This is a genomic window from Paenibacillus liaoningensis (assembly GCF_059609455.1).
Genome location: NZ_JCAALU010000031.1, coordinates 1 through 49,076, shown reverse-complemented (window position 1 = coordinate 49,076; position 49,076 = coordinate 1). Strand labels below are relative to the sequence as shown.

Genomic DNA, 49,076 nt, shown 5'->3' with positions numbered 1-49,076 from the left:
TCTGGAAGGAAGCAGGCACCTCAGGGAAAGCAATTGCCTGGATAGCAGCCTCAGCGGCCCCTACGGGAGAAATAAATGTTACGAGTGCGATAATGGCAGAAAGCGAAAAAATAGTCATCCTTCTAATAGATAGCATCATATCGAATCCCTCCAGTTAACAACAATGCAGTCATTATTGTATTATATTATCTCATATGTATATATTTAACAAGAGATTTTATAAGGGTAACTGGCATTCATTTTATGATAATGTGATAGGTTCTATTGAAGCAGTCTGCGCATGTGCAAGCATTGACAAAATAATTTTAGTGCTATACAGTACTAGTATGAAAACAAAACAATCCAACCGCGAGATTGCCTTGCACACGGCCCAACAGTTATTTTTGAGCAAAGGTTATTTGGTTACGAGCATGGATGACATCGTTGCTGCCAGCAAAGTGTCCAAAACGAATATCTATTATTATTTCAAAAGCAAAGAAGAGCTGCTGTCCGCCATCATTGATCGGATGATCAGCCAATATGAAAGCTTATTCCAGCACATTGGGAGGCAGACTGACGTCCCTGTACTTGTACGTCTGGATAAACTAGTCCAGCTATTGACCGAGCAGGATGCACGCTGCCTTGGCGGCTGCCCATTTCTAACCCTCTATACGCAGGCACCGCTGGAGAATGGCCCTTTCCGCGAGCAGTTCCGCCGTTTTTTCCAAAGCCAGCTTTCCTTTATCGAGCATTTGCTGCACGAGGGGATAGCGCTTAAGGAGCTCAAGTCCGACTTACCAGTCGAACCAACCGCCGCGCTCATGCTGTCTACGATTGAAGGAGCTTTATTTTTGCAGCATGCCAGCGAGAATCCAAATACCGTTCAACATGCGTTTCATGCTTTAGCAGCCTTGCTAAAGTAATTTTTTTGAACATTTTAGTACTAAATAGTACTATTTCTTGAGAAGATAATTACCTCTTAACTAATAAAATGATCGATACAAAAGGAGCAAGCACATGGCACATTTATTTGTTACGGGCGGTACAGGATTTATTGGACAACGATTGATACAGACACTTGCACAAACCAAGCAGCACATAACCGTTCTCGTTCGTTCTTTAAGCAGATATGAGCAGCTTTTGGACAAGCTGGACCTTCAGCAGCATAACGAGTACATCAAACCGGTATGCGGTGATTTGACGCAGCCTTTATTAGGTTTGAATGAAGAGGATTTGGCACGAGTGAAAACAGCAGAAGTCATTATTCATGCGGGAGGCCCTATGGATATCAGACTGAGCGACGAGCAGGCAAAACAAGTGTTTTTACAAGCCTCGCAGCATATGGCTGATATAGCCTCACTTATTCATGCGGAGACGACGCTGCGCCATTTTATCCATTTGGTCGGCTTTAAAAGCCCCTTTCGCAATGAGGATCTATCGCAAAAAGAGCAGGCTATTGCGTCTCTCAACCATGAGCCGCCTTACGAACAAGCCAAGTTCCTTGCAGACCTGCACATGCGGGAGCAAAGTACAAAGCAAGGCTATCCCCTGTCCGTCGTTCACCCCGGCGTCGTCATTGGCGATTCCGCAACAGGAGAGACGGAGCAGCTCGGCGGTCTAGGTCTGTTAGTTGATGCTGCACGCCGAAAGTTGATGGCGCTTGTGCCGGGAGGCGAGAAATATTGGCTGCCCCTGTTCCATCTCGATCACGCCGCAGCCTTTATCGCCGCACTTGCCCAAGAAGAGCAGCCCATCAGCCAAACGTATTATTTGCTGCAAGCAAAGGAAGACAACCCTAATATGAGGCAGCTTATTACAACGATGGCAGAGGAGCTTCGCGTAGCAAAACCCATTGGTTCTCTGCCTCTTAGCTTCTTATCCAAGGTGCTTGGAAGCCCGCTGGGCAGCAAGCTAGGCATTCCCCAAGAATCGCTGAGCTTTGTCGTAGACGATTCTTATTCGCTCGATTCAGCCCGACATATCCAACAAAAATATGCGCTGGACTACAGGGTAACGCCGTCCGCTCTGCGCCATACGATCACTGACCTCGATTTTCGCCTCTCGCATTCAGTGACGGCACATAAAGGCTACAAGCAGAGCAAGTTAGGCAATATGACTGCACTGCACAATAACAATAACAGCGGAAATCCGATTATTTTCATACCTGGCACCTTTAGCGGAGCGGATTGCCTGATTCCTCTGGCTAATCATTTTCAGAATGCCAACGTATGGCTCCCTGACCTCCCCGGGTTGGGCAGAAGCCCTTATCACCACAACTCCCATGTAATTGACGGCCACGTGGAGAGTTTTATAGAATCCATCGAAGCAATGGATACTCCCGTTACCTTAATCGGGCATTCTTACGGAGCGCTCCTCGCTGCCAAAGTCATGGAGCGCCTGCCGGAGCGAATTCAAGTGCTCGGACTGCTGCAGCCCGTTTTTCATCCGGCACCGTCCATGTATAAACAGCGCTGGCTTACAGAAATGGCGCTCTCACGCATGAGTGAGGCTGCGCTGGTGAAGTCGCTGATCAAGCAAAGCTGCTTCGAATCAGAGGCACAAATTCCAGCTGAATATATCCGTTATGTGCAGGAGGAGCTGCGCTCACCGCGGGTAAGAAAAACACTTGCCGAGCTATTGCGCGAACTGACACGCCCGCAAAGCTTTCAGCTATCGCCGGAGCAGTGGGATGAGAAGAAGGTGCATATTTTATGGGGAGAGAAGGAGCGGAATTATGAACTGCCTGATCGTTACCGCCATTTGAAGCTGAGCAGCCTTCCTTATGGGCATCATTTTCCGATTTCTCATCCAGAGCAAACTGCCCAGCTGCTGTTGCAATAGCTCCTGCATTAGGCAGGCCTACGTCTATAAATAAATTGAATAACCAACTCTGCAATTAGAAGGTTCAAGACAATAGATCCATAGACGCCGATCGTATAGCTGGTGACGTAATCCAAGCCAAACCCTTGCTGCGATACAAATGTAAGGCTATGAATGAACATGTTTGTAAAGCAAAAAACATAGCTTCTTACCATCCATTTGCGATGCTTGACCACCTGCTTCTTTCTAATTTGAACAATTGCCGCAATTGTCATCGCTGTCCATGCCATATTGATTATATTGAAGGGAATGCTGTTGATTTTCCCGCCTGTCGTATAAGGGGCCATATAGCCTGAGCTAAGGACGACAACAAGAACGGCAATCAAATACACATAGCCATTGACACGGTGAAGCTTTCTAAAGCGGGCTAATACTTTTCCTGAAAAATTGACTGCCCCGGATACCATCGCAAGGCTTGCGAACACAATATGCACATACATGACAATCAGCCAGGCGGCCGCATTGGTCGGGCGTTTCGTTTTATGCTCCAAGAAGGCGGTCGCCTGTGGGTCATAGAAGAAATTTTGATAAACGACGTAACCGATGTAAATCACTGCTGCGGCAACCATTAAGGAATATAAGGACCTGCTTGATAGAGACTTCATAAGCTATTTCTCCTCCTCTTAAAAACCGAACCGTTCGGTATTTTTATTGTAGCTCATTCGCTTCTTTGTTTCATCTGCAAAATGTTACAATACTTAGACAACCATGAAACGAGAGCTGTAACTATAGAGAGGAGATTGACCGCCCATGCGTAAAGGAGAAAAAACACGACGTCATATTATTATAAAATCGGCGGAGCTTTTTAATCAAAAGGGAATTACGGGATCGTCGATCCAGGATATTATTGAGGCAACTGGCGTAACGAAAGGCGGTATCTATCGGAGCTTTAGCAGCAAGGATGAAATTGCTCTTGAAGCTTTTGCCTATGCGGGAGAAGTGCTGCAAGAGCATTTCGAGAAGGCCGTGGGAAGTGCAGAAACAGCACTCGGCAAAATCATGGCGCTTTGCCATATTTACAGTGATACAGTCAACAATACTCCAATAAAGGGCGGCTGCCCGTTTATTATTAGTGCAGTCGAAAGCGATCACGCTTTTCCTGCTCTTCGCGGACATACGATTGCCGCTTTTGAAGGCTCGCTTGCCATGTTACAGGAGATTTTGAAGCTAGGCATAGCCAGAGGCGAATTTCGGGCGGATTGCGATTTAGAATCAACCGCCTCCTTTATCTTCTCCTCCCTTGAAGGAGGCATTATGGTCAGCCGGCTCACACAGGATAATAAATATGTGAATTATTCTATAGATAATATAGAAACATTTTTAAAGGCCACAATCGCCGTTTCTTAATTGAAAAATAGATTTGCCAGCGGTCGCCATACTAAGGTGATGAACAGTCCGGTTAAAATTTCCCTGCTATATTTCCGATATAAAGGAAAATAGATTTTTTCAGGAAGGACTACTGCTTCATGACAACACGTACGAAAGTGAACCCGCTGTTTGTCTCTGCCTTGTTTATTTTAGGGCCTATTCTGGTGATTGCTTGTTTTGCTTGGTCTTTGTCTACGGGGCCCATGGGGTTTACACTTAATGACTTTAAACAAGTTATTCTTGTAAAATATTGGGAGGCCGATGCGTACGTGGTATTGACGACATTGCGGCTCCCTAATACCATAGCCATTGCATTAGCAGGAGCAGCACTGGCCTGTTCCGCAGCTATGCTTCAAGGGCTGACACGCAATCGTCTGGCTGCACCCACATCTTTTGGACTGACAGAAATGGCAAGCCTCTCCTTACTCGTTACTTGGTCTAGCATAACTAGTATGCAAAATTCAATTAGCGTTTCTACTCTTACAGTAGCAACCACTATGGTAGGTTGTATACTAGGCTACATCCTTCTATACGCCGTTGTTCGTTTACTAAAAATTTCTACGTCCTCCATCCAGCTTATTTTTGCTGGCGCCTTCATTGGAACAGCCGCTCACTTTATCTTGGCGCTGCTTTATATGCTTAACCGATTTAGCGAGGAAGCCACTATCTCTTCCATTCGGGGGCATGGCATTTTCAAAGGAGAGTCATATACTCTGGCTTTTGTAATTATTGCTGCCCTAATTGCCGCCACCTTGATGTCCAGCCTTATTTCCAAACACTATAATAATGAGAGAAGCGCTGGAGTTATTGTTCACATCCTGTCCACTGTAATCATTACCATTATGACTGGCATTGCCGTATGGTTTGTTGGTCCCGTAGCATGTGTAGGATTTGCATCATCAGTCTTACTAAGTAAATGGTGTGGAAATAATTACAGCATTATTATTCCAGGCTCAGCTATAATCGGAGCCATTATCTTATTACTTGCAAATATATTCAGCAAATCTCTCTCCCCCATTTTCGAAATGCCGCTTGCCCAATTCACCAACGTGTTTGCCATTCCCTTATTTATTGTTATGCTATGGAGTTATTATCGCAAAAAGAAAGCCTTACTCTTCTAAAGGCTCCTGCCTAGAGTAAGACTTTCATTTTTCTCTTGTTATCTGCTTTGAAGCGGGGCATTAAACCGTCAAATACTTTTTGATTACGTCGTCGCTCAACTGCGCGAGTGTTCCTTCCCATGCGATAGCGCCCTTTTCTAATATATAAAAATAATCGCCCACGCTTTTTACAAAGTCGAGGCTTTGTTCAACGAGCAAAATCGCCGTCTGGCCATCCGCCTTAATGGAACGAATGACCTCGCGGATATCATCCACGATGGAGGGCTGAATCCCCTCGCAAGGCTCATCGAGCAGCAGCTGCGAAGGCTGCGAAGCGAGCGCTCTGGCGAAAGCGAGCTGCTGCTGCTGCCCGCCGCTGAGATCACCGCCGCGCCGCGCATACATTTCCGGCAGCACCGGGAATTTCGCAATGGCATCAGGCGGGATCATATTCGCCTGCCCGCGCCCGCGCCTCTCCCGCGGCGCAGCCTCCAAGCCGATAAGAATATTTTCGTATACGGTGAGCTGTCCGAAAATCTCTCTGCCCTGCGGCACATATCCCATGCCGCTCTTCGCCCTTCTGCCCGGTGCGCGCTTCGTCAGATCTACGCCGTTGTAAGCTACTGTTCCATGGCGTGCTTTCAGCAGCCCCATAATGCTTTTCATTAACGTCGTTTTGCCGACGCCGTTACGCCCGAGCAGGCACACAACCTCGCCTGCCTCCACCTTTAACGATACATCGCGCAAAATAATGCTTTCTCCATAACCCGCTTCAAGCTGTTGAACGGCTAACATCCGCATCCCGCCTTTTTCCCAAGTACACCTCCGCTACCCGGTCATCCCGCTGCACATCCTCCATCGTGCCTTCCTTGAGCAGCTTGCCCTCGTGCATAACGGTCACCTTGCTTGCAAAGCTGCGCACAAATTCCATATCATGCTCAACGACAACGATGGAGCGTTCACGCGCAATTTCCTGAAGCAGCTCCCCCGTCTTATCCGTCTCCTTATCGGTCATGCCGGCCACCGGCTCGTCGAGCAGCAAAATATCCGGCTCCTGCAGCAGCATCATGCCGATTTCCAGCCACTGCTTCTCGCCATGCGACAGCCCGCCAGCACGGCTATCTTCTTGATCTGCCAGCCCGATCATCTCCAGCTGCCGCTTCATCCGTTTCTGTTCTCCAGCCTGAAGCCTTGCAAACAGAGTAGCGAACACCCCGCGCCGCTGGCGCAGCGCGATCTCCAAATTTTCCAGCACCGTCATGGAGGGGAAAATAGATGGGGCCTGAAACTTGCGGCCGATGCCCAGCTCCGCAATTTGATGCTCTTTTTTTCGCGTAATGTCGATATCGCCATTGAATGTGACCTGCCCCTTTGATGGCCGCACCTTGCCGCAGATCACATCGAGCATCGTCGTTTTGCCCGCGCCGTTCGGACCGATTAGGAAGCGCAGCTCTCCTTTTGCCAAGGTGAGACTCATGCCCTGGATGGCTTTAAAACCGTCAAACTCTACCGTCACATCATTACACTGCAGGATACTCAATGGTTGGCTCATTTTTCGTCACCCTCCGCTTTTTGCCGAGCTTGATTTTGCCAAGCAGTCCCGTTAAGCCATTCGGCAGGAATACAACAACGATGACAAACATCGCACCGAGAAAATAAGTCCAGCCTTCGGGGTAAGAGGTGCTGAATTCGCTTTTTGCCCAATTGAGCAATACAGCGCCCAGCGCCGCCCCAATTAAAGTGCCGCGCCCGCCAATGGCCACCCACAGCACCATTTCAATGGAGGGCACGATGCCCATCATGGAAGGCGAAATAATGCCAACATGGAGCACAAACAGCATACCCGCGATACCCGCAAATGCGGCAGATAAAGTGAAAATAGCCATTTGGTACATCGCGGGATTATAACCGATGAAGCGCACGCGGTTTTCCCCGTCGCGAATGGCGCGAAGCACCTTGCCGAAGCGGCTGCCGACAACGTAGCGGCAAGCTACAAAAACAGCAATCAGCACCAGCACCGTAACAAAATATAAAATCCGCTTCGTATCAGGGGAGGCGAGCGAAGCGCCCAATATTTTTCCAAACCCCGTCACGCCATTCGTCCCGCCCGTAAAAGCCTGCTGCCCGACGAGCAGCGTCGTCGTAATAATAACCAACGCCTGCGTCAAAATCGTGAAATAAACGCCACGAATTCGATTGCGGAAGGTGAAAAAGCCGAGAAATAGCGCCAGGAGCGCGGGCATTATTATGCCCATCGCTACCGCAAAGCCAAAGCTGCTGAACGGCTGCCAGAACAGTGGCAGCTCCTTAAGCCCGCTCCAGCCCATGAAATCCGGCAGCTTACCGCCGCTCGCCTCCAGCTTCAAGTACATCGCCATCGCATACGCGCCAATTCCAAAAAAGATGCCATGGCCGAGGCTGAGAATGCCTGTATAGCCCCAAATCAAGTCCAGTCCTAGCGCCACAATAGCAAAAGCAAGAAATTTTGCGAGCAGATTGAGGCGGAAATCACTTAAAAACATCGGCGCCGAGAACAACGCCGCGGCCGCAGCCGCATAACCTGCCAAAATCCACAATCGCTGGGGTGATAACCTTCGCTGTTCCATTTTCACCCGTCACCCCTTTCCCTATTAATCAAGCGAGCGTGTACGCATTGCCACAAATCCGGAAGGACGCCATTGCAGGAACGCCACTATGCATAGGAACACCAGCACCTTGCCAAGCGATGCATTCGTCCAATATTCAAACATTGTATTAAATACGCCGATCCCGAGTGCGCCAAGCACCGTACCAACCAGCTTGCCGACACCGCCAAGCACGACGACCATGAACGCATCAACAATATAATAGGTGCCCAGAGAAGGGCCGATTGGCCCCATCAGCGTTAAGGCACAGCCCGCAATTCCTGCGATACCTGAGCCAATCGCGAAGGTCATTGCATCTACGCGGCGGGTCGATACGCCAAGGCACGCCGCCATATCGCGATTTTGCATAACGGCACGCATGCGTCGCCCTTCAAGGCTGCGGTAAATATAGAAGTACATGGCGATCAGACAGGCCGCGACCAAGCCGACAATGAACAGCCTTTTGTAAGGAAGCACGACATCGTTCAATATGCGCATGCCGCCATTCAGCCATGAAGGGCTGGTCACCGCCACATTGGGAGCGCCAAATATGGACCGTGCTAGCTGCTGAAGTACAAGGCCTACGCCCCAGGTTGCCAGCAAGCTGTCAAGCGGCCTGCCATACAGATGGCGAATCAGGCTGACTTCCAGCAAAAGGCCAAACAAGAATGCAATCAGGAAGCTCGCCGGAATTGATAAAACAAAATACCAGTTGAACCAGGAGCCCGGCATATAGGCGTGAAACAGATTTTGCGTCAAATAGGTGGAATAAGCGCCAATCATAATCAGCTCACCGTGGGCCATATTAATGACCTTCATTAAGCCGAACGTAATGGCCAGCCCCAGTGCGATCAGCAGCAAAATCGAGCTTACACTAATGCCATTGAACAGCTGCAAAATAAATACGTCCATTCCGCTCTTCACCTCCTGCGATGGCTTGCGCTATCGCCATTATCCCGCTGCTGTTATAGGCATTTCAAGCCCAAGGGGCGTTCCGAAAGCATGAGCCGAGCCTAAGCTTCCTACTCAGATGGCTGTATGCTTGCAGCCCATTCATAGCTTTTCAAATAGGGGTCTGGCTTCACGGCTTCACCGGAATTCCACAGCTCTTTAAACTGTCCGTCTGCTTGAACCTCGCCAATCCTTACGGTTTTGTAAATATGCTGCGTCTCGCCGTCAATGCGCACCTTGCCTTCTGGCGCATCCCACTCCAGCTCCTTCGCAGCCTCCTTTACTTTGGCAACATCAGTAGAACCCGCCTTCTCTACGGCTGCTTTCCATAAGTACACTGCTGTGTATCCAGCTTCAATCGGGTCAGCCGTCACTCGATCCTCGCCAAATTTCTTCTTATAATTCGCTACAAAAGCCGTATTGGCCGGGGTATCCGTCGTCTGATAGTAGTTCCATGCCGCTAAATGCCCTTCCAGCACATCAACACCGATGCCGCGGATTTCCTCCTCCGCTACCGATACCGACAATGTCGTCAAATCCTTTGCGGAAATGCCTGCATCCTTCAGCTGCTTGAAGAAAGCGACGTTGCTATCGCCGTTCAGCGTGTTAAATACGATGTCCGGCTTTGCTTCTTTGATTTTGCTAATAATGGTGCTGTAATCCGTATGTCCTAGCGGCGTGTATTCCTCACCAACCAGTTCTCCGCCCTTAGCCTTGAGCTGTTCTTTAATAATCAGATTAGCCGTGCGTGGAAATACATAATCTGATCCGAGCAGATACATTTTTTTGCCGCGATTTTCGAGGAGCCAGTCAACAGCTGGCACAATCTGCTGGTTCGTCGTCGCTCCCGTGTAGAAAATGTTCGGCGATGCCTCCAGCCCCTCATATTGCACCGGATACCAGAGCAGTCCATTCAATTCTTCAAATACCGGCTTCATCGCCTTGCGGCTCGAGGAGGTCCAACCCCCGAACACCGTCGCCACCTTATCTTCGGAAATCAGCTTGCGTGCTTTCTCGGCAAAGGTCGGCCAATCCGATGCTCCATCTTCAACGACCGGAATAATTTGCTGGCCCAGTACGCCGCCTGCTGCATTAATTTCTTCAATGGCCATCAGCTCTGCATCTCTTACGGACACTTCACTAATCGCCATCGTACCGCTGAGCGAGTGCAGAATCCCTACTTTAATGCCTTCTGCCGCCGCAGTTCCACTACTTCCCCCCGCGGTTTCCGAAGGTGTGGTTGAGGCTGTCTCTTTATTCCCCCCGCATGCCGACACTACAAGGCTAATAAGCAATAAGATCATTCCCGCTTGAATTACATTTCTGTTTTTCATTTCTCCACTCCCCTAAGTTAAGCATTATTTGTATAAGAGCTATCTAAAAACCGAACGTTAAGAGAAATTATGTATGGATCGTTCGTTCAGAGGCAACGTTCGCAGGTTCATTATAGATTGGCAATTTATCTAATGTCAATATATCTAACACAACTTTTTCTGATTCTATTTCATTCGACAAAAAACTTGTTTTTATGACATAATTATTCAGTCTAAAGATGATTCCAGCGCCTCATTTGCGCATCGCCTCACTCTCCCCTTTATATTAAAGTTATTTTATCTAACATGAAATTAGACTTCCAACTTGCTTTTGCGTAGCGCTATGCCCCTTGATCATTCGCTGCTCTTGTTCTCAAGCACAAAAAAGCAGCTATACGCTTAGCGCATAGCTGCTCTATCTATTGTTTATTGTTACGATTTCCTTTTGTTGCGTCTGTATTTATCATCGCTTAATCTTGAACGGCACTTCAAAGCTCTGAGCCCGTCATGACTTAGCAAGTGCACCCGAACCCGCTGCTAAACCTTGTGCAGCCTTATGCTCCAGTTCATGCTGCCGCTCAGCTTTGAGCAGAAATTTCCTACCCCGCCAGCGCAGCAGAGCAAGTGTGCCCCGAATGTACTCATCCAAAATCATGCAGGCATAAATGCCGAGCAGACCCCAGCCCATCTCGATGCCGACCCAGTAGGCCAGCCCCGTTGCAATGAGCCACATGGAGATTAGCGAGCTCCACATCGTAAACCTTGTGTCACCGACTGCGTTTAGCGCATTTCCCATCGCCATATTGACCATTTTGCCTGGCTGCAAGATTAGGTTAAGTCCTAGCAGAGAGACGCCGAGCGCTATTATTTCATGATTTTGCGTAAATAAACCGAGCAGCTGCTTGCCGAATAAGAAGATAAGCGTGGCATTGACCGTAACGATGGCAAGCCCGATCCACATGGCGCGATACGCTATGCCATAAGCTTCTTTAATTCTTCCCGCTCCATACAAATGAGCAATTTGAATTTGCACTGCCAAAGCAATGGAATAGCCCAGCATAAAGCAAAACGATTCCAGTGTATTTAAATACGTTCGAGCTGCCAGCTCATTCGTGCCGAGCATCGCCAAAAAAGTATAAATAAGCAGCTGCGTAAACACCCAGCAGGACATATTGATGCCAAGCGGCCAACCGATTCTCAGCACATCGCCAAACAGCTTGCGGCTGAATTTTGCAAGATCGCGAATCCGAATCGTATGTTCAAAGGCATGCATGAACATAACAAACAGCACCGTGACGGCGAGCAGACGACAGATGACCGTCGATATCGCTACCCCTTTCAGCCCCCATTCCGGGAAGCCAAAGGCGCCAAAAATAAACGCATAGTTGAGAACCACATGTACAATGTTCATGCCAATGGCTGTATACATCGGTCCCTTTGTATTGCCGGTGTTGCGAATCGCCGTACTAAGCGCCGCCATCAAGGAAATGAGCATCATGCCCCCGCCTACGATGGAAATATAAGTTTCAGCAAGCGGCATTAAATGCTCTGGCAGCTTGAGCAGCGAAGCAATTTGCCCCGGCATCGTATACAGTACGATGCTTAGCCCAATCCCAATTATGCCGCTCACACTGACTGCCATTATCGCAATCGTCCGTGCTTCCTCGCTTTTGCGAGAGCCCAGCTTTTGGGCAATGAGAATGCCGGCTCCACTCGCCACTGTAATAAACAGCGTCGTGAGCGCCTGAAACAGCTGATTGGAGAAGCCGACAACGGCAACCGCCTGATCGGAAATCCGGCTTACCATCAGCGTATCTGCCGCACCTAGCAAAAATTGTAAAAATAATTCAATAAAAATCGGCCATGCCAGCAGCCACAGCGAAAATTTTTTGTTCGTTACTGCCATTTTCCTATCTCCCTCTGGAGCCAGCCTTGCTCGCTCTTCCGCTGCTCTTGTATCATTCGTCATCTCAAATTATAGATGCTATACTGAGCATGATGTATCATTTTCAAAACCGAAACTATTAAGATACAAACTTCACAGCAAGGAGGAAGCACGGCCACATGACGATGATTCATTTGACGATTCCCCCGCTTCCCCATTACATTATAGGCGGCCTCTCCATCGCCCCGGCAGGACGCAGACACCCGAGCAGAAGAAATATTGGCGTGTTCGACCTGCTCGTCGTGACGAAAGGCTGCCTTTATATCGGTGAAGAGGAGCGGGAATATGAGGTGCATGCTGGTCATGCGCTCATTTTGCGGCCCGATGCTTACCATTATGCGACAATGGCATGCCAAGAAACTACAGCTTACTACTGGATTCATTTCCAGACGACCGGAGCATGGAGCGTTTCAGAAAGGCTCGCCGATCAGCAGGCTGGCGGCGGCAGCCTTGAGCGTATACAAAACAATAACTATTACACGATGCCAACCTTTACAAAACAACTCCCGCAATTTGCAAAACTGCTCCAGCCATCCCGCATGGACAGCCTGCTGCGGCAGCTTGTGCAGTTGAATACGAATGATCATATTCCCGGCGTCAAGTGGAAGCAGCAGCTCGCTTTCCAGGAAATTATGGAGCAGCTTTCCGCCTCCTTGGAGGTAACTGGACCTTCTCCCTCCGCGTATTGCGCCGAGCAAGCCGCCTCGTATTTGCGTGAGCACTACCGTGATAACATAACCGCACAGGAGCTAAGCGAGGCCGTTAACTTTCATTCTGTCTACATTGCCAGATGCATGCAAAAAGAGTTCGGCTGCGCGCCCTTCGATTATTTAATGCGCTTCCGCTTGGAGCAGGCCAAGCTGCTTCTGCTTCAAACGGACCTTGCAGTCGCCCGCATTGCCGAGGAGGTCGGCTTCAATCAGCCTGCCTATTTCACCTCCTGCTTCTCGCGTTATGAGGGGCTATCGCCGCGCCAATACCGCCAGCGCTTCTCGCATGGCTAAACGCGTGCGCCAAGCAGGCACAGCAAAAATCCCCATGCCGCCAGCTCGTTAGCTGGACATGGGGATTTTGCGTATCCTATAAGCTTATCGCATGCATGCGCGATAGGCGTTTATTACTTCGCCGCAGGCGATGCGGACGGTTCTACCGACGCGCTAGGCGAAGCCGATGCAGCTGGCGCTTGCGATACCGCAGCATCATCAGTTGCTTTCGCATCATCGCTTGCTGCCGGGGATTGCTCTGCACCTGAGGCAGGAGATTGCTCAGGCAGTGTAATTTTCACTTCTTGATTTTTCATATCTTCGCTCATGAAAGTGCTCATGTGGCTGTAAGCTACAGCGCTCTCTACTGCTTCTTTCGTCGTATCATCAAGCTTGTCATACGTCAGCTCATCGCGTTTCTCAACCAAAATGACATGATAGCCATATTCGGTTTCCACTGGCTCGCCAATTACGCCGATTTTTTGCGTCATAGCTGCATTCTTGAAGTTTTCAACCCAGTCGCCTGGCTTCGCATTTGCATATTGACCACCAGCTTCTTTGGAGCCCGGGTCGTCTGAATAGACCTTAGCAAGAGCCGCCCAGTCGCCGCCCTCATCCAGCTTCGCTTTTACTTCTTTGGCAATTTTCAGTGCTTCTGCTTTCGTGCGAATTTCCTTCGTTTCTTGTGTTTCCGAATCCGTTTCGCTTGTAGCCACTAAAATATGACGAAGGGTCACAGTCGAATATTTAGCAATATTCGTTTCGAACTCTTTCTTAAGCTCTTCGTCGGTCACTTTGGATTTCATGTGATCTACGACAACCAGCATCAGCTTCATGTAGGCTTTTACATCGCTGTTCGTGATTTTTTTTGCTTCCAGCTGCGTTTTCAACTCGGCTTGCTGCTCCAGTGCCGCTTCAAAATCCGCATACTGCTTGTCCGTATCTGTAGTAGCCTGTTTCACGGTTTCTTCGCTTGCTTGAGCCGCCAAGATTTTGTAAGCAATGTACTGCTGCAGCAATTGCTCCTGGAACTGCGGCAGAGCCGTTACGGACTCATACCCTGGCTGCAAGAAATTAAATACCGCCAAATACTTGTTGAATTCAGCCTCTGTTACTTTGCCATTGTCCTTATAAGTAGCAACAGTCGCTCCTTCGCTTGTACCGCTGAACGAGGTACCGTTTCCTTCTTCTTTCTTCGAGCCGCAAGCCGCCAGTACCGTCATGACCAGCACTGCCGCGACTACAAGCAGAGCCAATCTGCGCCATGCCGATTTGCGTGTGTTGTGCAACATTAAGAAATCTCCTCTCAAATCATAAAGTTGATTGTATTGTAACAGATATGTGGACCCTATTGCGAATTTACAGTAAATCAAGGAGCTGTGTCCTGCAGCTCCTCCTTCACAATGCGGGCATCCGCGTAACGCTTCAAAAACTGCTCAAGCAGCAGCAGACGCTGATCCATATCGAGTCCCTTGCCTCGAAGGGTAACTACCGGATTGTCCTCCAGCGAGCTGCCTTGGTGGAACCGATTTTCAAAATGCAGGCACAGCTTGTCGACCTGCTTTCTATCGATCCGCTTCTTCTCGGCGGAGGCAAATCGAACGACGAGTTCATCGTTGCGCTGACTAATCTGCTCAATGCCATACATCGCGCCATAAACCTTCAATTTAGCCACCGTCATCAAATTATCTACCGCCTGCGGCAGGTTGCCGAAACGGTCGATGATTTCCTCGGTCAGATCATCCGCCTCATCGAAGGAGCGTACCGAAGCCACCTTCTTGTAAATCTCAATCTTCTGAATGCTGTCATAAATATAGTCGGATGGCAGGTAGGCATCTACACTGACATCAATGAGCGTGCTGACGACTCTGCTTTCCTGCACAGGGGCGCCATCGAGCTCCGCCTTGCGCTTGCCAATCTCATCGGCAAGCATTTGCGAGTACAAGTCAAAGCCGACCGACGCAATAAAGCCATGCTGCTCTGCACCCAGCAGGTTGCCGGCACCGCGAATGGCAAGGTCGCGCATCGCGATTTTGAAGCCGGAGCCTAGCTCCGTAAACTCTTTAATGGATTGCAGACGTTTCTCTGCCACTTCCGTCAGCACTTTATCTCGCTGGTAGGTGAAATAGGCATAAGCGATCCGATTGGAGCGGCCAACCCGTCCCCGCAGCTGATAAAGCTGCGACAGGCCCATTTTATCCGAATCATGGACAATGAGCGTATTGACGTTCGGAATATCAACGCCCGTCTCAATAATGCTTGTGCTGACCAGCACATCGGATTCGCCGTCGAGGAAGTCGAGTATCGTCTTCTCCAGCTCCTGCTCTGACATTTGCCCATGCCCGACCGCTACCTTCGCATCCGGTACGAGCTCCGAAATCAGCTCCGCCATCTGGTAGATTCCCTGAACGCGATTGTACAAGTAGTAGACTTGGCCGCCACGGGCCAATTCACGCTCAATCGACTCTCTCACAAGAGCAGTGTTATATTCGACCACATAAGTCTGAACCGGGAAACGGTTTTCCGGCGGCGTCTCGATAACCGATAAATCGCGAACGCCCAGCATCGACATATGCAGCGTGCGCGGAATCGGCGTTGCCGTCAGCGTCAGCACATCGACGTTATTTTTCAGCTTCTTGAGCTTCTCTTTGTGCGATACGCCGAACCGCTGCTCTTCATCGACAATCAGCAAACCCAGATCCTTGAACACAATGTCCTGCGACAGCAGCCTGTGCGTGCCAATGACGACATCGACCGTTCCGGCTTTGAGGCCCTTCATCGTATCATTTTGCTCCTTGCGCGAGCGGAAGCGGCTGAGCACTTGAATATTGAATGGATAACCGGAGAAGCGCTCGCGGAACGTCTCATAGTGCTGCTGCGCAAGAATGGTAGTCGGCACGAGAATGGCAACCTGCTTGCCTTCAATTGCCGCCTTAAACGCTGCCCGTACAGCAACCTCCGTCTTGCCATAGCCAACATCGCCGCAAAGCAAACGATCCATTGGCATCGGCTTCTCCATATCCCGCTTGATTTCCTCAATGGCCCGCAGCTGATCCCGCGTCTCATCGTAAGGGAACATTTCCTCAAACTCGTTCTGGTAAGCGGTATCCTGTCCAAAGGCAAAGCCCGGCGCCGATTGGCGCTGCGCATACAGCTTGATCAAGTCATCGGCAATATCCTTAACCGAAGACTGCACCTTGCTTTTCGCCCGCGTCCATTCGCTGCCGCCCAGCTTATTGATCTTCGGCTCTTTTTCCTCATTGCCGACGTATTTCTGGATCATATCGACTTGTTCAATCGGAACAGACAGCTTATCCCCGCCTGCATATACGATGTGCAAATAGTCTTTATGAATGCCCGCGATTTCCAGCGTTCCGATGCCGACATATTTGCCGATGCCGTGGTTCTGATGCACGACATAGTCGCCAACCTTCAGCTCGGTGTAGCTCTTAATCCGCTCGGCATTGTCAATCTTCTTGTCGATACGGCGCGCCTTGCGCTGCTTCTGGGAGAACATTTCTCCTTCTGTGATGACGACCAGATGCGAAGAGGGCAGCTCAAAGCCAGACTGCAGGTTGCCTTCCAGCAGCGTAGGCGGCTCAATATTATAATCGAACAGCACGCGGCGCATGCGCTCCATGCGCTCTGCATTGCCGGCCAGCATGAGCACGTTGGCCCCAATTTTGCGCCATCGGTCCATCTCCGCCTTGAGCACATTCATTTGTCCGTGGAAATTTTGCATCGCCCGGCTCGTCATATTGAGAATATTTTGCGGCTGCGAATGCGGAATTTGCCTTAAAAACAGCGATAAGAACAACGTAGGAAACCGCTTACCATACAAAACTTCCTCCGACTTGCATGCAAGCTCAAAACCTGGCAGCGACTTGCCGTTTTGCAGCAAATGGGTTGCCCATTCTGCCTCATCGCGCTCCAGCTGCTTCGCCGTTTCGATCAAGCGGGTAGGCTCATCCATAATGAGCAGCGTATCTTCCGGCATATAGTCCATAATGGTCTGGCGCTCCGGATACAGCAAGGAAATATATTTATAAATATCGGTGAAATACATATGCTCGCGCAGCTTCTCCAGCTCGCTGCCGATTTCCGAACGAAGGCGCTCCTTCGCCGTACGGTCGGACATTTTGCCAAGCTGCTGCTCCAGCAAGGCTGCCGCATGGCTGGCTGCTGATGCAAAGCGCTCTGCGCTCGCGACAATTTCCTGGCAAGGCGGAACCGTATACGTCTGGATGTTATCCTGCGACCGCTGGTCAGCCGCGTCAAACGTCCGAATGGAATCGACATCATCGCCAAACCATTCAATCCGGAAAGCGGAAGCTTCGGTCAACGGGTAAAAATCGACGATTCCCCCGCGAACGCTCATTTCACCACGGGATTCAACGCGATCTACGCGAACATAGCCAAGTCCCGTCATTTTTCTTAGGAAGCTGTCTATCGGCAGAACATCGCCTACACTAATCGTAATTTTCGCTTCTGCCATAACGCCGCGTACAGGCAAATAGCGCCGCACACCGGAAAAGGGGACGACAACAATCCCGCGGAAGCCTTCGGACAGCTTGATCAGCACGTCCATTCGCTGTGCCAGCGTCTCAGGACTCGAGATCGCCGATTCGGCAGCTACAAGCTCATTGGCGGGATAGAGCAGCACAGTATCCGAAGAGAAGCATTCCTGAAGATCCTCTGCGATTTTCTGCGCTGAAAACATATTATGTGTCACGACTAGCATCGGACGGTCAATCTCTTCTTTCACTGCGGCCATCAGCACTTGTCTGGATGAGCCAGCAAGCCCTGATACCATCTGCTCGCGCATTCCTGAACGGATTCCGGCTATTATGGACTGCACATCCGGATCAGCCGCAAAAGCCTGTATTAACGCTTTCAATCGTCTCGGCACCCCATTTCTATAAACAGACCACTTATAAACTCTTAAATTAATTTCAAGCAAAACCGCCCACCTAAAAAGGTGAGCTCAGCGCTTTGCATGTATGAATCGCTATCATCGAAAAGAAGCCTCAGCCAGCCGCCAAGGCCTTACTATACTTGTGAGCTAAACCTGTTCCAACCACTTCCAAGCCACCTTCAAGCTACTGCAACGGGCTCGCGATCAAGTTCAGCTCAGGATTCGCCTCCAGCGCTTCCCGGCAATAATCGCAAATTACCTTAACCGTCACGTCTCCGTGCTGGTCATACGTAATTATATCGCTGCGCTCTTCAAGGGTCAAGAAATCGAACCCCAGCTGCTGCTCGGTAATTCCGTCCCCGCCTGCAATCGTCCCTATAGGCGTACGGCAGTGTTTGCAAATATAGTTTACAGCCATATGTATGCCTCCTGAAGAATCGTTATACCCTTCAGTATGCCCGGCTTTACCCTATTTTACGCATTTTTCCCCAAGCTAGCGATTAAACTTCGCCATCGTTTCCTCGAACGACGCTTTCAGCGAGAACTCCGCCGCATCGCATGCTTGATCAATCATCGTTTTCAACTGCTCCTGCTCGCTTTTTGGAAAATTGGACAGCACATAGTCGGCAATGTTGCCGCCGGGCTGCGGACGTGTAATCCCCATGCGAATCCGGTCAAATGTCTGTGTGCCCAAATGCGCAATCAGCGATTTAATACCGTTATGCCCGCCTGGCCCGCCTTGGAATCGAAGACGGATACGCCCAACCTCCGTATCGAGATCATCGTAAACGACGAGCCCTTCGGTCACATCGGACTTAAAATAATCGATGAACGAACGCACCGATTCTCCTGATAAATTCATATACGTCATCGGCTTGATCAGCACAATCTTCGTTCCATTCACATTGCCCTCGCCAATCAGCGCCTTGCATTTGCTTTGCGTCACTTGGATGCCCCAACGCCGTGCAAGCTCATCAATAACCATAAATCCAACGTTGTGCCTCGTACCCTGATATTGCGATCCAGGGTTGCCGAGTCCCACAATCCATTTCATAGCGGTCTTTCACTCCTTGCTGTCTCGATCCTTATCGATTGTTATGTTCTCCATTTTACCTTATTTTCCTTCATTGCGGGCAATATATTGCAGCAGATGACCGAAATTATCGATAATGCTGCGCCCCTCTTTTACGAAAAATGTTCCACGTGAAAAAAGCCTGACCGCCAGCGGGATCATCCCAGCGGGCCATCAGGCGTTTCAAAGGTTGATTGCTTAAGCCTATTTAATTCCATTTCGATGAACAAACCTTTCATAAACTAGATCATATCACGCTACTACTGCAACCTAATCCTTCCCAACAACGTCCATAAAACATGGAAAATAATCATTCCATATTCAACCATACTAGCTATAAGAGAGGAAATAGGCCTATGCGATTATTTCGTGCATTATGGATGTTTGCCATCATCACCAGCCTGATTACAGGCACGGTTTCTGCCAGCAGTGCGGATGACACAGTCTCGCAAAAGGAGACGAAACCAGCGGCTGAAGCCCGCAATTATTTGTATTTGATCAAGAAGGATGGCAAATACGGCTACATTAATCAAAGCGGGAAAATCGTCATTAAGCCCGTATACGACGGCGGTTCACGCTCCTTCTCCTTAAAGCCGAATGAACCAGTCCAAGTTACTGACAATAAACAGAAGACGATCATCTATTTTTCGGCTGAAGGAACGAAGCTGTTTGAATGCCCTCAGACGCGCTGCGTTGGCATTATGCAGAACGAGCGGGTCATCTACACAGAGAAAGTTGAGGGAGCAGATGGAAAGCTGCAGAAGAGGTATGGTTATTTGAATGCCCAGGGGGAAAAGGTGACCGAGCCTATTTTTCATAAAGCCCGTGAATTTTCCGAAGGGCTCGCCATCGTGACGATGGGCAAAGGCAGCGGCTACATTAATACAGAGGGCAAGCTCGTCATCCCTTATCAGTTCAGTAGTGCGACTAACTTTTCAGATGGCATGGCCGTAGTCGGATATTTGAAAAAAAGCAAGGATGGCGTGACCATCAAATACGGATTTATTGATAAAACCGGAAAGGTCGTTATTCCTGCGCGCTTCTACTATGCCGATTCGTTTACAGACGGCGCTGCACGCGTGTCTTCTGGAGACACCTACGGTTTTATTAACAAGAGCGGCGAGTTTCTGTTTGAGCCCAATTACACCGCTGTTCAGCCTTTCTCAGAGGGCCTTGCCTACGTGGAACGCAATGGCAAATCCTTTTTCGTCGATAAACAAGGAAAAAGAGCAACCATGAACGTGAGTTCTAGCGGCCCTTTCTCAAACGGACTAGCCCCTGTTCAAGCAGGCTCATCCTTTGGCTATATCAATCCACAAGGTGCTTATGCGATCAAACCTACGGCTGCATATAGCTATGCCGAGCCGTTTCGGGGAGAGCTGGCTGTCGTCGAGCTCCGCGAAAATGCTAAAACGAAGACGCCCGCTATGAAAGCCTACATCAATAAAACAGGCGCAATCGTTTGGAACAATATTGAAGACGAAAAATGGCAGAGCTAGCTTCCTTTTTCACCCGCATGACCGTTATGCACAAAATAGTCCTGGGCTTCCATCCACTGGCGCGCCACAAAATCACGGCCCCGGACACGTACGCCCTGCTCGTATACTTCTATATAATAGCCTTGGCTGCCGGCCTTATGCGCATCCTCATCCATCCACAAATAGGCGACGGACGCTGCGTTGAACATGGTCGCGATCTCGCCTTGCCCATCAAACACCGTATGCGGCGCACCCAGTTCCCAGTGGGTGTGCCCGGTGAATAATATCACCTGCGGCCAGCTGGCCAGCACCGCGCGCAGCTCTTCGTCCTGATTCACGCCGTACCACTCCTGCTCCTCCAGCGAGCCGGCAACTGTATTTTTCAGCGGCTGATGAAGAAATAGGAACACGGGACGCGAATCCCCGCGGTGCTCCTCCAGCTTCTCTGCAAGCCACGCCAGCTGCGTGCTGGACAGCTCCGCATTTTTAGCCGTCTGAAGCTCAGAACCTAGAAAAATAAAATGGCTGCCGCCTATCCAGCGGTCATAATAAACAGCAGTCATCCCTGTAAAATGCTTGAAGCTGCCGAGCTCCTGCCCTTGCTCCCAATCCTTCCAAGTGTCATGGTTGCCGATTGTATACAGCATAGGTGGAAGCTCGCCCTGCTGCTTAACACGCTCGACAATCGCTGAAAACTGCGCATATTCCGCTTCATCTCCATGATCCGTAATATCTCCGGCATGCATAATGCCAGCGCTGCCCGAAGCAGCCGCCAGTTGTTGAATATCCAGCAGCGCCCGCTCAAAATGCTGATTATGCACATGGCTCGGGTCAACCGTAACATGCGTATCCGTAATGACTTGAAAAAACATCAGCGGTTCACCGAAGCTGGGCGCCGTCTCTTTCTCACACCACAAACTAACCTTCTTCATGGTCAAAACTCCTTTTGCTGATGTTGCCGCCTATGCTGTTTTTGCTGTTTTTGCTGTTTTTGCTGTTTTTGCTGTTTTTGCTGTTTTTGCTGTTTTTGCTGCTTTTGTTGCTTTTACTGCCTTACTCCCTTAGCCGCTTCGCTGCTCTAACTCCGTTAATTCCCTCTAACGGCTGCGCCATGCGCGCTAATGCTCATGTTCAGCCCAACTACCCCGATAACGATGACTCCGACCCATAGCAGAGCTGAAAGCGGGATTCGCTCGCCGAACCAGATATATCCCGCTCCTGTAATGAGCGTAATGCCTATGCCTGACCATACCGCATACGCAACGCTTACATGCATATAACGCAGGGCGAAGTTCAGGCACGTAAAGCTGCTTCCATAAAAAATAAACATAGCAATCGACGGAACCACACGCGTAAAGCTCGCCGAAAGTTTCATAGATATTGTTCCTGACAATTCCAGCACAATCGCCAGTGCCAGCCATAGATAACCCAATGTTTACTCACCCTTCAGTATGAGCTTCCTCCACAGCAAGCTGCGAATAGGAAGCAATGATGACATCCGCCGAGGGAAGCACGCTCGCGGCCTGATTCGCTATGCCAATACAAAGTGCCGCTCCTGCCGCCTGCCCCATTCGCATATCGCCATCGGTATCGCCAATAATTGCAATCGACGACGGGGCAACGCCAAGCTTCTGGCAAGCCAGCTCCAGCATATCGGGATACGGCTTGCTGCGCGGTACGAGGTCCGCTCCTACGATGACGGAGAAATGGGGCAGCAGCCCCATCCACTCCAAATGCTCGCGCGCCGCTTCGGTATCATCTGCCGTGACGATGCCGAGTTTCAGCCCCGCTTTCTTGCACTGCTCAATAAAAGGGACAACGCCCACAAGCGGGATGGCTGATTTACGCTTTTTCAGCTCCTTATCAGCCTCTTCCTTGCTTTCCCTGACTAGCTGCATCGACTCGCCCCAGGATAAGCCAAGCTTATAGCCTTGCAAGGCTGCAATGGCATACAAGTCATTCATCGTCCCCATCGCGAGCGGCCCGTTGCGGTCATACGCGCATACATTTCCCGCCGCATCCAGGCTGGTTCCCCAGAGGGAGGGGAATATCCCTTTCGGCAGCAGCAAGCCCTTAGCCGCGAGTCGCGCTGTATAACGGCTCGCCAACAGCTCGCTCCAATTCCCCCACATCGAGACAAAATCAATAATCGTTCCATCTTTATCAAAAAGAATGGCTTCAACGCCGCACGGCTTGCCGCCGTCAACCTTAAGGCCAGCAATGGTAGTCTGCTTCCCTTGAGCTTGCTTCTGGCTTCGCCACTGCTCTTGCTCCAATCCATCTTGTAGGGCTTGTAGGGCTTCTGAACGAGCTGAATGTTCTGCCATCCCTTATTTGCCCTTCAACGCTTTATCCAGCTCACGCTGTGCGGTTTCCTTCGCCTGCTTCAGCGCCTTCTCTGCCGAAATGTTCTCGATTTGCACCTGATCAGCCGCTACGGTCAGCGCATCGTTGATTTTGCCGCCCGTCGGATCAAGGAATGGCTTCGAGCCGTGCGAAGCTTGCTGCAAAGGAATTTTGATTTGCGGATTTGTTTCGCTGAAGGCCTTGAAAGCCGGATCATCCTGCGCGGACAAACGTACGGCAATGTAGCCTGTATTCATCGACCAGGCAGCTGTATTCTCGCTTTTCGTAAAGAACGACAACCATTTAAAGGCCGCTTCCTTCTGCTCATCCTTCGCTTCGGCAGGTACGCCCGCCATAATGGCCTGTGCGACTGGCTTGCCTTCTCCTACCCCTTCCCAGCCGGGCTGCTGCATTGCGCCAACGATGCTGAAATCCAGATCGCCTTGGTCGCCGCTGGAGCCCGTGTAGCCTGCTGCTTGGCCCTTCATGACGTCGTCTATCGTTTTGTACCAGTATTCCCAGCCTTGTCCACCGGAGTGAATCGCCATCGTTTTATCTTCATGCAGCCATTTGCGGAATAAATCCCATGTCTCTATCCATTCCGGTGAATCAAACACGACTGTTTTGCCGTCATCGCTTAAAATTTTACCGCCTTTGCTAAGTGCCGCATCAATCATATTGCCCGAGCCCCACATCGGCTCCCAGCCATAAAAGGTCGTTTTGCCGCCATCCTTCACAGCCATCGTCTCCGCCGCTTTATCCAGGTCTTCCCAAGTCTTAATGTCCTCTGCCTTAATTCCCGCTTTCTCGAACGTGTCCAGACGGTAATACATCACTTGAGTCGTCCCATACATCGGCATAAAATACTGCTTGCCCGCTACTTGCCCTTGCTCCAGAAAGGTTTGAATAAAATCTTCTTTCTTAAAATCCGGAGCAGCCGCGATATAGTCATCTAGCGGTTCAAAATACCCTTTAGCTGCCCAGTCCACATTGGAGGCCAGCACCGCAGCTGGCGGCTGATTGGCGGCAATAGCGGCCTGAAGCTTTTGCTCCGTTTCGCTGTAATCCCCCTGGACAACGCCTTTAACGATAACTTCGCTTTGCGATTCATTGAATTTCTTAATGAGTGCTTCCACATTTTCGCCCAGCTTGCCGCCAAGGCCATACCAAAACTCGATCTGCACCGGCGCTTTCGGCGCCTCCGAAGCTGCTGCCGATTGCTGAGGCGCACTGCTGCTGCTCGCTCCACCCGTCTGCGTGCCTGCCGTCTGTCCACATGCGCTAAGCGTCACCATTGCAAGCGTGAGCGACATCGTGCCCGCCCATTTCATTGTTCTCAACATCGTCCATTCCTCCACTATTTATATTGTCGATTTCGTAAAGCTACCCCTTAATGCCTGAAGATAAGTTAACACTCTGCATAATCGTCCGCTGGGCGAACAGAAACAGCAGCAAGAGCGGAATAATCGTGAAGGAGCTTGCCGCCATAATGAGCGGCCATTTCAGCCCGTAAGCACCCCCTTCCACGAAGAAGCTGCGCAGTCCCGCCGATACGAGCTGGAGATCGGGATTTTTCGTAATGAGCATCGGCCAAAAATAGTTGTTGTACTGCGAGATAAACGTGATAAGTGCCAGTACTACGAACGAGGCGCGGGTCAGCGGCATCATAATCGTCCATAAAATCCGGCTGTGCGATGCGCCATCGATTTGTCCAGCCTCCACCATCTCATGCGACACTTGCAGAAACGCCTGCCTGATTAGAAAAATCGAGAAGACGCTGACCGCGTTTGATAGAATCAGGCCCGCATACGAATCCAGCAAATAAAGCTTGGACAAAATCATATAGCTGGGCAAATACACCGCTGTGCTTGGAATCATGTAACCGAGCATAATGATGCCGGTCAAGAACCCTTTCAACCGAAATTTCATATGGGTCAAGGCGTAAGCCATCATAGCTGAATTTATAATTTGCAAAAGAACGATGGCGCCCGCAACGATAACACTGTTGGCTATATATTGACCGAACGGCGCCGCCAGCCACGCCTCCACATAATTGCTCCATAGCGGCAGCTCCGGCCATAATGTCGGTGGAAACTGCCAAATCTCATCGTTTGTTTTCAGCGCGCTCGTCATCATCCAATAGAATGGAAATGCCATCGCGAGCGCAATAGCCAGCAGGCTAATATGCCGCAGTGCCAGCCCTGCCTGGTAAACACCCTTCATAACTCCAAATTCCTCCCTTTTAGGAGCTGCGAGGAAATGAGCGGTCCTTTATTTCCTCGCAGTCTCTTAGCTACTTGTAGGTTAGTTGTAATGCACCATTTTGCGGCTGACCGAGAAGGACAGCACGGACAACAGAACACAGATTGCGATCATAACGATGGAAATCGATGATGCTTCGCCAACCTGGAACGATTCGAAGGCCGATTGGTAATACAAATACAGCAGCGTACGCGTAGAGCCTGATGGACCGCCTTGCGTCAGTACATTAATGGAATCGTAAGCTTGCAGCGCTTCAATCGTCTGTACAACGAACAGGAAGAACGTCGTTGGCGAGATAAGCGGCAGCGTTACGTGCAGAAATTTTTGAATCGCACCCGCTCCATCGAGCCCCGCCGCCTCCAGCATATCTGTTGGCACGCTTCGCAGCGCTACAATGTAGAAGATCATCGCCCATCCGACCGATTTCCAGATGCCCACTAGCAGCACCCCGACCAAAGCCCATTTGGGATCTTGCAGCCAGCCAATGGCCGGAAGACCAATTGCCCCTAAAATCGTATTTCCAAGCCCCACTTTAGGCTCTAAAATCCAAGACCATACAATGGAAACGGCAACCGTTGGCGTTACCCAGGGCGCGAATACGAGCGTTCGGTACAGAGCGGAGCCCTTAAGCGAGCGACCGAGCAGCAGCGCCAGCCCCAGCCCGCCTGCCATAATAGGCAGCACGCTGCCAAGACAGAATAGAAGCGTCACCTTCAGCGACTGGTAGAAGGCGGGATTTTGCAGCAAATACACATAATTGTCCAAGCCGACGAACAGCTTGTCCGGACTCATAAAGTCCCATTCCACGAAGCTCAGATAAAAGACATAGGCCAGCGGTGCCAGCCAGAACACCGTAATCGGAATCATCGCCGGCAGCGTAAACAGCACTGCTTTTATCTCATTCAACCATCCTGTCCGTTTCAACACTCAAACTCTCCATTCAATAAAAATTTAATTAATGACCAAATGACCCGTTTTACCGAAATAAAAATCTATAAATTCAAAATTTATTGTATACTCATTATGTCGCAGAACTATTAACGCATCGTCATCACCAGCTTAATTTCTTGTAAAGATACAAATATAAAGCTGGATTTTTAAGAATTCGCTATAATATGGGCAAGAGGCAGACGGGAGAAATGGAGGATGGTTATGCCAGACCATACGGAGGAGCAGGAGACGCAGCGGCTTGCCTTGCGCCAAACGATGATTGACGCAATCGCCCAAACGATGAATTTATACGGGGCGAATTATTCGTTCGGACAATTATATGGCATTATGTTTTTCGAGGATAAACCGATGACACTTGACGAGATGAAGGCGCATATGAATATGAGCAAAAGCAATATGAGCTATGCGGTGCGTTCGTTAATGTCGTCGCAAATGATTATGAAGCTGCCGGAGAAGCGGGAGCGGCAGGACCTGTATCAGGCGGAGACCGATTTTTTCAAAACGTTCCAAAACTTTTTCACCTCCAAGCTTCAGCACGAAGTGGATGTCATGACGGAAGCGGCCGAATCGACTATTCCGCTGCTCAGCGAGCTGATTCTGGATATGAAGACGAGCGAGGAGGAGCGTATGCGCTGCCTGGAGGATTTGCAGAAGCTGCGGCATGCCGTGCAATATTACGCTTGGCTCCAGCAATTCGTGGACCAATTGAAGGCGGGAGCCTTTTTCGAAAAAAGCACCTAAGCATGGCCGGCTTCGCAAGGTTAGAAGGTTAGCGTCGAGAGGCGCTTCCATCCATTGACGATTGAAGGAAACTCACATATCAGGCAAACAAAAAGCGGCCCCATGCAAATGCATGGAGCCGTTTTTATCGTATGGAAACGTTTCTTTGACACCTATATAATGATCCAGCAGAAGCTGCCAGTCACGCTTGCCCTTCGAGCTACTAGCTAAGAACCACGTGCTTGCAAGCTACGAGCTGCTGCCAACCTCTTTCGCATCCTCGGAGCGTATCTCGTGAGCAAACGACTCGGCTGCCGCTTCCTCCGCTTCCTCCTCGGAAATTTCCTTCTGAGGAGCCAGCACAGTCACAACGACCTGCTCGGGATCGGACTTCACTTCTACACCGCTTGGCACCACGATATCGCTGACGAGCAGGTTGCTGCCCATCTCCAAATCCGCCACGTTCAGCTCAATGGAATCCGGAATGCTGCCTGGCAAGCACTGCACCTCAAGCTCATGGAGCATCACCTGCAGGATTCCGCCTTCCTTCACCCCGTTCGCTTCACCGAGGAAGTCGATACGAACCTGCGTCTTCACTTCTTCATTCATGTTAATTTGATGAAAATCCACATGGAGCACTTGGCGCGATACCGGATCACGCTGTACATCCGTTATCATAACCGGCTTTTTGCCATGGGATGGAATATTCAGTTCCAGTACGGCCTTTGGATGCGAACGGAGCAAAGCCAGCAATTCTTTCTCTTCAAGCAAAACAGATGTGGATTGGGACAACTGTTTGCCATATACGACGGCAGGCACTTTGCCCCGCTGTCTCAGGGAGCGCAGCTCACCGTTTGTAAGAGCAGTTCTTGTTTCGGCAATCATCGAGTTAGACATCATGGAAACCTCCTAGAAAAGTGATATTCCATATAGCTTTACCCTAATGAGCCAAAAAATAAACAAACTTAAACGGCGCTGCCTTTTTTGAGGCCGCTGGAATTTTATAAAAATCAGCCCTTTTTGCTTTTTTCCTTCTTCGCTTTTGCACGAGTACGAATCTTCTCGGCATAGCCTTCCTTATTCTCCTGACGGGCACGCGCAACTGCCAGATCACCTGCCGGCACATCCTTTGTAATCGTCGAGCCAGCAACGACAAAAGCGCCGTCGCCAATCTTCACAGGAGCAATCAAATTGACGTTGCTGCCAACAAACGCGCCATCGCCGATTTCCGTTACCGACTTATTGAAGCCGTCGTAATTAACCGTAATCGCGCCGCAGCCGATATTCACGTCTTTACCGACTACCGCATCGCCTACATAGCTCAAATGCGATACCTTGCTGCCGTCGCCAAGCGTAGCATTTTTCAGCTCGACAAAATCGCCGATTTTGCAGTCTTCGCCCAGCTTGGAGCCGGGACGCAAATTCGCATATGGCCCAACCGAGCTTTTATTGCCGACTTCGGATTCGGCGATTACCGAATATTTTACGCTGACGCCGTCTCCGATGACCGAATCCTGAATATCCGCATTAGGCCCAATGATGCAATCCTCGCCAATGACTGTGGAGCCGCGCAGCACCGTTCCTGGGTATATCACTGTATCTGCACCGATTTGCACATCTGCTTCTATATAAGTCGAGGCTGTATCTATAATCGTAACACCTTCAATTAAATGCTTGCGGTTAATGCGCGCGCGCATCAAGCCTTCCGCCTCGGCAAGCGCCACGCGGTCATTGATGCCAATCGCTTCCGCCGTATCTTCTGTGCAATAGCCTTGAACGGACTCGCCTGCTTGGCGGAAAATGCCAATGACATCGGTCAAATAAAATTCGCCTTGCGCATTATTGCTTGTTACCTTGGCAAGCGCCTCGAACAGCTTGCGGTTATCGAACACATACGTACCCGTGTTGATTTCCTTCGTCGCTGCTTCCTCTGGCGTGCAGTCCTTCTGCTCGACGATTCTCTCTACCTCGCCGCTCTCGCCGCGAATAATCCGGCCATAGCCAGTCGGATCAGCGAAAGAAGCCGTCAGTACCGTTGCTGCCGCTCCGCTCGACTGCTGCAAAGCCAGCATCGCCTGGATCGTCTCTGCACGCACAAGCGGCGTATCGCCGCAAATAACGATCGTCTTGCCGTCTTCCGCGCCAATCAGCGCCTCAGCTTGGCGTACCGCATGGCCCGTACCGAGCTGCTGCTCCTGCAGCACATATTCTGCCTGCTCACCCAAATAAGCTTTAACGGTTTCCGCGCCATGGCCGACGATGACAACCGTCCGCTCGCTAGCTGCCTGTTTCACCGTGTCCAGCACATGGCCTACCATCGGCTTGCCGCATACGTGGTGGAGCACTTTATATCGTTTGGATTTCATCCGCTTGCCTTGACCTGCTGCAAGCACAATCGCCATTACTTTCAATTGCTATTCCTCCCAAGTTAAAAGTCCAGTAAGCACAAGCGCCTTCATGCATGAAAGCGGCTTTTCTCTACTAGGCTCTAAATCTTTGTTGTCCTATTATATATACGGTCTGCCGCATCGATCTATCTACAAGAATATATCCCATCTTGGGCAAAAAGAAAAGGGAGCCCCCTTGGCCCCCTTATCCCCTCATGCAGATACTGATTTTTGCCCTCTAACGAAGCTGCTATTAAGCACCCTCTTCAATGGCCACTTCTTCTTCCGTTGCAGCGCGCTCGTACTCAGCGAGTACGGCAGCTTGAATTTTCTCCCGAGTGGTCGAAGAAATCGGATGAGCGATATCTCGGAATTCTCCATCGGGGGTACGCTTGCTCGGCATTGCAACAAACATTCCATTGTTTCCGTCGATTACACGGATATCGTGAACGACGAATTCGTTGTCAATCGTGATGGAAGCAATAGCCTTCATGCGACCTTCCGAATTGACACGGCGGAGTCTTACATCAGTAATTTGCACTTGTGTTCACCACCTTTGCCTATCTGGGACTTGGTGTAATATTCCACATTTTTGTGCCAATTCCTTCTCCTATTTTGGAAAAAACATGCATATTTTTAAAAAAATTTTCTATTTGAATTTTATTTGACTCTATTCGACAGGAATCGCTGCAATCACTTCAATTTCGACAAGCACATCCTTCGGAAGCCTTGCCACCTCTACTGCCGAACGTGCTGGTTTGTGGTCGCCAAAGTAAGAAGCGTACACTTCATTCATCGCTACAAACTGGTCCATGTCCTTCATAAAGACGGTTGCCTTCACTACATTTTGCAGGGTTGCTCCCGCTTCGGCAAGTACAGCCTCCAGGTTGCGAAATACTTGGTTCGCCTGCACCGTGATATCGCCCGTCACAAGCTCGCCGGCTGCATTAAGCGGAATTTGTCCCGATGTAAAAAGAAGTCCTCCAAGCTGAATCGCTTGCGAATAAGGTCCGATAGCGGCAGGCGCCTTATCTGTTGCAATAACCTTCGGTTCTAAATGCTGTGACATCATTTATTCCAACCCTTCTTTAGTTATTATCGTTATTATTCCGTGCGAAAATAATTGCCCGGGATGACCGTCGTCTGCTTGGTCTTCAAATCCACGGCCGTCAGCTTGGCTAACGACACATAATCTTCTAATAAACGTTCTTCGAGCTCCACCTCGCCCGATTCTACAAAGACGCCAACGCCGGCAACGGTCGCTTTGAATTCAAAGAGCAGATCCATCATCCCTTGAATGGTGCCGCCTGCTTTCATGAAGTCATCAATAATAAGCACGCGGGACTGTTCCTTAAGCGCCCGCCTTGCAAGCGACATCGTCTGAATGCGCTTATTCGAGCCAGAGACGTAATTGATGCTGACCGCAGAGCCTTCCGTCACCTTATTGTCCCGGCGTACGATAACGACAGGCAGGTTCAGGCAGGCAGCTGTCGCATAAGCGAGCGGTATGCCCTTCGTCTCTACCGTCATAATGACATCAATCTTCCTCGCGGCAAAAGCGGTCGCGAACATGCGGCCAATATCGGCTAGCAGCTCAGGCTGGCCAAGCATGTCCGTCATATACAAATAACCACCGGGGAGCACCCGTTCTGGCTGCTCCAGCTGACGGCAAATATTATTCATAATGTCGAGTGCATCCGAGGCATGCATCTTCGGTGCGAATTTTACGCCGCCTGCGGCGCCCGCAAGGGTATTCAGCTCGCCAATGCCCTCTTCCTCAAATACTTCTTTAATGATCGCCAGATCCTCGCTAATGGATGATTTGGCTGACTGATAGCGGTCCGCAAAAGCTGTTAGCGAGATTAACGTATGTGGGCGACTTAGCAGGTATTGCGTCATCTCTACCAGTCTTGCGCTGCGTTTTAACTTTTTCAAGGAATTCTCCCCCTGCTAAAATCCGAATATTATAATGTTAATATAACATTTTTATACGGATTTAATCAAGGGAAACGTCACTTTTATGTTAGCATTCTTACCACGTAAACTTCCTTGCAAAAGCCACGCAGCCCATTATATATGCGCGGGAGCTTTCCTTCTTTGGAAACGAGCCCGAATACTGTAGGTCCACTGCCTGACATTAACACGCCATCAGCTCCAAGACGAATCATGCTCTCCTTGAGCTGGCGCACCTCCGGATACAGATCAAGCGTGACCGATTCCAGCACATTGCCTAGTCCCCCGCACACATCGGCGAAGGAGCCGCGCTGAATCGCTGACACCATGTCAGCGGCAGACGGATGCTGGCCAATGCCCGCTACCCGAAACTTGCCGTATACATCTGCGGTGGAAACATTGATTGGCGGCTTCGCAAGGACGACCCAGCATTGCGGCGGGCTTTCGATCGGCTCCAGCCGCTCGCCCCGTCCGGTAGCGATGGCAGTACCGCCCGTTACGCAGAACGGGACGTCGGAGCCCAGCTCCGCCCCAAGCGTGCACAGCTCCTCCTCGGGAATGTTCAGCCCCCACAGCCTGTTCAGCCCTCTAAGGGCTGCTGCCGCGTCGCTGCTGCCGCCGGCAAGGCCAGCGGCTACCGGAATCTTTTTGTCCAAATGAATATATACACCTTTACGCACATCATAGCGGTCTTTAATAAGACGTGCCGCCTGAAACGCCAGGTTTTTCTCATCTAAAGGTATGTAGCCGGCCTGGCTCGATATAATAATCGTGTCGCGCGGCAGCTCCTGCATTTCAAGGCGGTCTGCAAGGTCTACCATCGTCATAATCATCTCGACCTCGTGGAAGCCGTCCTCACGCTTGCGAAGCACATCGAGCAATAAATTGATTTTAGCCGGAGCTTTTTCATAAATTTTCATCCTAAGCTCTCCCGTTCCTATCATTAACTTATCCAATATTATAGCAAACGGGCAGAAGAAAAGCTAAGAGTGCTGCCGCTTATATAAAGAGCGGCGACTCTTAGCCGATTATTGCCGTTTTAGCCTCGCATTGCGTGTACCTGGTTATGGCCGATTGATTCCATTCGCTGCGGCTTGCTCAGCCATTTGGATCGCCCTCTTGACCATGTTGCCAGCGTCTTTGGCGCGAATGCCGCCCCAGCCTTCCTTTTGCACCGTATCATAAAAACCTAGATCCTTCGCCAGCTCATACTTTAGCTCCTCGGACATTACACTGCGTCTTCTGCGGCTCATGCGTGAGATCCTCCCTTGCTGCTGAATTGGTTATGCCCCCTTAGTATGCGACAACCCAGCAGCCCTATACGCATGAGCGCCCACCGACCGCTTCCAGCTTAGAAAATGAAAAAAAACGCGAAGAACTGTCGTCTCCGCGTTTAGTATAGCCTGTCGGCATCTATAGATCTGATGTTATGTCTGGGTAATTCGGACTTGACCTTCATCATTGCATACGGTCACTTCCACCGACTCCGTCAGTATATCCGCATAACTGTAGGAAACACGCTTGAATGACTGCGATTCCTGATCCAGTTTAACAATGAAAACAGAAGGGTAGGTTTCTTCCAACACACCGGTGCGCTCAACGGTCTTACGACGACCGCCATTTGCTCGCAGACGAATCTTGGAGCCCACATGAGCTTCCAAATTGCGTTTTATATCCAGTAGGGCATTTTTTGCCATTGTCCACTACCACCTCTTTCCTTGTCCATTATAACAAAATGGAGAGGGGTTGTCAAACAAAGCAAAATATTATATCAGTCAACTTATTTAATTGTCAACGGTGTTTTCATCCATTTTTATCATTCCATGAATAATTTATCGAAAAATTATAAAATCAATGAAGCCGAGAACTGTTGCGAGTCTCAACTGCACTCGGCCGTTTGTTAGGAAATGCTTTGCAAGGATGACTCGGCTGCCTTAATTTTAGGTTTTGGCAAACCAATTCGGTACCTTCCCAGCGTCTCAATGCCGCCTACGCCATCAATGCCACTGATGGTGCCATGAATGACATCAGCCAGGTTAATTGTATCTCGTATGGACGTATAGCTTGCTTTGATCGCAATGTATACCGGGTCTAACGCATGAATCAAAATTCTCCCGGGCGAGCTTGCGAAGTTCGAACCGGCTTGCAGCAGCGCCTCAAAATGCGACTGGCACGCTCCCGCAATGACGACAAGGCCGTCGCGGTTCTTCTCATACTCCCGTGCTACGCGGACCGCATTATAGAAGCTCTGCGAGTTTTTATAGCTGCTTAGGCTGTGCAGATCGGCTTCCAGCCTTGTTTTTAGCACACCGTCATGTCCCGTAATGACCACAATGTCCGGCTTCACTTGAGGCAGCAGACGGTAAAGCAAATCAGCCATCTGTGATTCATGCGCGTGCACGCCGTGTGCCGGTACGTTCATCGTCTGGTACAGCTGCATGCTTTTACGCAAATAATTGCCGTCACCGTCCAAATGCAGCACTTTGCCGGGCACCTCGAAGAAAGGCTGGCTTTGTGGCATCGCATGCCGAATATCCGCCTTCACCTGAACGGCCATTTGCTCATGCTGCTGACGAATGCGGCTGAGCGAGTCGTTTACTTTCACTCGAACCAGCTGCGTAGCTTTTTCTTTTTTTGGATCGCGAACAACCGATAAATCAGGAATCGGTGCATCCGCAAGCAATCGGTAATCCGTGCCTTTCAACAGGGCATGATGTGTTCGAACAGCTTCTACGCGGAATAGCACGTCACCGCCATACGATTTGCGGACGACCAGCTCCCCTTGCTCCATAGGTAAATCACCTCTTCGTCTATCCTATGGGCATAAGGCGTGTAGTGTGCGCAAAAAACAAACGGGCGCCCCGAGGCCATTGCCCGGCGGCGCCCATCTTTATTTAGCCTTTCCAGCCCACTTCCAAAAATGCACGGCTGATCTTGGCGAATTCCTCCAGCGACAATGTTTCACCCCGCCGCGCAGGATCGATCGCAAGCCCCTGCAGCAGCGTTGTAAGGGCCTCCCGCTGTTCCTTGCCCACAAGCGCCGTCAAATTGTTGTAGAGCGTCTTGCGGCGCTGTGCGAAGCTGGCCTGCACGACGCGGAAGAAATGCGCCTCATCGGGCACATCAACAGCCGGCTTGTCCCGCAGCGCAAGCTTAATGACAGCTGAATCCACATTCGGCTGTGGAATAAACACCGTATGCGGAACGGTGCAGACGAGCTTTGGCTCGCAATAATATTGCACAGCCACGCTCAGGCTGCCATATTCCTTGCCGCCTGGCTTTGCTGCCATCCGCTGCGCGACTTCCTTCTGGATCATGACGACGATGTTTTCCAGCGGCAGGCGCTCTTCCAGCAGCTTCATCAAAATCGGCGTCGTCACATAGTAAGGAAGGTTCGCCACGACGCTAACGCCCGTTACGCCGCTGAAGCGCTCTTCGAACAGCTGCTTCAGGTCGAGCTTAAGCACATCGCCGTGCACAATGCCCACATTCGCTTCGCCTTCGAAAATATCATGCAAAATCGGAATGAGCCGATTGTCGATTTCAACAGCCGTTACCGTTCCCGCAACTGCAGCAAGGCGCTGCGTCAATGCTCCGATACCAGGGCCGATCTCAAGCGCGCCTTTTGTCTCGTCAAGCTCAGCTGCGCTGACAATATTGTTTAAAATATTTTGGTCGATGAGAAAGTTTTGTCCCAAGCTCTTCTTAAAGGAGAACCCGTACTTCGCAATAATTTCCTTTGTTCGTTTAGGCGTAGCTACCTCTGCGGCCTTAACTGCGCCTTTATTCAAGCTTTGTTGCTCCGTCATACGCCTTCGTCACCCCTGTTCCTGTTGTTCCATGGCTTGCAGCGCCTTCTCAAACTCTTCGCGCGTAATGCAGAAGCTCGTGCAGCGCTTGTAGAACTGCTTCCCGTTCGCATAGCCGATCCCCAGCAGCTTGCCTATAACCAGCCGCCGCTTTGCCGCTTCTTCATGCACAATTAAGCCAGCTGCCATCAGATCGTCCCATGTAATGGCCCCGACGCTCTCAGCCGTTTCTGTACGCAGCTCCGAGAGCGCCTGCCTAATCGCATCAGGCGCCGCATTCTCAATGCCGATATCCCCTTTATAGGAGGCCAGCTCCTGCGGTAAAAAAGCATGCTTGCAGCCCGGCACACGCTGAGCGACAATTTTACGAATACGCTCTCCTGCATGATCCGGATCTGTAAATATAATAACGCCACGGCGCTCCTGTGCCAGCGCGATGCGCCGCAGCACATCCTCGCCAATGGCCGATCCATTCGTCTCAATCGTATCGGCTTCAACGGCCCGCTTAATCGCTACCGTATCCTCTTTGCCTTCTACTACAATCATTTCCTTGATCACATCGAACAATCCTTTCACAAAGGGAAACTTATCTTGGATATTCGTTCAAGCGTAAACGGCTGTCGCCGTCCTTTGGCGGCAAAGCTGCCGTTTCGCGGTGAAATATAAGCTGATTATAAATGTGAAACTTATCAATCTTATATTTCAGAAAAAATGGGCGATTGCTGCAACAACAACCCGCTCATTCACGTCTGTTTTATTATAACCCCAATTGGCCATTCAAGCGAATCTGACGCAAACAAAAAGAAGAGGCAAGGCCTCTTCCGCATCCTGTCATATTTAGCTTATGATTGCGATAAACTAGAGCACAATCCATAAAGAACTACCACTAATTAGCTAAGCGATGGCTTGTTAGGACCAATCACATAAACGGTAAATCCTTTTTTCTTACCAAATTTATTAGCTTGCTTCTCACTGTCAAAATAAACATCGATCTTATTGCCCTTGATCGCACTTCCGGTATCTTCAGCACGGCGGAAACCAATGCCCTCGATATACACCCACCAACCGAGTGGAATGATATCCGGGTCAACGGCAATTGTCCGTCCTTCCGATACTTTAGCGCCAGAGGCCGTAATTCCGTAGTCCGGGTGCCCTTCGCTCTTGCCCGTTGATGCTAAGCCAGCTGAATAGGCCGTCAATGTGACGTTGCTGAGCACTTTTTTGGATGTGAGCGTTGTGCCGTCTACCGTTACATTGTTGCTGGTTGTCGCTGTCGACAGCACAGTAACTTTAGGCTCCGGCTTTTTCGTACCGACTGCAACGACCTGATTGACCGCAACCGTTTCGACTACCTTGTCTACCACTTTCTTGGAGACAAGTACGCCATCTTCAAACTGCTTCTCAATTTTGATCGTTACGACGCCTTCTTTGCCCGTCTGCACAACCTTCTCCTTGCCTACTTCCAGGTTCGGATCTTCCTTCTTCACAATGGTGAACGGTGTTGTGCTGGACGACTTGCCTAGCTTCGTATCGACGCGAATGACTGTTACGGTCATATCCGCGCTGACGCCCGAGCCAAGCGAAGGTAATACTTTATCATCATCTTCAACAGGAATATTTAATTTCTTTATCGCTGCCTGCACGGTTTTCTCTGTCGTGTACACCGTTGATGTTTTGCCATCAGCTTTTACAAGTAGCGGTACCGCATGCTTAATTTCAAAGCGGTCCCCATCCTTTACTGCCGTATTCAGAGGTACAGATACCTCGTCATGCGGGCCAATTGTAATAGCTTGTTCATCCAGTAGGCGTTGCAGGACCCATTGTTTCGTTGAAACAACGGTTTCTTGTCCATTCACTACTACGGATACGCTTTTGTCAGCCGATCCGTACAACAACACCAAAAACATGAAAGTCATAGCGATTGAGATCGTAGTACTCAAAAGAATCAAACGCAAGTTTTCACGCTTCCATCGCAATGCGAAAGACATGCTGGATGATCGTTTCCCATGGGTCTCACTTGCTTGAATAATGCCCACTTCATCGGTCCTCCTTCATAGCCCCGCCGTCGAATTACGCATGATACCATTGACGCGACTATAGTATATTGGCGTGCTTCTAGCACGCTCCAGTATATTTCCTCTGCAACCTCCTAGATTTACCCTATGACGACGATTTACCCAATATTCAAAAATAAAAAGAAAGCCCGTCGACAGAGGATCTGTTTCGTGGCTTCCCGGGAACGTCAAAATAGACTATTCAGGAATGGTGGATGCACGAGGTTGATCACTCTCTATAAACGCTTACGAGGTTAGCTGTCGGGTTCGGGCAAGAGAGCTGCCCTATCGTCGGAAGAATGCTCATGGCAATCCCCGCCAAATTCACCCCTAGAAGAAATTCAGGTGCGCGTGCAATGTGATCCGCAAATTCCTCACAGCATCGTGCATGGTTCCCCCGCTCTCCAAAGTTCGAAGATTAAGCGCAAACTGGAAATCCAATACAAAAATTTAAAGCTCTGAAATGAATCATACCTTCATCGGAGCCTAATTGTAAAGATCAGATAAAAACCGATTTAAGCGAAATTTTAGGATATTTACGGAAAAGAGAGTCTATTTCAGCATGAAAAATTAGTTTTATCGCCGGAAAGGTCACTTATTCTCGTTTTTAAAGCCGTTTTTACACAATTCCGAAACATTTTTTACCGTTTTCGGTCGTTAAATTGGCGATTTCGGCCACCGATTTTCCTAATATTTCTGCTGCCGCTTCCGCAACGAGCGACACATAAGACGTCTCATTTCGTTTCCCTCGGAATGGATGAGGGGTCAAATATGGGGCATCCGTTTCGATCAAAATTCGGTCACTCGGAACCATCGCAAGCACCTCTTTTGGCACCCTTGCATTTTTGAATGTAAGCGGTCCCCCGAACGATATATAGAAGTTCATATCGAGGCATTTTTGAGCCGTTTCTGGACTGCCGGAAAAGCAATGCATAATGCCGCCAACCTCAGAAGCATTTTCCTCCTTCAGCAGCTTGACAATATCCTCATGGGCATCGCGATTATGAATAATAATTGGTTTTTTCAACTTCTTGGCTAAGCGAATTTGCTCGCGAAATACGCGATGCTGGACGTCTTTTGGGGACGTATCCCAATGGTAATCCAGTCCGATTTCGCCAATGGCTACCACTTTAGGATGAGAGCAAAGCTCTTCAATCCATCCCAGATCCTCCGGCAGCATATCGATGCTGTCAACGGGGTGCCAGCCAACTGCTGCATATATAAAATCATATTTTTCTGCCAGCGCAAGTGTTGTTGGAATCGTTTCCCGATTGAATCCAATATTAACCATTAAATCCACCCCTGCCGCACGCGCTCTTTCGATAACAGCTTCGCGGTCTTCGTCAAAATGCGGGGAGTCCAAATGGGTGTGTGTGTCGAATAAAGAAATCATAATTGAGCAAGCTCCTTCTATATTATAGTCTATGGTGAAACGGTCGAAAGCCGTCCTTTGGCGGCGCGTTTCAGTCCGAGAAATATAGAGAAAGTATGGCAAAATCATATACTTTCCTATATTTTAAATAACATTCGTACTTTATCGCTTAATTGATCAGCGGCAGCGCGCAGCTTCTCTTCCGGATAATACAAATGGGACTGGCCCTGATGAAGTCCAGTAATGGAACGAATGATGTCAGATTTCGTGGAAATTTCACTGACAGCCTCGTAGCTATCCATTAACAAAATCGGCGTCTTTTCTTCTTTTCCGCCTTTTTTCGTATCAGGCTGATACACATCATACGGTTGATCAAATGGAAAATCAATTTCCATATGGTAATCCGGGTTCAACCCGATCGCTGCAAATTGTTGTCTTACTTCATTAAAGAGGCCAATATCCGGTTTATCCAACATGATGTATTTATAGAGGCGACGCGTCAAAAAACGATCACATAGCTCCGCCAGCAGTTCATCGCCTTCGTCGCTCCATTCTATAAAGGCTGTCTGCAAATACGCCTCATCCAGCTTCAAATATTGTTTAACCCCAATTGTCCCGTCAAGCAGCCGTTTCAGCGGCTCCGGCATCCAACCAAATGTGTACCCACCCTCATAAAGCTCCTTCGCTCTGCGAAATATTTGTCTAAGGATGATTTCCGAGCTTCTCGTAACCGGATGGAAATAAATTTGCCAATACATTTGATAGCGGGACATCAAATAATGCTCTACGGCGTGCATGCCGCTTTCTTTAACAACAATCCTTCCATTAATAGGACGGAGCACACGCAGAATACGCTCCAGATCAAAGTTGCCATAATTGACCCCTGTGAAATAAGCATCCCTCAATAAATAGTCCATTCGGTCCGCATCAAGCTGACTGGAAATCAAGCCGCTAACAATTGGATTCGGATATGTCTTATTAATAACAGCAGTGACATGTTCAGGAAAGTCGTCTGCTACATTTCGTAGTATACGATTGACCTCGGTGTCCTCAAGCAAAATGCTGCAGGTCCACTGCTCGTGATGCGTATCGAATACTTGTTCCAGCGAATGGGAAAATGGCCCATGACCAACGTCATGCAGCAGTGCAGCGCAAAGCGCCAATAGCCGCTCCTCCTGTGGCCAGCCGGGAAAACCATTGCGTTCGAATTGGGAAATAATCTTTCTAGTAATTTCATACACGCCAAGAGAATGGGAGAATCGGCTATGCTCAGCGCCATGAAAAGTAAGATAAGACGTTCCGAGCTGCCGAATACGCCGTAATCTTTGAAACTCCTTCGTATTGATTAGATCCCATATCGTCTGATCCTGAACATAAATATATTTATGAACGGGGTCCTTAAAAACTTTCTCTTCCGATAGCTGTCGGTTCATTCAACAAATCAACTCCTTTTGTTCTCTGGTTCGACATAAAAAAGCAAAAAATATGTCGAAGAATGTCGCAAAACAGTTTCCAAAATGTCGAAGCTGTTGTATTCTATAGTAAGAGTAATATGACCTTACTATATAGTCAAACTCCCTTAGTAGCTGCAATTTTCTTCAATAATTTCAGTTGACTATTATGGGAAACGTTGGTATTATAGTAGACATAAAAAGAGAAACTATGTCGAAAAGTGACGAATACACTTTTTGATGAGAGGGGAAACAAATTATTATGATGAAGTCCACAGGTATTGTCCGTAAGGTTGATGAATTAGGTCGCGTTGTTATTCCAATCGAGCTTCGCCGTACGCTTGGTATCGGAGAGAAAGATGCACTAGAGATTTATGTAGACGGCGAGCGCATTATGTTGAAGAAATACGAGCCAGCTTGTATCTTCTGTGGTAACGCTGAGAACGTATCTTACTTCAAAGGAAAAATTGTTTGTCACATTTGCCTATCAGAAATGCCTTCACCTGTGACAAAATAAAAAAAATAGGTTATAATAACCTTATTCAACTAGTTAATTCTAACCTTTTAATACTCCTTATTGCCTTCCTGTGCTAGAACCCGGCCAGGAAGGTCTTTTTTTTCTCTATTTTTTGTTTTTCTAGCGGTTTACTTCATTATAAACATCACGCTTTGATAGACCACGATCTGTAGCTGCCTTTTTTATCGCGTCCTTCCGTCCAAGCTCTGCTTCGTAATGCTGTACATGCTCTTCCATGCTCAGCTCCGCCCACCAAGCGGCAGCAAGCTCCCCCGTATTCTCATCTGAGCTGCTTCCTTCTATTATAAGGCAATACTCTCCCAATGGCGGATTTTCCTCAATCCAAGTGATACATTCCGTTACTGTACCACGCGCCATTTCTTCAAAACGCTTCGTCAGTTCCCGCACCATCGCGATACGACGGTCTCCGAGATGCTCCAGTATGGCATCCAGCGTCTTCCGCAAGCGATGTGGCGACTCATACAGCATCAAGGTGCCTTCCTGTGCTTGAAGCTGAAGCAGCCATTTCGCAAGTGACTTTTTGTCTCGCGGCGGAAATCCGGCGAACATAAAACGCTCCGTTGGCAAGCCTGATACAATTAAAGCCGACAATGCCGCATTCGCACCAGGTATCGGAACGACAAAAATACCCTGCTCCACCGCTTCGGCAACCAAATCTGCACCGGGATCGGATACAGCAGGCAGCCCTGCATCGCTTACAAGGGCAATCGATTGCCCCTCTTGCAGCAATCGAATAAGCTCGCTGCCACTCGCTTGTTTATTATGTTCGTGATAGCTCACAAGCCGTGTCGCAATTTCAAAATGGGAAAGAAGCTTACGTGTTTGTCTCGTATCCTCGGCAGCTATAAGATCCACTTCTTTCAACGTACGAATCGCGCGAAAGGTCATATCCTCTAAGTTGCCAATTGGCGTTCCGACTAAATATAACGTCCCGGCACCGTGTTGCTGCGGCCCGCTAAAGCTTTTTTGCACAAACATTGTTGAGCCCTCCTTCTAGCATTCCACTAGGCTAAGTATCATATACCATAATTGGCGGCAGCAGCCTCAGTTCCGGTCTGCCATCACGCATAGCCTCAATAAGCACCATATTGGCTTCGCCATTTTTATTCGGATGAATGAACTGTACCCGCTTTGGCTCCAGCTTGTACTTGCGCATCGTCTCAATTATTTCTACAAAGCGTGATGGCCGATGCACCATGGCTACTTTCCCAGCTGGTCGCACCAGCCTTGAGCAAGCTTCGACAATATCCTGCAAGGTTCCGTGTACCTCATGCCTGGCGATCGCATAATGCTCATTTTCATTAGAGTCTCCTGCTTCAGCCGACATATAAGGCGGGTTGACGGTTACCGCATCATACGTTCCATAAATCGCTTTATTCGCTGCAAAATTTCGCAAATCGGCTTCCACGATATTAATTTGCTGCTCCAGCCCATTCAGCTTTACACTCCGCCTTGCCATATCCGCAAGTCTTGGCTGAATCTCCACTGCATCAATTTGTGCTTTCGTCCGCCCTGTCAATAGCAGCGGTATTACGCCATTCCCTGTGCAAAGGTCAATGACCTTTCCTTTTTTCGGAATGCTTGCGAAGTTGGAAAGCAGCACCGCATCCGTCGAAAAGCTGAACACTTCCCTGCTCTGAATAATTCGCAGTCCGGTATCCATCATTAAATCGTCCAAACGTTCATTGATTTCCAGCTTGATCTGCTCGTCCACGACTTTCCCACTGCTCCCTTGACATAAAGATACCGTCCTCTTAGCAAGGACGGCATAGTGTTGACCGATTGCATTATTTATTTAAGAAGGATAAGCAGAAGAGACAATCGCCTTCTGTCCGCAAATGCCCATAATAGACATTGCAAATATGGAAGCCTTCATGGTAAAGTCTCGCCAAATTATCATGCCCTTCTCCTACTGAATATGCAGCTGCATCTTCGGCGGAAGTGAACAAATCGGCTGTTTCTGTCTGCTGCTCTACCTTTGTGCTTGTCCCCATCGTCTTGCCCGCATTTGATTTTGAAGCCCCTGCTGTCTTAACTGGCAAAGGTTCCTCCGCTTGTTGCGGTATCCGCTTCAAAATTTTGCGCAGCTGATGGTTTTCCATGCTTAACCGCTTATTCTCTTCAAGCAGTTCCTTCACCCGCAGCTTCAGATCCCCAACTTGACGATGAAACTCGCCCATTTGGGTATCAAGCTGATCCATTTGAACAAAAATCTCTTTTTTCTCCAAGTTCCCACCCCAGAGCTTCAAGCATCGTCTTGCACCTTAGCTGTAAGCATTGCGCTTGGTCGTTTGGACATGCTATGAATTGTTCTTAATACTGTCATTTCAAAATGACATCGTCTAACGGAAGTTCCTTCGGTTTCCCCGAAACTTCAAACAAGTGTACGTACACGGTCTTGGAACCAACATTGATTCCCGTTACCTTGCCTTCACCAAGTGAAGTGATAACGATCTTGCCAATCGCTGGAAGCTCTTCTCTTGAGCTTTCATAATTGTCATGCTCGTATTTCAAGCAGCACATCAAACGGCCGCATAAACCAGAAATCTTAGTCGGATTGAGCGACAAATTCTGGTCCTTCGCCATCTTGATCGATACCGGCTCAAAATCGCCCAGCCACGAAGAGCAGCATAATATCCGTCCACATGGTCCGATGCCGCCAAGCATCTTCGCCTCGTCACGAACCCCGATTTGCCGAAGCTCAATCCGAGTACGGAACACGCTTGCCAAGTCTTTCACAAGCTCGCGAAAATCTACCCGACCTTCAGCTGTAAAATAAAAAATGATCTTGTTGCGGTCGAACGTGAATTCGACGTCAACCAGCTTCATCTTCAGCTGATGGTCTTTTATTTTGTCTGAACAGGTTGAGAATGCAGCTTGAGCAGCAGAACGATTCTCTTCTACAACCTTCGCATCCACGTCGCTGGCAATTCGTATAACGCGCTTTAACGGAAGGACAACATCCGATTCACCGACTTGCTTCTGTCCAACCACTACTTTGCCATACTCGATCCCCCTGGCCGTCTCAACAATGACATGCTGGTCCTTGTCAACGGGATGCAGGGCTGGATCAAAGTAATAAATCTTACCCGCCTTCTTAAAGCGGACACCCACGACATTATACAAGGATTTAGCCCTCCTGTAAGTTTACCATTAATTGCTCTAAAGCGAGTTGAGCAGATACATTCGACCTAATACGCTTGCTTGCTTCGAGTGTATGCTCCATGCAAGTGACCCAGCCTTCCACTGGCCGGCTGAATGCATGCTTGCTTATCCATTCCAACTGATCTATATATACAATATCTTCTTGCCTTCCGGCCTGAAATTTAATCATGTCCTTAAACCATAATACAAAAAGAGATAACAGCAGCTGCGGATCTTCACCAATATCCTTCTTAATGAACTGCTGCTGGACGGTAATCATTGCCGCGGTGAATCGGGTCAGACTGTCCTTCCCTAATTGTATCACTACGTTTCGGATTTCTGCAAACTGATTCTGCTGGATGATTTCCCTAGCACCGTCCAATCCCGAGCTCAGCTGTACGGCTGCGCGAGCAAGAATAGAGGGCAGTCCTTCATTTGTTAACGTTTGAAGCATCTCATCGGAAGACATCGGGAGGAACGGCACCCACTGGGTGCGCGAGCGAATGGTCGGCAGCACAGCTTGTCCATTATCGGTTATCAATATCGCTACAACAGGGGATAGCGGCTCCTCCAAAAATTTTAATAGGCTGTTCGCCGCTTGAAGTGTCATCGTTTCTACTCGCTCAATCATGTATACTTTGCGTTTCGCCCCGCTGCCCCGCAGCCCAAGCTCCCGCTGCAGCTCGCGAATTTGATCAATCTTGATCGACTGCCCTTCCGGAGCGATCCGAATCATATCCTGCTGATTGTTATTATCAAACTTGCGGCACTCCAGGCAGTGCCCGCAGGCATCATCGCCACCGCTCGTACAGAATAAGGCTTTAGCGAAAGCTTCCGCCATCGCCATTCTGCCACTGCCCTTCGGTCCATAAAATAAATAAGCATGCGATACTTTACCGCTTTGCAGCGCATGCTGTAAAATACGCTTCGCTTTCCATTGACCGGTTAGCTGCTCCATGCTCATAAGCTCAAAAATTCCTTCCTCGATCGTAACCTTTCCAATCTAAAACAATAAATTAATCAGCATGCCACGCACTTCACCGATCCGGGCTAGCAATTCAATACGCCCTTCTTCGGTCTCCAGCAGCTCCTCCGCCATATTAACGAGCTCTGCATCAATCTCGTCAAGCAGCTTATAGCGCTTCGTACGGCCTCTGCGGTCAAACCCTCTAAGCTCTTTAAGCCCGATGCCGCGCCTAACGGTATCCTCCAGAAACTTCTTGACCATCTGGCGGTAAAGCTTTAATTCCCGCACCGTCATTACTCTGGATAAATGGTCACCCTGTCTATGAATGTCCTGCAGCTTCTGCTGCAATTGCTCTTGTGTCCGCTGTGCTTCCTGCTGAACCATAACATCGCCGAAGCTCTTCATCTGCGGCTGCTTGGAAGCTAGGTCGTTACTCGCGCGATTCGCCCCAAGCGGACGAAACCCTGGATCAATTTTCATCCGTTATCACGTCCAATCAGAAATGTTCAAAGCGTTCTACCGGAACGACGAATACGGCAGCGCCACCCACTTGTACTTCTACCGGGAAAGGAATATAAGAATCCGTTGAGCCGCCGATTGGCGATACAGGCGTAACTAATTGATCGCGCACTTTGCAGTTGGTTTTGATCACTTGAAGCACTTCGTGCACACGCTCATCTTCAATACCAATCATAAAAGTTGTATTGCCTGCGCGCAGAAAACCGCCCGTACTTGCCAGCTTCGTTGCCCGAAATCCTTCTGTCACAAGCGCATTCGACAAACGGTTGCTATCCTTATCCTGAATAATCGCAATGACTAATTTCATCCTGATTCCTCCCATTATTCGTTATCATTTAAACGTAAGCTCTAACGTTGCTTTAGTTCAAATAATGCTAGAGATTGCCCTCTATTGCGGCCAAAACATCTTTCAGCACCATATCCAGCTCCTGATTTGCATCAACTCGGACTATTCGCTCAGGGAACTTCTCCAGCAATATAAAATAACCTTCCCTGACTCGCTCGTGAAAAGCGATTTCCTCCAAATCAAGCCGATTAATCTCACGATCATCCGATTGTCCAATACGGGCAAGACCTACCTCTGGCGTCACATCCATGTAGATTGTGAGCTGCGGCATCGCCCCTTCAATCGCGAACTGATTAATCGACCATACCTCTTCCATGCCAAGTCCACGCGCATGTCCCTGATAGGCTAGGCTGCTATCCACGAAACGGTCGCAAATGACAAGCTTGCCTGCTGTAAGTGCTGGCATGACCTTCTCTACAAGATGCTGTCGTCTTGAAGCCGCATACAAGAGTGCTTCTGTCCTAGCATCCATTGCGGTATGATTCCGATCCAAAATGACTGACCGGATTTTCTCCGCAATAGGGATGCCTCCCGGCTCACGAGTGGTCAACACTGCTTTGCCCTGCTGCTGCATCGTATGCGCAAGCTGCTCGATCAGTGTAGTTTTCCCCGCCCCTTCGCCGCCTTCTATTGTAATAAAAATACCCTTATTCAACGGTTCGTAACTCCTAATCTATGAAACTGAATTTTCAGCGTAATGCTTACTTCCATTTTAACAAAGCGACTTTCCCTTGTATACGAGCTTTTGCCGCTTAATCATATTTATTCCACGATTGCAATGGATTGCATGGCTGGATCTACCGCACCTTGGAACTTCGCTCCACTGCTAGCAAGCTCTTTAATATAGCCCAGCATTTCCGCAGTAAGCAGTTCGCCCGGATATACAATAGGAATGCCCGGCGGATATGGGACGATCATCTCTGCTGCCCTGCAATTTATCGCATCTTCCAGCTTCACTCTTACCATAGTCCCTTTACTCACTCGCGAAAAAGCAATTGGTTCTACCGATTCTGGTAAGAACAGCGGGTTACTTGCTCTTGCAAGCGGTTGTTCAGCTATTACCCGTCCTTTAGATGCGATAATCATCTCCACTGCCTGACAAGCTTGAATGAGACGATCTGCATCCTCAGACTGAATGCCAATCCCCAGCAAAAGCACGACATGGCGCATATCCGCCATTTCTGCCCAGCAGCCCTGCTGTTCCAGCAGCTTCAATATTTCAAAACCGCTTAATGCCCCCGTTCGATCCCATAATACAATTCGCAATGGATCTAATTGATTGTAAGCGGGCATTGCGGCTAGCCTATCATCGCTTTGCTTCAATATCTCAATTGCCGCACAGCACTCTTCTATTCCTTTACGCAAATATGCAGCAACAGCTAATGCATCATCAAACCAGTCAGCGCCCGACGCCTCTATCATTGCACGGGAAATATCGAGCGAAGCCATAATTGGAAAAGACGGACTCGAGCTTTGAATCGTCGCTAAAGCTTCTCTAATGGCGGTTCGGTTAAGAAGCTCACCCTGCACATGAAGCATCGCTCCCATTGTAAGCGCAGTGAGTGTTTTATGAGTGGACTGCACAACGGCATCTGCTCCAGCCGTTATCGCTGAGCCAGGTAGCTTGGGATGCAAGCCATAATGGGCACCGTGTGCTTCATCCACAAGCAGCAGCATGCCGCACTGATGAATCGCTTCAGCATAAGGTTGTAGGTTCATGCTCATCCCATAATAATTCGGATTATTGAGAAATACAGCTTTCGCCTGTGGGTATAAGTCCATCATCATCTTTACCTGCGCTAGAGAAGGCTGCGTTGCAATTCCGGTAGGCTCATCTATTTGCGGCATTATAAATATGGCCCTTGCACCCGCGAGCTTCAAACCATTAATGACCGACTTATGGACGTTGCGCTGTACGAGAATATAATCGCCAGGCTCACATACAGCCAGCAGCATAGCTAGATTGCCAGAAGTGCTTCCTCCCACGAGAAAAAAGCTTTCCTCCGCGCCAAAGCAGCGAGCTGCCAAGTCTTGCGCTTCGGCAATGGCCCCCTCTGGATGATGCAAATCATCTGTAGCGGACAGTTCTGTCACATCCAGCCTCATAATCGCTGTAAAAGTCTCTTTCATTGCTTTTATAAAATCGGACTCCTGCCCTTCACCTTCCCGTTCGGGCTTATCTGGCCCAAATGCCTGGCCGTAGCGATGCCCGGGTACGTGAAAGCTAACCGGCTGCGAAGCTGTATGTTTAAGCAGCATTTCATATAGTGGAGCATGTATATGTTGCATCAAAGAGAGCCGTTCCTTTCGCTATAAACTTAAATCTATTTTAGTGGATTTGAACAAGCGTAAACGGCTGTCGCCGTCCTCTGGCAGCAAAGCTACCGTTTCGCTGGTGGAATATAAGCTAATGAAAACTTATACATTCATATATTTCATGAAAAAAAGAGCGAATTCTATAGGTAGAGTTCGCTCAAGCATTTTTTTCAACGAAGATTTGCTTCATCTGATGGATAAAGAATGGATATTTAGCATCTTTAACGTCGGTCTGCACCATTTCTATTTCGCATGATTGGCATATAAATTCAGTAACGATGCGAATTCCTTCACCCTCGGCTTTATGTTCGCCGCATATAATACAATGAAGCTGATGATTTTCAAGCATTTGAATCCCGCCTTTCATCCCAACTCTATAGCTACTATTATGGCATATATTCTAGCTTTTTAAACTTGTTTCATAGCCCATTTCAAATATTTATATATCGTATGCCGCCAGAGCCCAGATGGTGAATACAAAATTAGCCGTGTGCTATCGCGGGAAAGCTCTAATTAACCGATATATATAGGATAGGCTTGAACGTTATGGAAGGGATGTTAGAAAGATGCGTCAATCATTATCTGAGCAGCAAGCTGCAACGATTTATCAATACCAGCTCGTTAAACGTAAAATCATTAGGCCTGAGCTTGTCCAAAGCCATATCCTTATTGCCGTTATATTCGTCGCTTTTCAGCTGCTTATGTATGGTAGAGATGGACTTTTCAGCTGGTTGTTCGGCTTTGCTGTCATTCAAGTCATTCACCTGATTATATTGCTGCTGACCTTTATCCGAGTAGAAGAGGCAGCTGATCGCCGCTGGGTATGGGGTATTACGCCACCTTGGTTCGGCTTTAAGCCAGCAAACGATATTAAGCTTCAGCTTTTCCGCCGCGTACACCGCCAGTTGTTCTGGATAGGGCTTTGTGGCACTGGCATCTTATATCCTTGGATTTCGGAATCGCTTATGATCAGCATCATCTGTTGGCATTTGTGGCTCATCGTTCCTCGCCTCCTTTTGTCCGTCGCTTTTCGCAAACAAAAAAAAGAAGGCATTCTCCGCCTTGGAAAATACGAAGCCTCGTACTACCATCGTTAACTGGCTATCCTATAACGCAAATATCTATGATTATGAAAAAGAAGCTGTTCCTCAGTCATTAGTGGAGGAACAGCTTCTTTAAATGCATATTTACCCTTTAATTCAGTGGTTATAAATTAAAATTGAAACAAAAAACCTGCCGCAAACTGCGGCAGGCTTCTCGTGCTTGGCGACGTCCTACTCTCCCAGGACCCTGCGGTCCAAGTACCATCGGCGCTGGAGGGCTTAACGGTCGT

51 protein-coding genes and 1 riboswitch are annotated in these 49,076 nt (G+C 49.1%); of the genes, 10 read left to right on the top strand and 41 right to left on the bottom strand.

The genetic code is table 11. The features are described 5' to 3' along the window. Window positions 1–326: 326 nt before the first annotated feature. Window positions 327–902 (top strand): TetR/AcrR family transcriptional regulator, encoded by a 576-nt coding sequence (locus AC6B99_RS32190; RefSeq protein ID WP_496665076.1) that lies wholly within the window; start codon window positions 327–329, stop codon window positions 900–902. 94 nt (window positions 903–996) lie between these two features. Further along, window positions 997–2,820, top strand: a complete 1,824-nt coding sequence (locus AC6B99_RS32185; protein ID WP_496665075.1) for an alpha/beta fold hydrolase — start codon at window positions 997–999, stop codon at window positions 2,818–2,820. Window positions 2,821–2,828: 8 nt separating this feature from the next. Here AC6B99_RS32185 and AC6B99_RS32180 read toward each other — a convergent pair whose 3' ends face one another. Further along, entirely contained in the window at window positions 2,829–3,464 is a 636-nt protein-coding gene (locus AC6B99_RS32180) for a DUF2306 domain-containing protein (RefSeq protein ID WP_056034867.1), read from the bottom strand. Between the two features lie 145 nt (window positions 3,465–3,609). Between AC6B99_RS32180 and AC6B99_RS32175 the strand changes: the two genes are divergently transcribed. Continuing rightward, on the top strand, window positions 3,610–4,206 hold the full coding sequence (locus AC6B99_RS32175) for a TetR/AcrR family transcriptional regulator (RefSeq protein ID WP_056034870.1): 597 nt from the start codon (window positions 3,610–3,612) through the stop codon (window positions 4,204–4,206). 119 nt (window positions 4,207–4,325) lie between these two features. After that, complete coding sequence (locus AC6B99_RS32170) at window positions 4,326–5,348, top strand: iron chelate uptake ABC transporter family permease subunit (protein ID WP_496665074.1); 1,023 nt, start codon at window positions 4,326–4,328, stop codon at window positions 5,346–5,348. 60 nt (window positions 5,349–5,408) lie between these two features. On the opposite strand, the gene urtE is transcribed toward AC6B99_RS32170, so the two are convergent. The 6 genes from urtE to AC6B99_RS32140 all read right to left on the bottom strand — a co-directional run bounded on the left by urtE (window position 5,409) and on the right by AC6B99_RS32140 (window position 12,121). Continuing rightward, a complete protein-coding gene (urtE, locus tag AC6B99_RS32165) occupies window positions 5,409–6,122 on the bottom strand; it encodes an urea ABC transporter ATP-binding subunit UrtE (protein ID WP_496665073.1) in 714 nt (237 codons plus the stop codon). Beyond that, window positions 6,100–6,879 carry an urea ABC transporter ATP-binding protein UrtD gene (gene urtD / locus AC6B99_RS32160; RefSeq protein WP_056034878.1) on the bottom strand — a complete coding sequence of 260 codons (780 nt, stop codon included), beginning with the start codon at window positions 6,877–6,879 and terminating at the stop codon, window positions 6,100–6,102. Before urtD ends, urtE begins: the two co-directional genes overlap by 23 nt. Further along, complete coding sequence (gene urtC / locus AC6B99_RS32155; RefSeq protein WP_056034881.1) at window positions 6,848–7,933, bottom strand: urea ABC transporter permease subunit UrtC; 1,086 nt, start codon at window positions 7,931–7,933, stop codon at window positions 6,848–6,850. Before urtC ends, urtD begins: the two co-directional genes overlap by 32 nt. 24 nt (window positions 7,934–7,957) lie before the next feature. After that, window positions 7,958–8,863, bottom strand: a complete 906-nt coding sequence (gene urtB / locus AC6B99_RS32150) for an urea ABC transporter permease subunit UrtB (RefSeq protein ID WP_056034884.1) — start codon at window positions 8,861–8,863, stop codon at window positions 7,958–7,960. A 110-nt stretch (window positions 8,864–8,973) separates the two neighbouring features. Beyond that, a complete protein-coding gene (gene urtA / locus AC6B99_RS32145; RefSeq protein WP_056034886.1) occupies window positions 8,974–10,236 on the bottom strand; it encodes an urea ABC transporter substrate-binding protein in 1,263 nt (420 codons plus the stop codon). A 484-nt stretch (window positions 10,237–10,720) separates the two neighbouring features. After that, window positions 10,721–12,121 carry an MATE family efflux transporter gene (locus tag AC6B99_RS32140; RefSeq protein ID WP_496665072.1) on the bottom strand — a complete coding sequence of 467 codons (1,401 nt, stop codon included), beginning with the start codon at window positions 12,119–12,121 and terminating at the stop codon, window positions 10,721–10,723. A 158-nt stretch (window positions 12,122–12,279) separates the two neighbouring features. Between AC6B99_RS32140 and AC6B99_RS32135 the strand changes: the two genes are divergently transcribed. Next, window positions 12,280–13,164, top strand: coding sequence for an AraC family transcriptional regulator (locus AC6B99_RS32135; protein WP_056034891.1), 885 nt, complete (start codon window positions 12,280–12,282; stop codon window positions 13,162–13,164). A gap of 113 nt (window positions 13,165–13,277) precedes the next feature. On the opposite strand, the gene AC6B99_RS32130 is transcribed toward AC6B99_RS32135, so the two are convergent. The 4 genes from AC6B99_RS32130 to pth form a co-directional block, all read right to left on the bottom strand. After that, window positions 13,278–14,435: a peptidylprolyl isomerase gene (locus tag AC6B99_RS32130; protein WP_496665071.1), complete on the bottom strand. Its 1,158-nt coding sequence runs from the start codon at window positions 14,433–14,435 to the stop codon at window positions 13,278–13,280. 77 nt (window positions 14,436–14,512) lie between these two features. Continuing rightward, on the bottom strand, window positions 14,513–18,040 hold the full coding sequence (mfd, locus tag AC6B99_RS32125) for a transcription-repair coupling factor (protein ID WP_494865474.1): 3,528 nt from the start codon (window positions 18,038–18,040) through the stop codon (window positions 14,513–14,515). A gap of 202 nt (window positions 18,041–18,242) precedes the next feature. Continuing rightward, window positions 18,243–18,476, bottom strand: a complete 234-nt coding sequence (gene fin, locus AC6B99_RS32120; protein WP_056034901.1) for an anti-sigma-F factor Fin — start codon at window positions 18,474–18,476, stop codon at window positions 18,243–18,245. Between the two features lie 75 nt (window positions 18,477–18,551). Then, window positions 18,552–19,112, bottom strand: a complete 561-nt coding sequence (pth, locus tag AC6B99_RS32115) for an aminoacyl-tRNA hydrolase (protein ID WP_496665070.1) — start codon at window positions 19,110–19,112, stop codon at window positions 18,552–18,554. Between the two features lie 374 nt (window positions 19,113–19,486). Here pth and AC6B99_RS32110 point away from each other — a divergent pair, with 374 nt between their 5' ends. Continuing rightward, window positions 19,487–20,629: a WG repeat-containing protein gene (locus AC6B99_RS32110; RefSeq protein WP_494882926.1), complete on the top strand. Its 1,143-nt coding sequence runs from the start codon at window positions 19,487–19,489 to the stop codon at window positions 20,627–20,629. Here the strand turns inward: AC6B99_RS32110 and AC6B99_RS32105 are convergent. Further along, window positions 20,626–21,540, bottom strand: coding sequence for a metallophosphoesterase family protein (locus AC6B99_RS32105; protein WP_496665069.1), 915 nt, complete (start codon window positions 21,538–21,540; stop codon window positions 20,626–20,628). The genes AC6B99_RS32110 and AC6B99_RS32105 overlap by 4 nt on opposite strands. Between AC6B99_RS32105 and AC6B99_RS32100 the strand changes: the two genes are divergently transcribed. Next, window positions 21,539–21,673, top strand: a complete 135-nt coding sequence (locus AC6B99_RS32100; protein ID WP_496665068.1) for a hypothetical protein — start codon at window positions 21,539–21,541, stop codon at window positions 21,671–21,673. The two genes, AC6B99_RS32105 and AC6B99_RS32100, sit on opposite strands and share 2 nt — an antisense overlap. 22 nt (window positions 21,674–21,695) lie before the next feature. Here the strand turns inward: AC6B99_RS32100 and AC6B99_RS32095 are convergent, their stop codons facing one another. The 5 genes from AC6B99_RS32095 to AC6B99_RS32075 all read right to left on the bottom strand — a co-directional run bounded on the left by AC6B99_RS32095 (window position 21,696) and on the right by AC6B99_RS32075 (window position 26,083). Beyond that, entirely contained in the window at window positions 21,696–22,040 is a 345-nt protein-coding gene (locus AC6B99_RS32095; RefSeq protein ID WP_046234480.1) for a DMT family transporter, read from the bottom strand. A gap of 7 nt (window positions 22,041–22,047) precedes the next feature. After that, window positions 22,048–22,935 carry an HAD family hydrolase gene (locus AC6B99_RS32090; protein ID WP_496665067.1) on the bottom strand — a complete coding sequence of 296 codons (888 nt, stop codon included), beginning with the start codon at window positions 22,933–22,935 and terminating at the stop codon, window positions 22,048–22,050. Window positions 22,936–22,938: 3 nt separating this feature from the next. Continuing rightward, window positions 22,939–24,297, bottom strand: coding sequence for an ABC transporter substrate-binding protein (locus AC6B99_RS32085; protein WP_496665066.1), 1,359 nt, complete (start codon window positions 24,295–24,297; stop codon window positions 22,939–22,941). A 40-nt stretch (window positions 24,298–24,337) separates the two neighbouring features. Further along, a complete protein-coding gene (locus tag AC6B99_RS32080; protein ID WP_056034919.1) occupies window positions 24,338–25,177 on the bottom strand; it encodes a carbohydrate ABC transporter permease in 840 nt (279 codons plus the stop codon). Window positions 25,178–25,258: 81 nt separating this feature from the next. After that, window positions 25,259–26,083 (bottom strand): ABC transporter permease subunit, encoded by an 825-nt coding sequence (locus AC6B99_RS32075; protein ID WP_494865546.1) that lies wholly within the window; start codon window positions 26,081–26,083, stop codon window positions 25,259–25,261. A gap of 285 nt (window positions 26,084–26,368) precedes the next feature. On the opposite strand from AC6B99_RS32075, the gene AC6B99_RS32070 reads away from it, so the two are divergent. Beyond that, on the top strand, window positions 26,369–26,908 hold the full coding sequence (locus tag AC6B99_RS32070) for a GbsR/MarR family transcriptional regulator (RefSeq protein WP_056034994.1): 540 nt from the start codon (window positions 26,369–26,371) through the stop codon (window positions 26,906–26,908). Window positions 26,909–27,136: 228 nt separating this feature from the next. On the opposite strand, the gene AC6B99_RS32065 is transcribed toward AC6B99_RS32070, so the two are convergent. From AC6B99_RS32065 to AC6B99_RS32000, 14 genes are all read right to left on the bottom strand, one after another. Then, window positions 27,137–27,787, bottom strand: coding sequence for a 50S ribosomal protein L25 (locus tag AC6B99_RS32065; RefSeq protein ID WP_327204917.1), 651 nt, complete (start codon window positions 27,785–27,787; stop codon window positions 27,137–27,139). A gap of 110 nt (window positions 27,788–27,897) precedes the next feature. Further along, window positions 27,898–29,298, bottom strand: a complete 1,401-nt coding sequence (gene glmU, locus AC6B99_RS32060; protein ID WP_056034926.1) for a bifunctional UDP-N-acetylglucosamine diphosphorylase/glucosamine-1-phosphate N-acetyltransferase GlmU — start codon at window positions 29,296–29,298, stop codon at window positions 27,898–27,900. A gap of 229 nt (window positions 29,299–29,527) precedes the next feature. Next, window positions 29,528–29,815 carry a septation regulator SpoVG gene (gene spoVG, locus AC6B99_RS32055; protein WP_020620824.1) on the bottom strand — a complete coding sequence of 96 codons (288 nt, stop codon included), beginning with the start codon at window positions 29,813–29,815 and terminating at the stop codon, window positions 29,528–29,530. 129 nt (window positions 29,816–29,944) lie between these two features. After that, on the bottom strand, window positions 29,945–30,343 hold the full coding sequence (locus tag AC6B99_RS32050; protein ID WP_056034997.1) for a RidA family protein: 399 nt from the start codon (window positions 30,341–30,343) through the stop codon (window positions 29,945–29,947). Window positions 30,344–30,378: 35 nt separating this feature from the next. After that, window positions 30,379–31,209: a pur operon repressor gene (gene purR / locus AC6B99_RS32045; RefSeq protein ID WP_046234486.1), complete on the bottom strand. Its 831-nt coding sequence runs from the start codon at window positions 31,207–31,209 to the stop codon at window positions 30,379–30,381. Between the two features lie 83 nt (window positions 31,210–31,292). Further along, window positions 31,293–32,147, bottom strand: coding sequence for a 4-(cytidine 5'-diphospho)-2-C-methyl-D-erythritol kinase (ispE, locus tag AC6B99_RS32040; protein ID WP_056034929.1), 855 nt, complete (start codon window positions 32,145–32,147; stop codon window positions 31,293–31,295). 144 nt (window positions 32,148–32,291) lie between these two features. Beyond that, window positions 32,292–32,480: a small, acid-soluble spore protein, alpha/beta type gene (locus AC6B99_RS32035; RefSeq protein ID WP_056034932.1), complete on the bottom strand. Its 189-nt coding sequence runs from the start codon at window positions 32,478–32,480 to the stop codon at window positions 32,292–32,294. A 174-nt stretch (window positions 32,481–32,654) separates the two neighbouring features. Further along, the gene (veg, locus tag AC6B99_RS32030; protein ID WP_056034935.1) at window positions 32,655–32,924 is read right to left on the bottom strand and encodes a biofilm formation stimulator Veg; all 270 of its coding nucleotides are present in this window, start codon (window positions 32,922–32,924) and stop codon (window positions 32,655–32,657) included. A 203-nt stretch (window positions 32,925–33,127) separates the two neighbouring features. Next, a complete protein-coding gene (gene yabG / locus AC6B99_RS32025; RefSeq protein ID WP_056034938.1) occupies window positions 33,128–34,018 on the bottom strand; it encodes a sporulation peptidase YabG in 891 nt (296 codons plus the stop codon). Between the two features lie 103 nt (window positions 34,019–34,121). After that, window positions 34,122–35,036, bottom strand: coding sequence for a 16S rRNA (adenine(1518)-N(6)/adenine(1519)-N(6))-dimethyltransferase RsmA (rsmA, locus tag AC6B99_RS32020; RefSeq protein WP_056034941.1), 915 nt, complete (start codon window positions 35,034–35,036; stop codon window positions 34,122–34,124). A gap of 9 nt (window positions 35,037–35,045) precedes the next feature. After that, on the bottom strand, window positions 35,046–35,594 hold the full coding sequence (gene rnmV / locus AC6B99_RS32015; RefSeq protein ID WP_496665065.1) for a ribonuclease M5: 549 nt from the start codon (window positions 35,592–35,594) through the stop codon (window positions 35,046–35,048). 332 nt (window positions 35,595–35,926) lie between these two features. After that, complete coding sequence (locus tag AC6B99_RS32010; RefSeq protein ID WP_056034946.1) at window positions 35,927–37,072, bottom strand: resuscitation-promoting factor; 1,146 nt, start codon at window positions 37,070–37,072, stop codon at window positions 35,927–35,929. A gap of 245 nt (window positions 37,073–37,317) precedes the next feature. After that, window positions 37,318–37,525, bottom strand: a riboswitch (cyclic di-AMP (ydaO/yuaA leader). 184 nt (window positions 37,526–37,709) lie between these two features. Continuing rightward, entirely contained in the window at window positions 37,710–38,483 is a 774-nt protein-coding gene (locus AC6B99_RS32005; protein WP_056034949.1) for a TatD family hydrolase, read from the bottom strand. Between the two features lie 116 nt (window positions 38,484–38,599). Further along, window positions 38,600–39,895 carry an HD domain-containing protein gene (locus AC6B99_RS32000; RefSeq protein ID WP_056034952.1) on the bottom strand — a complete coding sequence of 432 codons (1,296 nt, stop codon included), beginning with the start codon at window positions 39,893–39,895 and terminating at the stop codon, window positions 38,600–38,602. 280 nt (window positions 39,896–40,175) lie between these two features. On the opposite strand from AC6B99_RS32000, the gene AC6B99_RS31995 reads away from it, so the two are divergent. Continuing rightward, window positions 40,176–40,430: an AbrB/MazE/SpoVT family DNA-binding domain-containing protein gene (locus AC6B99_RS31995; RefSeq protein WP_012772023.1), complete on the top strand. Its 255-nt coding sequence runs from the start codon at window positions 40,176–40,178 to the stop codon at window positions 40,428–40,430. A gap of 120 nt (window positions 40,431–40,550) precedes the next feature. Here AC6B99_RS31995 and rsmI read toward each other — a convergent pair whose 3' ends face one another. The 10 genes from rsmI to AC6B99_RS31945 all read right to left on the bottom strand — a co-directional run bounded on the left by rsmI (window position 40,551) and on the right by AC6B99_RS31945 (window position 48,092). Then, window positions 40,551–41,429, bottom strand: coding sequence for a 16S rRNA (cytidine(1402)-2'-O)-methyltransferase (gene rsmI, locus AC6B99_RS31990; RefSeq protein ID WP_056034954.1), 879 nt, complete (start codon window positions 41,427–41,429; stop codon window positions 40,551–40,553). A gap of 31 nt (window positions 41,430–41,460) precedes the next feature. Next, window positions 41,461–42,117 (bottom strand): tRNA1(Val) (adenine(37)-N6)-methyltransferase, encoded by a 657-nt coding sequence (locus AC6B99_RS31985; RefSeq protein ID WP_056035000.1) that lies wholly within the window; start codon window positions 42,115–42,117, stop codon window positions 41,461–41,463. 121 nt (window positions 42,118–42,238) lie between these two features. After that, complete coding sequence (locus AC6B99_RS31980; protein ID WP_056035002.1) at window positions 42,239–42,679, bottom strand: initiation-control protein YabA; 441 nt, start codon at window positions 42,677–42,679, stop codon at window positions 42,239–42,241. A 94-nt stretch (window positions 42,680–42,773) separates the two neighbouring features. Next, window positions 42,774–43,577, bottom strand: coding sequence for a PSP1 domain-containing protein (locus AC6B99_RS31975; RefSeq protein ID WP_046234497.1), 804 nt, complete (start codon window positions 43,575–43,577; stop codon window positions 42,774–42,776). 4 nt (window positions 43,578–43,581) lie between these two features. Beyond that, window positions 43,582–44,559 carry a DNA polymerase III subunit delta' gene (holB, locus tag AC6B99_RS31970; RefSeq protein WP_056034957.1) on the bottom strand — a complete coding sequence of 326 codons (978 nt, stop codon included), beginning with the start codon at window positions 44,557–44,559 and terminating at the stop codon, window positions 43,582–43,584. A gap of 39 nt (window positions 44,560–44,598) precedes the next feature. After that, complete coding sequence (locus AC6B99_RS31965; protein WP_046234499.1) at window positions 44,599–45,042, bottom strand: YaaR family protein; 444 nt, start codon at window positions 45,040–45,042, stop codon at window positions 44,599–44,601. A 16-nt stretch (window positions 45,043–45,058) separates the two neighbouring features. Further along, window positions 45,059–45,388, bottom strand: coding sequence for a cyclic di-AMP receptor DarA (darA, locus tag AC6B99_RS31960; protein ID WP_046234500.1), 330 nt, complete (start codon window positions 45,386–45,388; stop codon window positions 45,059–45,061). A 67-nt stretch (window positions 45,389–45,455) separates the two neighbouring features. Continuing rightward, complete coding sequence (gene tmk, locus AC6B99_RS31955; protein ID WP_056034958.1) at window positions 45,456–46,082, bottom strand: dTMP kinase; 627 nt, start codon at window positions 46,080–46,082, stop codon at window positions 45,456–45,458. A 107-nt stretch (window positions 46,083–46,189) separates the two neighbouring features. Continuing rightward, window positions 46,190–47,716: an aminotransferase class I/II-fold pyridoxal phosphate-dependent enzyme gene (locus AC6B99_RS31950; RefSeq protein WP_496665077.1), complete on the bottom strand. Its 1,527-nt coding sequence runs from the start codon at window positions 47,714–47,716 to the stop codon at window positions 46,190–46,192. Between the two features lie 184 nt (window positions 47,717–47,900). Beyond that, window positions 47,901–48,092 carry a sigma factor G inhibitor Gin gene (locus AC6B99_RS31945; RefSeq protein WP_046234503.1) on the bottom strand — a complete coding sequence of 64 codons (192 nt, stop codon included), beginning with the start codon at window positions 48,090–48,092 and terminating at the stop codon, window positions 47,901–47,903. 217 nt (window positions 48,093–48,309) lie between these two features. Between AC6B99_RS31945 and AC6B99_RS31940 the strand changes: the two genes are divergently transcribed. Next, complete coding sequence (locus tag AC6B99_RS31940; RefSeq protein WP_056034973.1) at window positions 48,310–48,840, top strand: hypothetical protein; 531 nt, start codon at window positions 48,310–48,312, stop codon at window positions 48,838–48,840. Window positions 48,841–49,076 lie beyond the last annotated feature (236 nt).

Bases quoted from the DNA above. Each gene is read 5' to 3' on its own strand.
- AC6B99_RS32190 (WP_496665076.1), top strand. From the start codon at position 327: ATGAAAACAAAACAATCCAACCGCGAGATTGCCTTGCACACGGCCCAA.
- AC6B99_RS32185 (WP_496665075.1), top strand. From the start codon at position 997: ATGGCACATTTATTTGTTACGGGCGGTACAGGATTTATTGGACAACGA.
- AC6B99_RS32180 (WP_056034867.1), bottom strand. From the start codon at position 3,464: ATGAAGTCTCTATCAAGCAGGTCCTTATATTCCTTAATGGTTGCCGCA.
- AC6B99_RS32175 (WP_056034870.1), top strand. From the start codon at position 3,610: ATGCGTAAAGGAGAAAAAACACGACGTCATATTATTATAAAATCGGCG.
- AC6B99_RS32170 (WP_496665074.1), top strand. From the start codon at position 4,326: ATGACAACACGTACGAAAGTGAACCCGCTGTTTGTCTCTGCCTTGTTT.
- urtE (WP_496665073.1), bottom strand. From the start codon at position 6,122: ATGTTAGCCGTTCAACAGCTTGAAGCGGGTTATGGAGAAAGCATTATT.
- urtD (WP_056034878.1), bottom strand. From the start codon at position 6,879: ATGAGCCAACCATTGAGTATCCTGCAGTGTAATGATGTGACGGTAGAG.
- urtC (WP_056034881.1), bottom strand. From the start codon at position 7,933: ATGGAACAGCGAAGGTTATCACCCCAGCGATTGTGGATTTTGGCAGGT.
- urtB (WP_056034884.1), bottom strand. From the start codon at position 8,863: ATGGACGTATTTATTTTGCAGCTGTTCAATGGCATTAGTGTAAGCTCG.
- urtA (WP_056034886.1), bottom strand. From the start codon at position 10,236: ATGAAAAACAGAAATGTAATTCAAGCGGGAATGATCTTATTGCTTATT.
- AC6B99_RS32140 (WP_496665072.1), bottom strand. From the start codon at position 12,121: ATGGCAGTAACGAACAAAAAATTTTCGCTGTGGCTGCTGGCATGGCCG.
- AC6B99_RS32135 (WP_056034891.1), top strand. From the start codon at position 12,280: ATGACGATGATTCATTTGACGATTCCCCCGCTTCCCCATTACATTATA.
- AC6B99_RS32130 (WP_496665071.1), bottom strand. From the start codon at position 14,435: ATGTTGCACAACACACGCAAATCGGCATGGCGCAGATTGGCTCTGCTT.
- fin (WP_056034901.1), bottom strand. From the start codon at position 18,476: ATGGCTGTAAACTATATTTGCAAACACTGCCGTACGCCTATAGGGACG.
- pth (WP_496665070.1), bottom strand. From the start codon at position 19,112: ATGAAATGGATTGTGGGACTCGGCAACCCTGGATCGCAATATCAGGGT.
- AC6B99_RS32110 (WP_494882926.1), top strand. From the start codon at position 19,487: ATGCGATTATTTCGTGCATTATGGATGTTTGCCATCATCACCAGCCTG.
- AC6B99_RS32100 (WP_496665068.1), top strand. From the start codon at position 21,539: ATGGTCAAAACTCCTTTTGCTGATGTTGCCGCCTATGCTGTTTTTGCT.
- AC6B99_RS32105 (WP_496665069.1), bottom strand. From the start codon at position 21,540: ATGAAGAAGGTTAGTTTGTGGTGTGAGAAAGAGACGGCGCCCAGCTTC.
- AC6B99_RS32090 (WP_496665067.1), bottom strand. From the start codon at position 22,935: ATGGCAGAACATTCAGCTCGTTCAGAAGCCCTACAAGCCCTACAAGAT.
- AC6B99_RS32085 (WP_496665066.1), bottom strand. From the start codon at position 24,297: ATGTTGAGAACAATGAAATGGGCGGGCACGATGTCGCTCACGCTTGCA.
- AC6B99_RS32080 (WP_056034919.1), bottom strand. From the start codon at position 25,177: ATGAAGGGTGTTTACCAGGCAGGGCTGGCACTGCGGCATATTAGCCTG.
- AC6B99_RS32075 (WP_494865546.1), bottom strand. From the start codon at position 26,083: ATGATTCCGATTACGGTGTTCTGGCTGGCACCGCTGGCCTATGTCTTT.
- AC6B99_RS32070 (WP_056034994.1), top strand. From the start codon at position 26,369: ATGCCAGACCATACGGAGGAGCAGGAGACGCAGCGGCTTGCCTTGCGC.
- AC6B99_RS32065 (WP_327204917.1), bottom strand. From the start codon at position 27,787: ATGATGTCTAACTCGATGATTGCCGAAACAAGAACTGCTCTTACAAAC.
- AC6B99_RS32050 (WP_056034997.1), bottom strand. From the start codon at position 30,343: ATGTCACAGCATTTAGAACCGAAGGTTATTGCAACAGATAAGGCGCCT.
- ispE (WP_056034929.1), bottom strand. From the start codon at position 32,147: ATGAAAATTTATGAAAAAGCTCCGGCTAAAATCAATTTATTGCTCGAT.
- AC6B99_RS32035 (WP_056034932.1), bottom strand. From the start codon at position 32,480: ATGAGCCGCAGAAGACGCAGTGTAATGTCCGAGGAGCTAAAGTATGAG.
- veg (WP_056034935.1), bottom strand. From the start codon at position 32,924: ATGGCAAAAAATGCCCTACTGGATATAAAACGCAATTTGGAAGCTCAT.
- yabG (WP_056034938.1), bottom strand. From the start codon at position 34,018: ATGGAGCAAGGGGAGCTGGTCGTCCGCAAATCGTATGGCGGTGACGTG.
- rsmA (WP_056034941.1), bottom strand. From the start codon at position 35,036: ATGACGGAGCAACAAAGCTTGAATAAAGGCGCAGTTAAGGCCGCAGAG.
- AC6B99_RS32005 (WP_056034949.1), bottom strand. From the start codon at position 38,483: ATGATTTCTTTATTCGACACACACACCCATTTGGACTCCCCGCATTTT.
- AC6B99_RS32000 (WP_056034952.1), bottom strand. From the start codon at position 39,895: ATGAACCGACAGCTATCGGAAGAGAAAGTTTTTAAGGACCCCGTTCAT.
- AC6B99_RS31995 (WP_012772023.1), top strand. From the start codon at position 40,176: ATGATGAAGTCCACAGGTATTGTCCGTAAGGTTGATGAATTAGGTCGC.
- rsmI (WP_056034954.1), bottom strand. From the start codon at position 41,429: ATGTTTGTGCAAAAAAGCTTTAGCGGGCCGCAGCAACACGGTGCCGGG.
- AC6B99_RS31985 (WP_056035000.1), bottom strand. From the start codon at position 42,117: ATGATGGATACCGGACTGCGAATTATTCAGAGCAGGGAAGTGTTCAGC.
- holB (WP_056034957.1), bottom strand. From the start codon at position 44,559: ATGAGCATGGAGCAGCTAACCGGTCAATGGAAAGCGAAGCGTATTTTA.
- AC6B99_RS31965 (WP_046234499.1), bottom strand. From the start codon at position 45,042: ATGAAAATTGATCCAGGGTTTCGTCCGCTTGGGGCGAATCGCGCGAGT.
- darA (WP_046234500.1), bottom strand. From the start codon at position 45,388: ATGAAATTAGTCATTGCGATTATTCAGGATAAGGATAGCAACCGTTTG.
- AC6B99_RS31950 (WP_496665077.1), bottom strand. From the start codon at position 47,716: ATGCAACATATACATGCTCCACTATATGAAATGCTGCTTAAACATACA.
- AC6B99_RS31945 (WP_046234503.1), bottom strand. From the start codon at position 48,092: ATGCTTGAAAATCATCAGCTTCATTGTATTATATGCGGCGAACATAAA.
- AC6B99_RS31940 (WP_056034973.1), top strand. From the start codon at position 48,310: ATGCGTCAATCATTATCTGAGCAGCAAGCTGCAACGATTTATCAATAC.